We start from the raw sequence: 57671 nt of genomic DNA, 5'->3' as shown, positions 1-57671 counted from the left end.
CTCCATAGTCACGACACCTATGCTAATACTAATAGGTATATCCTCAGTAGAAAATCGGTTCAACTCCAACTTGAAATGCTTTCGTAGTCGATTAGCAAACGTCACCGCATCTTTCAAATTGATATTTGGCAAACCAATAACAAATTCATCACCGCCAAAGCGACACGCAATGTCAGTTTTTCTGAGTTCTGATCGACAAATATCACCTATCGTCCTGATAATTTCATCACCGGAGTAATGACCCAAGGTATCATTTATTTTTTTAAGGTTATCAAGGTCAAACATCAAAATAGACGCTGGGACAGCATACCGCTCGAACGCATCGTAATGAAGAGCTAGATCTCGCTCAAGTTTCCTTCGATTGAAAAGTCCTGTGAGCTGATCTGTATCACTAAGTGTTCTCAGCTTAATTTCCAGCTCGTGCCGCTCTGAAATGTTACTGGCGACCCACAATACGACAGCCTCGCCGTCAACCAAAAAATCGAGCCTCTGAATACGGCCTTCAAACCAAAGAGAATGCTTCGGTCCATCTATAGACTCTATATTAATATCTAGACTGTTCAGTTCATATTCTTTGATTAACAGCTGACCTGAGTCTAGTGCCAACTCAATTTGCTCAAGAAACCAATCAGCCTTCTCATTTTCAACAATATCGGTAATACGCAAACCAACAAGCCCATCACTGCTATGGTAATAACGAGCATCACGCCCACCAAACACGGCGATATATTTACCACTGCGCGACAGGATAAATGCAGGGTCTGGTAATGTATCTAATACAATAGCCATTTGTTCAATACTAATCATAAAAATACCCTGCGACATTGCTATGAAAAACTGAGATGAAGAAAGAATCCTTCATATCTTTCCCAGAAAAATCACTTCTACTATAGAATAATAACGGCTAAATCTTCCTTTTCTTCAGTAATTCACTCAAAAGAAAAGTCATCATAAGTCAGGGATGTGGAATCAAGGCTTAAATTCTCACCGTATTTTTTTACAGCAATGTTTCACAGTAACTTTTTACATTAGTAATTACCTATTCTTTGGCTGAACTATTTGATGCTTTGTCATACGACGATATATCGTGGGTCGTGACACACCCAATTGTTTGGCAACAGCGGATATATTCCAACGCTGCTGTCGTAATAAATTTAATAAAAATTGTTGCTCAGAATCGTCAGTAGAAGACTCCTGACAATTAACATAAGTAGTTGTAATTGGATGAAGCGGAATGAATGGTTCAACCAATCCATTTTGATGGATAAAAAACTCTTCGGGGAGGTGCTGTATAGAAATTTCATCAGTTTCACAGATGGCATCAGCAAAGGTTAATGTATTAACAAGTTGGCGGATATTACCTGGCCATTCATGGGCTAAAAGTGCGCTCATCGCGTCGGCTCTTAATCTCACTACTGGATTAATTTTCTTTAATAGCATTTGAATGAGATATGGTTTATCAGCACGTGCTTTAAGAGTGGGCAGATTTAATGTAGCGCCATTAAGTCGATAAAATAAATCTTCTCTGAAACGCCCCTCTTTAATGAGTTGAGCGAGATTGCAATGTGTGGCCGCTAACACACGAACATCCACATCAACCGCTTGGAGAGCGCCTAACGGCATAACTTGCCCTTCAGCCAATACGCGGAGTAAACGGGTTTGCAAATGTAGGGGCATATCCCCAATCTCATCGAGAAAAAGAGTGCCACCACTCGCCTGCTGAATTAATCCCTTTGCCCCTTTTGCACGCCCACCAGTAAAGGTTCCAGGCGCATAGCCAAAAAGCTCGCTTTCAATTAAAGATTCAGGAATCGCAGCACAATTAACAGCTATATAAGGTTTCTGTGCACGATGGCTTGAGTCATGAATCGCTTGTGCTAACACCTCTTTCCCAGTGCCTGTGTCACCTAAAATCAGTAGATTCATATCTCGATGACGTAGCCGTTTTGCCAGACTAATCGTTTTACGCATGGCTGGATCATCCGCACTCAATCCATCAAGTTGAAAAACAGACTCTTCTTGAGTAGCCAGTATTTGTGAAAGTTGAGGCTGATAAGGCACATTTGTGGCGGGCTCTATCAACATTCCAAACAAGGTTTGCTGTGTTCCCGATAAACGAAAAGCTCGGATACCATCTTTACTTTCGTAATTAATAGAGACAATATCCCGCCATTGGCATTCTAACAATGTAGGTAAGGATACCGTTGGCAGATCAATAATATGACATTGCGATAATAAACTACGGCCAGCGGTGTTTGCAGCCAATACCTCACCATCTTCATTTAATGCAAATAAACACTGCCCATTTACTTGAACCAATTCACGAGACTGATCGCACTTAAAAATCAAGCTGTGCCGATATCGCCTCAAAAAATACGCATCCTCTATTAATCGAGCGTAAAGCTGAGTTAAGTGCAAAGCAAAATTTTGACTATCCGGTGTTCGTGATGAATCAAGCGCGGAAATATCCAACACCGCCAATAACTGGCCAGATGGGTCTTTAATTGGTGCGGCTGTGCAGGTCAAACCAATATGGGAGCTATCAAAATGATCGACACGATGACAAGTTAAAGCCTGTTGCTCTTGAATACAAGTACCTACCGCACAAGTACCTGCATATTGCTCACTCCAGTCCGCGCCTAAATACAGACCCGCTCTATGCAAGCGTTCATCGTCATTTTTACTTCCTAAAAACTGAACTGTAATGCCTCGATAATCACTCAGTAATAAGACATAACCCAAGCCTGCTATTTGCGTATAAAGTTGCTCAACGCCAGCACGCGCAACATTCAAAAATTCATCCACCGAATCTTGATGCTCACGAAGAATCTGATGCGTCACAATGCGAGCTGGTCTTGGTTGACTGGGGTCTAAACCATATTCATTAAGGCATCGCTGCCAAGAACGCCCAATTAACTCATGGGGAGAATAATGCTTACCTAAGGCTTGACGGCCACTGTAGCTAAGTATTGCATCAATATGCCGACGTTGCTGACTTGTATTATTCATACAGACTCTTTGCTCCTGGCTATTATTTTTATTTTTAGATTACTAGCAGTCTACTCGTGAAGAATCAGGCTTTCTATACTTCTTTACCCAATTCTGATTCATCGCCCAGCTCAAGATCAACATCTCAAACTTCCCCGTCTCTACTTAGTTAAAAGGCGAACACTGGACGTTACACTTGTACAAAAAAGCATTACAGGTGTAACGAATACGAAATACATTATCATTTAATCAATCTTACTTTTAAAAAAATATACGATATAAATCAAAAAGTTATAACAAAAAAATATCCGTGGCGATCTGTTGGCACGCATACTGCTCCATCTTCAGTACCAATATAGTTCAAATGAAACCAAGCATATGAACTTGGTATTAGGGTAGTAATAAAAATAATAATCTACATTGGAGTTACTTATGACGGATCCTTCAAAAAAAACATCTTCACTAAATACAATGCATCAACCCAACATAGCCGTTATGGATTGGCTAGAAAAACTTTCGAACACGCTTAGCTCAAATACCCCAACTGATGCTGCGGTACTGTTTGAAGAAAATGGGTATTGGCGTGACTTAATATCCTTCACCTGGAACATTAAAACCCTTGAAGGTCGCACTGCCATTAGCGACATGATCGCTGACACCATAAAACGTGTTTGTCCGACTAACTGGCAATTAGAAGAAGATGCCACTGAAACAGACGGTGTGATTGACGCTTGGATTACCTTTGAAACTGCCGTTGCTAGAGGACGTGCATATTTACGATTGCGTAACGGTCTTGTTTGGACCTTCCTAACAACAATGACGGAGCTTAAAGACTACCCTGAAAAACGAAACAAACTTCGTCCAAAAGGCGCTGAACATGGAGCCAATAAAAACCGCCAAACGTGGCTTGAAAAACGCCAGCACGAAGAAGCCACCCTAGGTTATACAGAACAACCTTATTGCCTGATTATCGGCGGAGGACAAGGCGGCATAGGTCTCGCGGCTCGCCTGCGTCAACTGGATGTTCCCACTATAGTGATTGATGCCCTACCAAAACCGGGCGACACATGGCGCAATCGTTATAAATCACTCTCATTACACGATCCTATTTGGTATGACCACATGCCTTACCTTCCCTTCCCAGAAAACTGGCCAGTCTTCACTCCAAAAGACAAAGTTGGTGATTGGTTAGAGATGTACACTAAAGTCATGGAGATCAATTATTGGGGGTCTACACGCTGTACACATGCGGAATTTGACGAAGAGAAACAAGAATGGCGGGTAACTATTGATAAAAGTGGAGAGAAACTCACCCTTCGTCCTAAGCAACTCATACTAGCAACAGGCATGTCTGGCATACCTAACATGCCCAACATACCTGGAATGGATACTTTTGAAGGAGAGCAACACCACTCTAGCCAACATCCTGGCGGGGAAGCCTATAAAGGCAAAAAATGCATCGTCCTTGGTGGCAACAACTCAGCCCATGATATCTGCTGTGCCCTGTGGGAAAACGATGCTGATGTCACTATGATCCAGCGCTCATCCACTCATATCATCAAATCTGATTCATTGATGGAGCTCATCCTAGGCGGCTTATATTCAGAAGAAGCCGTCGAAAATGGCATGACCACCTATAAAGCGGATTTAACCTTCGCATCCATCCCTTTTCAGGTGATGCCACAATTCCATATTCCAGCTTACCAAGCAGTTGCTGAAAAAGATAAAGACTTCTACCAACGCTTAACCGATGCTGGATTTCTACTAGATTTTGGCGAAGATGGCTCTGGTCTATTTATGAAATACCTTCGCCGTGGCTCAGGCTATTACATTGATGTGGGTGCTTCAGAGCTTGTCGCCAATGGAGACATTAAGCTTAAATCCGGTGTTTCTATTAAGAGCATTAAACCAAAATCTGTGGTGCTTACGGATGGTACTGAACTAGAAGCGGATTTAATCGTATACGCCACAGGGTTCGGATCTATGAACGGCTGGGCGGCAAAAATTATCTCCCAAGACGTCGCTGACAAAGTGGGTAAATGCTGGGGCATGGGATCGAACACAGCAAAAGATCCTGGTCCATGGGAAGGAGAACTTCGCAACATGTGGAAACCAACTCATCAAGAAGCACTATGGTTCCATGGCGGCAATTTGCATCAATCAAGACACTACTCTCAGTATCTATCATTGCAAATAAAAGCACGCATGGAAGGAATAGATACATCGGTATATGGTATGGAGCCAGTCCATCACTTAAGCTAACGACAGACCTAATTGTTTCGTCCTGAAACACATCAACGGCTTCTACAACAGAAGCCGTTTTTTATATTATGATTATAACAAAGTTATACGATACCCTGCTCAATCATGGCCTCAGCAACACGCCTAAAACTAGCAATATTAGCACCTAAAACAAGATTACCAGGTTGACCAAACTCTGTAGCAGTATCATTAGCTGCATTGAAAATATTTTTCATAATCACTTTCAACTTTTCATCTACCTGCTCGAACGTCCAATTTTGCATACTTGCATTTTGCGCCATTTCTAACTGACTAGTCGCTACACCACCAGCATTCGCAGCTTTACCTGGGCCATAAGCAATTTTTGCATCAATAAAGGCATCAGCTGCCGCTTGAGTAGACGGCATATTCGCCCCCTCACTCACAACAACGCACCCATTGGACAATAATGCCTGAGCGTCTTCTAAAGTAAGTTCATTCTGTGTAGCACAAGGAAAAGCAGCATCCGCCTTAAAACGCCATACGGCATGACCATTCGCAGGATAATCAGACGCTGGAATATATTGAGCATCACTATGTTTTTGTAAATACTCTACCAAGCTTGCGCTACGTACTTCTTTCAATTCTTTTAATAAATCAAGATCGATACCTTTGTCATGATAAATAGTGCCACGTGAATCTGAACAACTAACAGGTATCGCACCAAGCTGATATAGCTTTTCAATCGTGTAAATAGCTACATTACCAGCACCTGAAATAAGGCATTTTTTACCTTTTAAAAGGTCTCCACGGGCCTCTAGCATGTACTGAGCAAAATACACTGCACCGTAGCCAGTTGCTTCCTTACGAACTAATGAGCCGCCCCAAAGCAAACTTTTCCCCGTCAGTACCCCTTCGTAGCGGCCAGTCAAACGTTTATATTGTCCAAACATATAACCAATTTCTCGCGCACCAACACCGATATCACCTGCAGGAACATCCGTTGTTGGGCCAATATGTCTATATAACTCGGTCATAAATGACTGGCAAAAACGCATAATTTCGCCATCAGAACGGCCTTTAGGATCAAAGTTAGCGCCACCTTTACCGCCGCCAATAGGCAACCCCGTTAGTGCATTTTTAAAAATTTGCTCAAAGCCTAAAAATTTAATGATGCTGGCATTTACACTAGGATGAAACCGTAAACCGCCTTTATAGGGTCCAAGTGCAGAGTTAAACTCAACACGATACCCTTTATTGACTTGAATGTTTCCCTTGTCATCTACCCAAGGAACACGAAACATAATTTGACGTTCAGGCTCAACAATACGCTGTATTATTGCTTGCTTTTGATAACGATCATTACCTTCCAATACGGGCTCAAGTGAATCCAGCACCTCTTCCACGGCTTGATAAAACTCAGATTGAGCAGGACTAGTACGCTTCAAATCAGAAATGGTTTGATGGACATAAGTCATAAAATTTCGGTTCCTGTTTAATAGTCAAAATATTACTTCCATTTTGTTAATCATCGAATAATAAAGGCATGGGTACTTTCTAAACGTTTCAATCACACTATTTCACTAAGTAATTTTGTGACGATACTTACCGTTGTATGAGAAGAAAGGCGGGTACAGCTCATGCTCTCGATGCTTAACTGAGCATATTCATCATCAATAGTTAACAAATTCAACAACCAAGACAAATAATCTATCGCTCTAAATTGGTGCCATAGATTATATGGAAAATACTTAAAATCGTAATATTGACCTGTTTATTTGTTTGAAAAACGGTCAATGCTACTAATTTTTTAAAGCGTTATACATGGAATAAACCAGAAAACTTGCAGAAAACAGAAGAATTATCTTGTCAAAGCAACAGATTTTTCATGCTTTATTATGGAACAATACAATTTTTCACTCTTGACTTTGCTAATTATAAGAGATGTAAATCAACCAATTAAATACTTATAAATCATGTATATAAATCAAAAAATCAAAGCGCACCATTTGTAAACAACATATCGCACCAAAAAAGAACTAGAGATATCACAACCCCTTTACCCATTTTAAACAGTAAACCCTCTGCTACAAAAAAACGGCTTCTGCAACAGAAGCCGTTTTTTTGTAAGCCAGCGCACGTTTTCTTAGCCTAATGAGATAGGATCAATGTTTTAAGATTTTTTCTCTAAATTTTACTCACCAGAAACGCTCACATACTTACGCCAATTATGTTGCTCTTTAAAACCCAGAACATCACGGATCTTACGGTTTGAGAACAAAGCCTCGTGCTCACCCATTTCTCGAGTAAATGGCACATCTGGAAAAAAGCGTTCTGCTAATTTTTTAGTCGGAATAATCGCGCCATTATCGTCGTTGCCAGCATTGAACACTTGGAAACCTAAGCCATCTTTTTGCAAACATAAATCAACAATTTGCCCAAGATCACGAGCATCGATATAGCAAAAAGCATTTCGGCGACGCACTTCAGGGTGTTTAAAATAATGTGGAAACAATTCAGCGTATTCATGAGGCTCAATCACATTACCAATGCGCAGCGCGTAAATATCAATTCCTGAACGACGCTGAAAACTACGTGCTGTTTTCTCGTTAACTACTTTAGACAAACCGTAGCTGTCCATAGGATCAACATCGTAATCTTCTTCTAATGGCAAAGAATGCGGATTGGTTTGCCCATCAGAAAAACAAATACCATAAGTGGTCTCTGACGACGCAATAATTACTTTCTTAATACCAAGCTTTACCGCAGCTTCAATAACGTTGTAAGTACCAATGGTATTCACTCGAAAGGTTTCATTATCTGGATTGATCAGGATTCTAGGCACCGCGGCGAAATGCACCACAGCGTCAAATGTTGGCACGCCTGTACCAGGCTCTAATTCATCAAAACCAGCATACGAGCTCATTGCATTGAACATCTGACCAGAATCGGTAATGTCCGCAATCAGGTTATCGACCTTAGGATGATCCAGTGGCGTCAAGTCTACATTAAGTACTCGATATCCCTGATCAATAAGATACGCAACGGCATGCTTGCCTGCTTTTCCCGATCCACCTGTAAATAATATTCGTTTTGCTGTCATAACCTAACCTCGATGAATTTTAATTATTATTAAAAGACTCTACTTCATTCTTAGATAAATAACGCCATTGTCCGACATCAAGATCAAGGCAAACCTCGCCTATTTTCTCTCGATGCAAACCAACCACTCTATTGCCAACGGCTGAAAACATGCGCTTAACCTGATGAAACTTGCCTTCGGTGATGGTTAAAAGTACTTCTTTTGGAGTAATAATGTCTAATTTGGCGGGACGAGTTAAACCTTGCTCACCTTGGAGTTGCAGCCCTTGTTTGAACTGAGTGACAAGGTCGCTACTCCGTTCTGCAGGAATGGCTTGAGACAACTGAACTCGATAGACTTTGCGGCAATCGTTCGTTGGCAGTGTGATATTAAAAGACCAACGCCCATCATCGGTAATTAGCACCAGACCAGTTGTATCCGCATCCAAACGCCCCGCAATATGTAGCTCAGAAGCTTTATCAACGTCTAAATAATTGAACACAGACGGATACACTTCATCGATATTCGAGCACACAGTACCAGCTGGCTTATTCATTAAAATATAGCGAAAATCGCGCGCTTTTAGCCTATCACCCTTCAAGAGTACCGTATTGTTTTCATGCACTTGAGTCGCTTCGCTTGTCACTACTTCACCATTGACGCAAACCTCACCCGAATGAATGTATTGAATCGCTTCCTTTCTGGTCAACTCAGTACTTTTACAAACAAACTTATCAAGACGCATAACAGGCAACATTATCAGGTGGAAGAACTAGACATTATGCTTTCTGACGAGCTTTTATCAACCACGCACTCATAAGGATACAAAGGACAGTAAAGATAAGTGTGGCTCTATACATTGAGCCACCCTAATAATTTAAAATATTTCTCGTATCCAACTCCTACCAACCCTATCTGAAATGTTCCTAACCACCTGACAATGGTCACTTCCCAAATTAATTCTGCACTTGCCTGCCTTTTTTAAGCCAACATAAGCTATTTAAAAAAGTGAAAAAAATATGAAAAAAATCAAAGAAAAGTGAAAACACATGAACTCTTAGTGCCAGCACAAATTATTACATTATCTTTACGTTACAATAAAAAAATAATGCTTTATCAAGTGGATGCAGTGAGTTTGCAACGAAGTTTTTACCTAATTACCTCTTCTACTACCGTCCCTTATTACTCTCATCAATACCTATTCAACATAAGTAAAGATGAGCAATATCAACGATCACTAATTAAATAGCTGGGCATATGGATATAAATCTAAGCGATAAATACTATCTCGCTGAAGGAAGCTGTCGTACGGTTTATCGACACCCTAATAATCAAGAGCTATGTATCAAGATAAATCACAACCCAGAGAAAGACAGAAATATTACTGAGGTCGTATTCTACAAAAAGCACTACAAACAAAGCTTAGACTTCATCACTAATTTTGCAGGAACTGTAGAAACTAATCTTGGCAAAGGCGTGGTCACAAAAATCGTTCTTGACCATGATGGAAGTGTTTCAAAAAGCCTTGAAGATTATATGGAAGAGCGAACTATTACGTTAAGACAAGCCCTTTCATATATAACGGATTTAAAAGATAAAGTGTTCAAATACGGTGTTCTACTACACGATGACGGAATACAAAATATCTTAATGCGTAAAAATGCAGATGGCACTTTAACGCCAGTGCTAGTTGATGGATTTGGCCCTAGAGATATGACAGTAAAAGCACTTATTTATATGGTTTTACGCCCTCTAGCCAAACATAAAAGCGCTAAAGTCCTTGATAACATGTCAAAAAGAGCTTCTTTGTTTAATGCTCGTTTATCGACACTTAACCCTCTATCATAAACGAATAAGAAAACTCACTTCTTTGTTCTTTCCTATAAGCATAAAGCCACTTATCTATCTCTAGAAAAGTGGCTTCGTTTTTCTATTCTTTGCTCTTACTGCATTGCTATTTTAGTGTTGCCAAATACATTCATCAGCCTTTTATATGAGTAATCTCTTACACACCTTTGATGCCCTATGGCTTGCAAATCCCCCAGCAACTTGTCTGACGTTGACGAATTTTGCTTTGATAATACTGGACAGCTAGGATGTCAGCCACAAAGTTACCTAAGTGTTTTGTTAGCCCTGTAGAGCTAATTACAACATTTGAGCAACGAACGGCCGCTTTTACGTTATACTGCATCATCTTTTTATTTCGACACACCTTACGACAATCTGTCAGAGCACCTTATGCCATTTGCAAAACTAGGATTATCCAGTCCTCTTGTTAAAGCTATTACCGAATTAGGTTACAAAACCCCTACGCCAGTCCAGAAACAAGCGATTCCCATCATCCTTTCGGGTAAAGACTTAATCGCCACTGCACAAACAGGAACAGGCAAAACTGCTGCTTTTGTTCTGCCCTTGCTAGAACGATTCACTAAAGCCGGAACATTACGCGGCAAACGCATTCGAGTGCTGATTCTCGTGCCGACTCGTGAGTTAGCCGTTCAGGTTGAAGCCAGTGTTGCTCAATACGCTAAACACACTAAGCTAACCTCTATGGCCGTGTATGGTGGTGTGGATACTGAAGCACAAAAAGAACGTTTAATAGAAGGCGTAGATATTCTGGTCGCCACTCCAGGCAGATTGCTCGATTTAGCTCATCAACGTGCGCTGCATTTTGATGAACTTAAAGTCATGGTATTGGACGAAGCAGACAGAATGGTAGATATGGGCTTTGTTGGCGATATCAACAAAATCATGGAACGCCTACCTGAAAATCGTCAAAACCTTTTATTTTCGGCAACCATGACCGACGATGTTCGCGCTCTAGCGTTTGATTTTTCAGACAGCAAGATGACCGATCTAGCGGCTGAAATATCTATTTCACCTAATGTCCGCGCGGCCGCAAGTATCAAACAATGGTTAATTACCGTTGATAAAGACACTAAATCTGCCTTATTGAGCCATTTGATTAACGAGCAAAAGTGGGATCAAGCACTTATATTTATCGAGAAAAAACACGGTGCAGCTAAGCTTGTCGATCAGCTAGCCAAACGAGGAATAGTCGCCGATTGTATTCATGGTGATAGAAGCCAAGCCATGCGCGAAAAGATTTTGGCTCAATTCAAATCTGGTGAGCTAAAATATTTAGTTGCAACGGGCGTTGCTGCACGTGGTTTGGATATCGGTTCATTAAGTCGCGTGGTCAATTATGACTTGCCGTTCAAACCAGAAGAATACATTCACCGCATTGGCAGAACAGGTCGTGCTGGTGCTTCTGGTGAAGCTATATCCTTTGTTGCCATGGGTGACTTTAAAAACCTTTGCGCTATTGAAAGCCGACTAAAGCACATTATCGACCGCAAAGAGATTGCAGGCTTTCCTGTAAGAAAAGTCGTACCCGTTTCAATCTTAAATTACGTTCGCAAAGCAAACCGTTAAAATACGATTTGCCCTAGGTTGAAAAACCTTCTACCTAGGGCAAAGCCTCAAGGCCTAAAATAATAGCCGTTACGGGGCATTCTTTTCTATAAAGTGACAGCCATAAATCTAATCTTCAAAAGTTCATCTATTTGGCCAAATCAGCATTATTTGAGTATAAAAAGGCCACTTTGATATACAAAAGTTTACAAATATGGATACTATGCTGTATATCTAAGCATTGAATTATGATGTCGGTAAAAAAGTAAAACAATGAAAGACAATATAACAGTATCCATTTCTTCAGTTGATGGAACAAAGCATTTTAGTTTCGGCAAAAGAACACGTCATACATTCAAATTTATTAGCTACATTATTTTTCTTGCGATCCTACTTACCGCAGGAATCATTTACTACTTAATTAGCGATGCCGAATATTCAAAGCTAAAATTGCTCGAACTAGAAAATAAGTCCTCTTCTTTAACCAAAGAAATCACCTCGCTTACAGCACTAAAACTAAGCTTGGAACAGGATTTATCTGAACGAGAAGAACGAATGCAAGTGGTCTCTGATCGACTAAATGATTTAGAAAAAGTTCTAGGCATGGATAATCAAGATAATGTCGAGCTTGAATCACGTTTAGACACGGCGGCGATGAACTCGTCATTGCGAATTGCGATGCTGACTCAGATCCCAAGTGGGCCACCAGTAAAAGATGCAAGAACCTCTTCTGGCTATGGAGAGCGACAACATCCTGTTATTGGCATAATGAAATTTCATCGAGGCCAAGACTTTGCGGTAAATACAGGAACGCCAATTTATGCGCCAGCAGATGGAACAGTCGAAGTAACCAGACCCAGTAATGAAGGGTCAGGCAATTTCTTGCGCTTATTACATGGATATGGATTTTCTAGCTCTTACTCTCATATGAGTAAGTTTGCGGTTAACAAAGGCGATTTCATTAAAAAAGGCGATTTAATCGGTTATTCAGGTAACAGCGGATTAACCTCAGGACCTCACCTACATTATGAAATACGGTTCATTGGACGAGCACTAGATCCCAAGCCCTTCATAGTTTGGGATGTAGATAATTTTGATACAATTTTTGAAAGTGTAAGAGGTATACGATGGGAATCTTTGGTGGGCAAAATAGAATTAAGAGTCAGTCAGCAACTACAACTCTCATCGCAGAAGGCTGCACAATTAACGGGCACATAAAAGTCGCTAACCAACTACAAGTAGATGGTAATGTCGAAGGCCAGATTGAAGCAAAAAATCAAATTAAAATTAGCACATCAGGCAATGTTCAAGGCGAAATCACCACGGAACGCTTGATCATTAACGGCAATTTTGAAGGTATCTGCCACGCAAATTATATTGAAATTTTAAGTTGCGGCCGCGTTAGTGGCACCGTTTACAGTGACAATTTAAGTATTGAGCCTGGCGGCAAGTTTATGGGCATCACCAACCCATCAGATAACACTATAGAAAAACAAGAACATCATGAAGGGCTTAGTAGTCTTGACAAGCTAGATGAACTAGATCTTCAAGAAGACAATGTGGTTTTGATTAGTAATGATAAAAACGCCTAGTCTAAAGCAATTTTTTAGCGAATAGTTAACTAAGGGAAAAAACCTTAAGCTGCTCGATATTGGTTGGGTATTTCTAATAATACTCAACCATTGAACAAATTAGTCACCTGATGATTTAATTAACGACAACCCTATTACGGCCACTTTCTTTCGCTTCATAAAGTGCATTGTCGGCTCTTTTAACCACGGCCTCTATCGTATCGCCTGCCTTGAAGGCGGTTAATCCAAAACTAGCAGTTTTGTGTTCTATACCCTCAAAATCATATTGTGCAATTTTAAGCCTAACTCCTTCTATTATTAACTTAACATCTTCAATACTTGATTCAGGAAAAATAATAATAAACTCTTCCCCACCGTAACGTCCTACGTAGTCTGTTATTCTTAAACTGTCTTTCAAAACACTTGCTATTTCAACAAGGACACTGTCCCCTCGCTGATGACCATACTTGTCGTTAACTTCTTTAAAGTGATCGATATCAAGTATAGAAAGACAAAAGCTATTATCAACATGGTAACCTTTATCAATCTCAGCTTGTATAAGCTCTTCCAGCTTTCTTCTGTTAAATAATGTTGTTAGGTTATCCGTAAGAGCCAATCTGTTTAACTCTTTATTTTTTTCTTCGATATCTTTTTGAGCTTGCTTTAACAATGTATTTGCTTTGGTTATTTTTCTATTCCAATAGATCATAAGGGCAAGAAAAATCACAATAGCCAATACAATTTGCCATACTATTTTATAATTTACGTCTTGTTCGTATTTTATAGGAATCCATTTTGTAAATATCTTTCTATGGCGCTCATTTGTAATATTATTAACAACTTTTTGTAAAATCCCTAACAGAGTAACATCATCTTTTCTGACAGCGATAGAAAGCCTTAAATTTTCAGATATTTTTCCGGCTATTTTTAATTCACCAAAATATTTGCTTTGAAACTCATACCCAATACTGGCTAAAGTATCAATATAAGCGAAGAGTTGGCCATTCTTGACCTGATCTAAGCCATCATAAATATCATCAACTTCGACTATTTTTAATGACGGATATTTCCCACGCAGTATTTTTACAAAAGCATCACCTTTTATTATTCCAATTTTTTCGCCTTCTAAGTCCAGTATCTGATTAATGAATGGAACATCAACTCTCGTGGCGACAACTAATGGAACATCTAAATAATGACTAGTGAAGTTTAAGTATTTTTTCCTCTCTGGCGTTTCCATTCCTAAGGCAAGCATATCGCATTTTTTTTGCTGTATAAATTCTACAGATTGATTCCAATTTTTTGTTTTAACCAATTCAAATTTTGCTGAAAGCATTTGTTCAAAAAGACGATAATAATCCGAACTCATTCCAACATGTTCACCGTCTTCATTCAAACCTTCAAAGGGCAAACCACTTGGGTTTATACAATACTGGATAGTATGGGTATTAATGTAAGCTTTTTCAGCATCATTGAGATCAATATGCCCACCTGGGTACTCTTTAATAGAGCCAATCCATTTATCACTCAATTCCTCAATTTCTCTTTTTGATATAGAGGTAAGAGACTTCTGTAAAATAGAACTTAAAAGACTTTTTTCGGGCTGTATTCCAAACCTTAAGTCCTCTCTATTTGTATTTGGTAAAACAAGCTCACTTGCCAACTTTATATTATTGTATAGATTCTTTTTTATCAGATGATTTATATTGGGTAGGTTTTGCATTAAAGCATCAATTTTACCGAACACTAAATCTTTTGTTAACTCATCATAGCTATCATAAAAAATGAGATTCATTGAGCCTAAATCTTCAAGTTCCTTAATATAAAAAACGTCCTTCAACACACCAACTTTTTTTCCTGTTAGACTTTTTAACCCATTGTATTCACCAAAATTATCTTTAACAAAGATCATAATAGGTATGTTGTAATATGGACTGGTAAATATAGTAAAGGGCTCTCTGTATTTTTTATAAGAAATACTACTTATCATATCGATTTCTTTGTTTTTAAACGAATTATAAATAGTTGTCCATTTATCAATGTGCTTTTCGAATTTCAGACCAGTTTTCTGTGATATCAAATTCAACAAATCGTGCTCAAACCCGACAGGCTCACCTTCAATATAATATGAGAAAGGAGTAAAATCGGGCATCATGCCGATGCTCACGACTGGATTATCTTTAATAAACCCCTTTTCCTCTTTCGTTAAATCCAAAGGTTTCGCTATAGATCCAACTGAATATAGAAATAGAAAAAGCAATGTTATCAAGATTTTTTTCATTTCTATCTCAGTAAAAATTTCAAGTGTAATTTAGGACTAATCAAAAACTGCTCTAGAAAAAAGGCTCTTCAGGTACTTATTATAAAAATGAAGACCTTTTAAAACCTATTAGTTAGGTCGGCGAAAAAGCCTTCAATAGCTCAGCATTGGTCGGAAATTCTTCTAATAATTCAACTAACTTCTGAGCACCATCTACCGGCTTAAGATTTGTAAGTGAACGTCGCAAAGCACGCACTTTCTCAAGATCTTTTCCATCAATAAGCAATTCTTCTCGACGAGTACTACTTTTCGCAATGTCGATAGCAGGAAAAATTCGATGACTCGCCGCTTCTCGTGACAAAACAATTTCCATATTGCCCGTACCTTTGAACTCTTCAAAAATCACCTGATCCATCTTGCTGCCAGTATCCACCAAAATAGTCGCGAGAATTGTCAATGATCCTCCGTTCTCTATCTTTCTCGCTGCACCAAATAGCTTACGAGGGATTTCCAACGCTCTTGTATCAAGTCCGCCAGACATGGTTCGACCACTACTACGCTGTTCGGCATTATGCACTCGTGAAAGCCGTGTCAGTGAATCAATCACAATCATAACGTCTTGACCTTCACCGGCTTGCTTACGCGCTGTTGCTAGCAGCGCATCGGCTACACGAACATGTTGTGTATAGCTTTCATCAGAAGACGACGCATGCACTTCTGCCGATACGCTGCGCTTGAAATCCGTTACTTCTTCAGGGCGTTCATCGATAAGCAAGGCATATAGCTTTATTTCAGGATAAGCTTCTGCCACAGCCTGACAAATGTGTTTTAACATGGTTGTTTTGCCAGATCCTGGTGGCGCAACAATCAGGCCACGCTGCCCCATACCAATTGGCGTGATCAAATCCATTGCACGAACCGTTCTCTGTGAAGAACCAGATGCCAGATGAATACAAGGGGAAGGATGAATGGCCACGCCGTTTAGAAAACGTTTTTCAGGATCATTCGGATACAAATCCTCGGCCACCTCATCGACAGGGTTCACGTCTGAAGATCGTTTACCTTTCAAACTTAATATTTTTCTCGTCATATTGTGGTCTTATAGTCTTGGATAATTTAAAAATCGATATCTTAATTTACGAACGTCTCAGTTATTGCTCAATATCTTTTCTTTTTAAGGCTCGGCCTCTCGGCTCATCACCTTCATAAAGCACTATATCAGAATGCAAGAATTCGGCCGCCTCAGCGGAGCCTTCTACTTTAACTGCACTGCGTTCTAACATTTCAGCTTCAAACTCGGTTAGTACACTTGATCGAATTCCGGCTTCTCGCCACTGAGATTTTGACCAGCAGCCTTTGGATATTTCCCGAGCTAATGCCAACGCATCCAACAAAGCCTGATTCGCACCCTGCCCTTTAAATGGGCTCATTGGGTGAGCTGCATCGCCAATCAGCGTGACTTTATCGCCTTTCTCTAGTAGTTCTGCAGTAAGTAATTCTCGGTCGTAAACCGGATAACCTGACACTTGTGCCGTTTGAGTAGCCGATAGAATCTGAGGAATAGGATCATGCCACTGAGTTCTGCGACAGGCTTCGTCTTTTAAAGCCTGAACACCTTGAGCGCTCAAGGCTTTCGCATCGTCTTCTGCCATGGGGAAACTCAGCTGCCACATTACAGAATCAGCGTCATAGGGCATAATATAAATACGTTCATTACCATTAGCTGTTTGAAATACCGTCGCCGAATCCAGCAGTTCGCTTTCTACACCATTGAGGTCTGACAAAGGACAAATCCCCAAAATAACAATACAACCAAGATAGCGTAACGGCGTCGTTTCCTCGCCAATAAGTAAACGGCGCACCGCACTGCGAATACCATCAGCACCTACAACAAGATCCGCCTTGACGTGTTTTAACTCACCATCAACCAAAAAGCTAAGATCAACATCATCACCCTCTTTTAAATCGACTAACCGATATCCCCATTGTACAGCATCGCGTCCACCTAACTGTTCAAGCAAAGCTGAGCGTAAAGACTGGCGAGCAATATGAATATTGGTGCGCTTAGGCGACATCTTTGCGTCAGACTGCATCCACTTTCTCATGCCCCATTGACCGACAACTTTGCCTTCCGTCGTATGAACCACGTGTCGTGTTGAAACCACACCTTTTTCTAACGAGAAAATACCAAAGCCTTCAATCGCTTTACTCGCTTGCTGCAAAGTCAAACCATAACCTTGCGAGCGAGCATCAAAACCGTGATCTCGTTCATACAGCGTAAAAGGAATGCCGCGATGCAGACAAGCAACGGCCAAAGCCACACCGCCTATACCGCCACCAATAATAGCAACATGAGGATATTTTTCAGTATCTGGTTCAGGGTAACTAACAGAGGCAACCAAGCCTGAGCCAGCACAATTTGAACAGGATTCAAGATGTCCTTTAGGCCGAACTGGAGCTGGCCCTTCGCCTTTCAATCTTTCAAACTCGTTCAACTCTTTTAGATACAGCAAACGCACTTTCTTGCGCAACCTACGGCTTCTTTTACCGCGCCCCTGACATTCTGGACAAGCAGTCCAACTACCCGCTTCACTTACCACTTGATTAATTTTCCACTTGATGTGCTTTAAAAAAAGCTAATGATGTCGTCTTTCTATAAAAGAAATAGTAACCGATACAGTGGATAGGAGCCTAAAAGAAAAACCAGAATAAGGACTTAATTACTATGATAGTTATTATAGTTCTGAAAAATTGACTATATTAAAGTTCTATTTAAATAATGGCAGGCTCATAACTAAGCGCTTTTGTCTAGAATCAAAACGACACGTTTACATTCACTTTTAATTTTATCTTCCACAACTTCCGATGCTTTATTAACCGACTGAACACAAGTATGAGAGTAGAAGCGTATTGATGATGCCAGCACAAGAGCCAACGCTATAGAACCGATTGTTAGTAGCACCCTAAAGCCAATTATAGGAGTAAACAGCACCTCAGGTTTAAGAACATGTACGATGGCCGCATCCACCTTACTCACCAGATAACCTGAAACAAAGAGACCTAGGCCTGCAGCATATTTTGAAAATTGAGTTTCTTGTCCTTCATAGGGCGTGACTAATATCCCAGCTAGCCAACCTACACAAGTTCCGACTAACATTAAAGCGAGGTTAATCGGCAAATCATGTGACTTCTCTTGAAAACGAAAAGCCAACCACAATGCACCAACATACAAAACAATCACAGCGCTCGACGCAATAATCAAGTTAGGTTCAAAATTTGACATGGCATCACCTTCCAACACGGCCTAATTAACATTAACCAATCGCCAACACTATGAAGGGTATTCATGGCAATCAGTTAAATCATAGCATTTCTCATAAATTTCACCGGAAGCGGAGCAGCAATGAAGGGTTGCTTTAACAGGAACAAGTGCCATATTCACGATATCTAATTCCAAAGCCCCAATATTTTTATCTGAAGTTAAAAAATGAGGTCTTTTACCATTCGGCATTAGATATTTTGTGTCATCATGGTAAAAATGCTTCGCCATAGCAGAAGCCAAAGACAAGCCGACATTACCACCAACAGGTGAATTACAGGCAGCACTACTACAAAACTGCCAAAATGTTACGCCTTGAGCTGCTAAATGCTGCCTGCGCAGAAAACCGTAGTGCACATCGCCACTAAAAATAATGATATGTTTTATGTCAGGCGTTCTCAACAAAGCATTCTGTAAATTCTTAAGCGCTTTCTCGCTCGCAATCCACGGTTCTCTATCAGAAAAAGCCTTAAACTTTGTTAATAGCGGACTAAGTTGAGCAGCTTCAATGGCATTAAAGCCATACATTGGTGTAGGAGAAACCAGTATTAACACGGAAGTTTTTGGTAAAAGAGCAAGTTTTTCGCCCATAGCATCAAGCTGTTGCTCAGACATCAGCTCAAGGTTATCACCGTCATATACTCGCTGGGTCCGAGTATCCAATACAAGTGTTGGTGGTGTTTGCTCTAATAAATATCCCCAATACTTACTAAATAAAACTTCTAAGGGTTTATGATTTTCCTGAGTAGGATTCTTTGCTAAAGCCGCGATATTTTGCTGTATTGTTGGACTAAAAGCGTCAGGCTGATTCCCCCAATGCTGGCAAACAGCATAGGCAGACAAAGCATTTACATAAACCTGTTTACCCAGCCAACTACTAGAAAGATTATGCTTATTTTCCTCTGTTAAATTCCAATCATCCGTCACGTCATGATCATCAAACATCATATACACACTAATATTAGCCAATGCTTTACGAACTTGACTCGTTGCCGTTTGCGCGAATCGTTCCAGAACCACTTTTTCATTCTCGTATTGCATAGAACTATAATGATATTCCCTATCATCTTTACGTCGCAGCGATGTCAGTCTTGGCTGAAGCGCTTTATATTTGGCAAATCTTTGCTGGGGTAAACTGGCACCAAAACTGAATAAATACATGCAAAAGTATTCAGAAAAGCTAAAAAGATGGGACCTTTTCTCTCCAGAGGTAAAGCCTAACTTTCGTTTAGCCTTACGCCACCGACCATCTAAATGCATTTTATCTGGATTAAAAAAGTCATTTTTGTCGGTATACATCATTTCATGGGGCAGACCTAAAGCCTCTCGAACATCTTGAAAGGATTGCAGCAATATCGGTGACACATCATCCGCATAAATTTGATCGCCAGTAAGATACAGCTGACTAGGTCTTGTGTCCTTCCCTAAGGCTTCCTCAATTAAATTAGCCATTTCAGCTAAATGATCAACACCTTGTTTATCATGGGGTTTACGACAAGATGCCTGATATAGATAACGATGTTCTTTCGGTATCATCACACTTGGTAGCTTTTCTCCCTGTAAACAAACCAGTTCATTAAGCCCTGTTTCTACCAAGCCTTCGCCATCCACAATGACATCATAATAAATAATCTCGTTGGAATCAGACGGTGCTATGGTGGCAGATAACATTACAGCAAAACAGGACGAGCCAAGTTGCACAATACTACTTGAGACCTCTGAAGCAATATTACCCAAACTCTGTAATGATGGATAAACAGCGAGATTTATCTCATTAAACTCATGGTCTAAAACTTGCCATATATTAATTTTTTCACGAGTTGTATGCCTAACCATTGGCCCGCAGATAATTGCCATAATAAATCTCCCTATTTTTAGCCTGCTCAAATTAATTTACTAAAGAATATAGCCTCAACATAAGATTAGGACAAAGCTTTATATTAATAATTTAATAAACCTTCAGTCTACCCAGGGATATAATATATAACTTAGCACTACTTTTGTGAGCTTTATAAAGGCCATCTGATGTTGCTGTTGGTGCAAATCCCCTTGCCTACTTACTGCATTCAAGGCAATTGCATTCAAACATAATAATTCGACCTGATCTTGGTTAATTTTTCCACAGCTAGCGAATCCCCCTATTCCATCTAAAAAGAAATGATTCTCTTTTATAGATATCCGAGAACCGTTGCCAACGGCACTACAATTTTCATCGTATGCACGTTATAAATGCTCGTAAGAGGCTTGCAGGCTAGGATCACTACTGTTGTGATTTAATATTAGCATTCATAGATTGACAAGAGTCGTCATTAACCACTGAACTACCTGCCTGCTTCAGTTGCTTATTTCGAACCACTTGAATTGCTTCTTTATTTGTAGCAAGAGATTGTGGTGCATAGGGACGTCGCTCGACAACTACTCGCTTCTAAGAGGATTGCGATAAAATTGAATATTTTTACAAATATAAACATCTACTTTATTTTGGTCATACCCTACATGGGGTATATTCAGACTTGTATCCTCCCGCTTCTTAGGAACATCTCGATATGAAAGAAAACTCTATTTTAGATTTAGTCGATATGATCTATGAGCGTGGCTTTGAGCACAGAGACTGGGACAGTGTCTTAGAAAAACTCTGTGAAACAATTAAAGCCAAAAGCGCTGGACTGTTTTTTATTAAATTTAAGAAAAACGTTTATCGAGTCTTGGGAAGTTATGGTGTTCCGAGCGATTTTTCTCCTGAATATCAAGAGAAACTAGGTGTTTATGATGCTACAGGCACCATTATGAAAGCCTTACCTGAAGGAACCGTACTTGGAGCCATTGATCATAAAACATCAAAATTCGACCATCCTGACTTTTATCAAAACCTACTTTTACCTAATAATGTTGGCTACATAAGTGCTTTAAATATTTGTAATAATACTGAGTACTTCGTTGGCATTGGCATTCATCGTGGTATGGATCAGGAACAATTTAATGACAATGAGCTAAAAGTATTGTCACGACTTTACCCTCATTTTCGTAGAGTATTTGACTTCTCTGACATCCTTGAAAAACCATATGAAAAAGAAGAAGTCCTTAGCAGTGCATTAGCTAAGGTTCCGCTTGGCCTAATTGCAATCGATGCTGACCTAAAGGTTCATTTTATAAACGACTTAGCAACATCTTTAGCTAATAGCGTCTTTGGCCTTCACATAAAAGGTAAACAATTATTCACCGACAAGGTGTCATCCAAAAAAAATCTTAAATCAAAAATACAAAATGTACTAGACGGTCAGATTTTGGCTACTTCATTACAATTAGAAAATAACAATAATGTGACACCGCTATCTATAACGATCACAAACTCAAGAGTACACGATTTAGATATATTAAAAGATGAACACCAAATATCAAATTTTGCTCTGATGTATATTTCTCATCCTGACCTTTGCTCCCATATGTCATTGGAAGTGCTCAAGGAGGTATATAATCTTACAACTTCAGAAGCTCAATTAGCATTAGCCCTAACAAACGGTTTATCATTACAAAAATATGCAGATTCTAAAAGCGCCAGCATTCAAACAGTCAGAAGCCAACTAAAAAATGTATTTAATAAAGTACAGGTAAACTCTCAAACCGATCTAGTTCGCACTTTGATTATGAGTTCTTTCAACATTATATCTTGATGGATATTTTTAAATTAGCAAGAAATTCATCCTAACTTCAAGCTTTCAAATTCGCTCAGCTCTTTTAAATAGAGCAAACGTAATTTCTTACTTAGTCTAAAAATTCTTTTGCCTCACATCTGATATTCTGGACAAACCGCTCAACTCGACTTTCCATCTTCCAATTTATTTACTTCTTCTTTATATAACTTGATTGTGATTTTCTCTTTTAGAAGGAAATATAGTAACCAATCCAAGAAATACTGGGACGAATAGTACGATTGTAATGATAGTTTTTACTATTACCCTAATAATTAAATGCGAAAAAAGTAAGACTCTTTTCTATGAAATCCAACTCACATAGGGCTTTGCAGCGGTGAAGTCTAGAGTATCGGCGCCATGCGGTCGTCTAAGACAAAAAGTACTGCTACACTCTTAGTCAACATTAAACTTATCAAAACATCACACTTTAGAGGTTTTTTTCAAGATATCTGTCTAAAGATATCTGCCTAATAGACAAAGGGGAAAAAAATGAACAATAGTTTCGACACCCAACAACAGATCACTGTTAATGGCGAGCAATTTCATATTCACTCCTTAAAAGGGCTTGGCGATAAAGCCAAACGACTGCCGTTTTCTTTAAAAATATTACTCGAAAACCTACTTCGTAACGAAGATGGCGTTAATATTAAAGAGCAAGACATCCAAGCGTTATTAGATTGGGACCCTCAAGCTAAACCCTCCTCCGAAGTGGCTTTTACGCCTGCACGTGTTGTCATGCAAGACTTTACCGGCGTCCCTGCCATTGTGGATTTAGCCGCAATGCGTGATGCGATGGAAAAGCTAGGCGGCGATCCGGCGAAAATAAACCCACTATCTCCTGCCGAACTGGTTATTGACCACTCAGTACAAGTCGATGGTTATGGCAATGCAGCTGCATTTGATTTAAATACCAAACTTGAATACGAAAGAAATAAAGAGCGCTACGAATTTTTGCGCTGGGGACAAACCGCCTTTGATAATCTAAAAGTCGTGCCACCAGCGACAGGTATTGTGCACCAAGTAAACTTAGAATATTTAGCTCGCGTGGTATTTAACGAAGAACGCAATGGTAAAAAGTTTGCCTACCCAGACACGCTAGTGGGAACGGACTCACATACCACAATGATTAACGGCTTAGGCGTGCTTGGTTGGGGTGTCGGTGGCATTGAAGCCGAAGCCGCTATGCTTGGCCAACCTATTAGCCTACTTCTCCCTCAAGTTGTTGGTGTTAAATTAAGTGGCCGACTACCTGAAGGCACCACAGCGACAGATCTCGTTCTTACCGTCACTGAAATGCTGCGTAACTACGGCGTAGTCGGTAAATTTATCGAATTTTACGGAGATGGCCTTGCTGACTTACCCCTTGCCGACAGAGCAACTATTGCCAATATGGCACCCGAATACGGCGCAACATGCGGTATCTTCCCTATTGATGATGAAACCATTAATTATCTTCGTCTAACCAACCGAGATGAAACACAACTCAACCTGATTGAAGACTACGCAAAACACCAAGGTCTATGGCGCAATGATGGCGATGAAGCCAACTATACCGATAAACTTGAACTTAAATTGAATGATGTTGTACCCAGTCTTGCTGGTCCAAAGCGCCCACAAGACAGAATCGCCCTTGATAAAGCGGGTGACGTTATTCGTCTTCATTTAAAAGACTTTCAAGACGAACGCATGGCTCGTCACGATAAAAGTAGCGAAGGACAAGCACGAATAGACAATGAAGGCCCAATAACAAACCCAGACGAGTCCGTTGATGAAGCGCAAATTAAGGGCGCTGCCATCGTTAAATTTAAAGGCCAAGAATTTGAACTGAACGATGGCGCCTGTGTGATTGCCGCCATTACCAGCTGCACAAACACCTCCAACCCAAGTGTTATTTTAGCGGCAGGTTTGGTCGCTCAAAAAGCCAAACAACTGGGCATTAATGTAAAACCTTGGGTGAAAACCTCATTGGCGCCAGGCTCTAAAGTAGTAACAGACTACTTAGAAAAAGCCGGATTAATGGATGACCTAGAGAGCCTTGGCTTTAACCTCGTCGGCTATGGTTGCACCACCTGTATTGGTAACTCTGGCCCATTAGCCAGTGAAATATCCGACGCCATCCAAAAACACAAACTCATCGTTAGCTCTATATTATCTGGCAACCGAAACTTTGAAGGGCGTATTCACCAAGACGTAAAAATGAACTTTCTAGCCTCGCCTCCACTCGTTGTCGCCTACGCCATTGCAGGTCGTACTGATATAGATGTCTACAAAGAGCCTCTAGCACAAGACGCGAACGGCAAAGACATTTACCTTAAAGACATTTGGCCAAGTGTAAAAGAAGTAAGCGATCTGGTTAAAGAAACCGTTACCAAAGAAATGTTCGCTAAAAGCTACGCTAACGTATACAAAGGCGATAGCCACTGGCAGCAAATTCAAATACCGGATGGCAAACTTTACGACTGGAACGACGCGTCTACCTACATTAAAAAAGCCACCTTTTTTGATGATATGAGTATCGATCCTCCGGGTATTCCTACCATCAAAGGCGCGCGCTGTTTAGCCAAACTGGGAGACTCAGTCACCACTGACCACATTTCTCCAGCTGGTGCGATTAAGGCTGACTCTCCAGCCGGTTTATACCTACAAGAACATGGCGTAGAAAAAGCGCAATTTAATTCTTATGGCTCTCGCCGAGGTAATCACGAAGTGATGGTGCGCGGAACCTTTGCCAACGTAAGACTTAAAAACTTGCTTGCACCGGGTACCGAAGGCGGCGTCACTCGTACTCAACCTGACGATAACTTAGCCAGTATTTACGATGCTGCCGTGACCTATCATGAAAGCAATACGCCACTTATTATTTTAGCGGGTAAAGAATACGGTACAGGCTCATCTCGCGACTGGGCGGCTAAAGGCTCATTGCTACTCGGAGTAAAAGCGGTAATCGCAGAAAGCTATGAGCGAATTCACCGCTCTAATTTAATTGGTATGGGCGTCTTACCTCTGCAATTTAAAGACAGTGACAGTTATGAATCACTTGGTTTAACAGGGCAAGAGCAATTTGATATAAATGGCTTGTACGATAAAACTGATGAAGTAACCCTAATGGCGACGAATAGCGAAGGGCAAACAATAAGCTTTAGTGCTGACGTAAGAATTGATACTCCCAAAGAGTGGGACTACTACAAACATGGCGGTATTTTACAGTACGTATTGCGAGGTATGCTCGGCTAACCTTCCCTGCATTTAATAAAATAGCCTCGCTCAATAATTAGCGAGGCTATTTTATTATCATCCACAAGTTTGTCTCTGAAAATCAACCCTCAGTTTGGCCAATTTTCTTCACCATGTTCACGCTAACGGTTTCATAACCCATTTCAGCGTATAGGTTCTGTGCTGCGTCATTGTGAGAAAATACGTGCAAGCCAATATTGACGATGTTGTGCGTTGCCGCGAAGTCTTCGATTTCCTTTAGGGCAAGCTTCGCATAGCCCTTGCGGCGATGTTCTGCCTTGATTTCTAAATCGTAAATAAACACCGTACTCGTGGTGCTACTGTTCTCTAACGACAGCCATATCATACCGACTGTCTCGTTTACTTCTGGTACTTTCATTTCAAAAAAATGGTTGTTGTCCGTGTCGATTCCACGCGGTAACAGTCTTTCTATATCACGCCTAGATCGAGTTAATGATCCTGTTTTCTGCCAGCGGCCGGATTCCACATTTTCTCGTGCATACTGTACGATCAGCTCTTCAATATAAGAGGCAAAAAAGGGCTTTGACATTGATACCAAGAAAGACATAACGACTCCAATTCATATACGGCAGAGGAAATCCTGCTCTGATAGCTTAAGTATTCATCAAATTTTCAATAAAAAAAACTTTATTTGAGTCTTGAAGCACTCATTAAGAAGCAAGCTGTTATAAAATAGCGACAATCAACATCGAGCATGACGGGGTTGAAAAGCAGTTTACTGTTAATCCTTCAATGGACAAAACATTCATTAGCGTACCAAACGCTATGCTTTTCTACTCATTTATACCGCATATTAGAACCACCCAGTCATGTCTTCATTGTTCAAAGAAATCGACAACCAAGCCTCTCCTTTAGGTGAAATATCCCTTCGCAGACGACGTATTCCTACCTTCGGCGACAGAGACATCTATGAAGTAAAACTAGGCGAAGAATTTCTGATGTCGAGCATGTTTGTCGATGCAGAAGAAGCCTTGTCTACCCTTGGTTTAGCGCAAGTTCAAGGCGAAAATTTGAGTGTTGTTGTCGGTGGATTGGCCTTAGGTTATACCGCCGTAGCGGCACTTAAAGACGAACGAATTGCAGAACTGCTTGTTGTCGATGCGTTAGAAACCTTCATTAGCTGGCACCAGAAAGAACTCGTTCCGCTAGGTAAAATTCTCAACGCCGACAAACGTAACCGTTATGTGCTTGGTAGCTTTTTCGATCTCGCCACAGACCCAAGTACTGGATTTGACCCGAGCAGCGCTGGTAAAAAGTTCGATGCCATTTTGCTAGACATCGACCATTCCCCTGCAGAATTCCTCAACCCAAGCAACGCCGGCTTCTACACCACAGCAAACCTATCACACTAAAACCAAACGACGCATTCGCCATGTGGTCTCCCTGGCTTTTGCCCCGCCGTGTAACCTTGAAACTGCCAAGGTCGAAAACTCTCGGGCCAGTCATTTCGATAAGATCGAAATCGGAACCCTAGCTCTCTATTGATAATCTATATTGTGATGTTCGACTTTCCAAGGGTACGAACAGTTTTGATAAAGCAGATTGTGTACCAGTTATACAGAACACTTTATTTTAAAGGCTCTAGACATTTTTTTGACACCGCTCGTCACTAACAAACAACAAAAAATGGGCCCAAAAAGCCCATTTCATTATTAGCGCACTATTTTTATACAGTCAGGCCAACGCCGTATCTAACAGCATCATAAGTACAAAACCTAACATTAAGCCTTTTGTTGCCGCCAGCTCGTGACCTTGACGGTGAGATTCAGGAATCATTTCATGACTGATCACAAACAACATAGCACCAGCTGCTAAAGCCAACCCTAAAGGCAACAATAAGCTAGATTCCCCCAACACCACCGAACCAATAACGGCCATAACAGGTTCCGTCAAACCTGACAGCACCGCAATACTCACCGCCAATAAACGGCTGTAGCCCACGGCTAACAACGCCATGGCAACCACTAACCCTTCAGGAATATCCTGAATCGAGATACCTGTTGTCAACGCCGTAGCTGCCGACACATCACCACTGGCAAAAGACGCACCTATCGCCAAACCTTCCGGGATATTATGCAGAGCAATGGCAAAAACAAATAACCAGCTACGTCGCAAAGTCTGACCACGTAACCTGTCTTCATCTTTAATAAAATGTTGGTGTGGTACAAGCCGTTCCAACACCAACATAAATGCGCCACCAAGCAGAATTGCCACCCCCACAGAGCTGGAGCTGTACCATGGCGAAGCACCACTGCCTTCCAACAACGCCAAAGCAGGGATAATCAGAGAAAACATACAAGCCGCTAACATTACCCCAGCGCCAAACCCCAACATAACGTCATGCAACTTTTGCGATAAGCGATGCAGAAACAAAGCAGGCAATGCGCCCATCGCCGTCGCTGTTGCCACCACAACCCCCGCATAAAAAGCATAACGCACCTGAGAATGTTGTTGTAACAACACCACAAACTGATCGATGGCAGTGTAAGCACCTAATACTAAAATTATGCTTCCGATCCACTTTCGCGCGCGGATCTTAGGTAACGACAACAGAGTCAACTTCATGCTTACTCCTGAAACCACGCAGCGACTTGCGACCAGTTGATGACATTAAAAAATGCCGCAACGTAGTCAGGACGTTTATTTTGATACTGCAAATAATAAGCGTGTTCCCAAACATCCAAGCCTAAAATCGGTGTCAATCCATCCATAAATGGGCTGTCTTGATTAGCGCTGCTGGTCACCCGCAATTTACCTTGCTGATCTTTCACCAACCAAGCCCAACCACTGCCAAATCGGCTCAATGCCGCCTTAATAAACAGCTGTTTAAATTCTTCAAAACTACCAAAGCTTTGCTGAATCGCGTCTGCTAATGGTCCTTGTGGCTCCCCACCCCCTTCTGGTGACATCACCAACCAAAACAGACTATGATTCGCATGACCACCACCATGATTACGTACCGCACCCTGAACGTTTTCTGGCAATGAGGTAATCTCTCGCAACAGGCGCTCAAGAGACCAATCCGCATAAGCAGTTCCTTCTAGAGCAGCATTTAAGCCATTCACATAAGTCTGATGATGGCGACTGTGATGAATCTCCATCGTCAATGCATCAATGTGCGGCTCTAAAGCGGTATAAGCGTAAGGCAGTTCAGGCAAAGTAAAAGGCATCTTATTCTCCAAAATAGATAACGATAAGAAGAATCATTATTATTTCTATTAATAACAAATGCAAATCCTATTTTTCACGCTCGCGGTGAGGGCTAGACTCTTTACACACTGTTATGCCACCGCCTCAGAAATATAGGCAAAGGAAATTCAAGTCTAAACAGACCATGATTTATAGGGAAAAATAACGTCGAGGATACAAGGATCAGCGCTGAGCAACGCAGCACTTGAAGCAATCGGAGTTGAACGCAGATACAAAACTAGCGCTATGGCATTGTCGCTTGATCTATTCTCTTGACCATATTCACACTGACCGTTTCATAACCCATTTCAGCGTAAAGGTTCTGCGCGGCGTTATTGTGAGAAAAAACATGCAAGCCAATATTGACGATGTTGTGTGTTGCCGCGAAGTCTTCTATTTCCTTTAGAGCAAGCTTGGCATAGCCCTTTCGGCGATGTTCTGCCTTGATTTCTAAATCGTAAATAAACACCGTACTCGTGGTGCTACTGTTCTCTAACGAAAGCCATATCATACCGACTGTCTCGTTTACTTCAGGCACTTTCATTTCAAAAAAATGATTGTTATCCGTTTCTATACCACGAGGTAGCAGTCTTTCAGTTTCACGCCTAGCTCGAGTTAATGAGCCAGCTTTCTGCCAGCGGCCCGATGCCACATTCTCTCGCGCATACTGCACGATCAGCTCTTCAATATAAGAAGAAAAAAAGGGTTTTGACATAGACACCAAAAAAGACATAACGACTCCATTTTATGTAAGGCAGAGGAAATCCTGCTCTGATGGCTTTAGTATTCATCAAATTTTCAATAAAAAAAGCTTTTTTTGATTCTTGAAGCACTCATTAAGAAGCAAGCTGATATAAAATAGCGACAATCAACATCGAGCATGACGGGTTTGAAAAGCAGTTTTCAGTTAAGCCTTCAATGGACAAAACATTCATTAGCGTGCGAAACGCTATGCTTTTCTACTCATTTACACCGCATATTAGGACAACCCAATCATGTCTTCATTGTTCAAAGAAATCGACAGCCAAGCCTCTCCTTTAGGTGAAATATCCCTTCGCAGACGACGTATTCCCGCTTTTGGAGATCGAGACATCTACGAAGTAAAACTAGGCGAAGAATTTCTGATGTCGAGCATGTTTGTCGACGCAGAAGAAGCCTTGTCCACCCTTGGTTTAGCGCAAGTACAAGGCGAAAATTTGAGTGTTGTTGTCGGTGGATTGGGCTTAGGTTACACCGCCGTAGCGGCACTAAAAGACGAACGAATTACAGAATTACTTGTGGTTGATGCGTTAGAAACCGTCATCAGCTGGCACCAAAAAGAACTCGTGCCACTGGGTAAAATTCTCAACGCAGACCAACGCAACCGTTATGTACTTGGCAGTTTTTTCGACCTAGCCACAGACCCAAGTACAGGATTTGACCCAAGCCATGCCGGTAAAAAGTTCGATGCCATCTTGCTAGACATCGACCATTCACCAACCGAATTCCTCAACCCAAGTAACGCAGGATTCTACACCACAGACAACCTATCGCTTATGGCAGAACAACTGAAACCAAACGGCGTATTCGCTATGTGGTCGCAGAACCCACCGGAAGACAACTTTATCGAATTGCTTAAAACCGTATTCGCAAGCGTCGATTCCCACCTAGTGACTTTTGACAACCCGTTTCAAGGCGGCCAATCGACGAATTCGGTTTATGTTTGTGTGAAGGGGTAGTACCCAGCTCATTGCAGTTTTGAATTGGCACTAATTTAAGTGCTTTTTCAAAAACAATGACAAAACTAAAACGTCCAGTGTGATAGCTTGCTTATACGTACAAAATCACTATAAATTGAAAAAATTGATTAACTAATATATTCAAACCGTAGATTGCCATCATTCACTCCAACTTCCCTAAAACCATTAGAAATCAACACTTTTTTAGACGCTTCATTCTCTGGGGCAGTATGAGCAATGATGCTCTTTGTGGTTGAAAAAGAAGATGCATGAGAAATAAGCGCATTCACTATTTCTGTCGCGTAACCACGATGCTGCCACTCAGGAAGCACAGAATAACCAATCTCAACCATTCCATTTCTGTCAGGCGGCCCAAAATAACCACCTGAGCCCACTAGAGATCTTTCTCCTGATAAAGGATCGATATTTATTGCATACCAGCCATACCAACCTTGGGAGTCTTCTCCACCCATTTCATAACATGAGAGAAAAAACGTCATTGCATCTCGGTCATATTCACCAGAAGGCCAATCATTTGACACCCTCGCATTTAGTTTTTTCGCGAGTAACTGGGGCGTTTCAAGCTCTATACGAATATGAGCTGCTGAGGATGATATTAATTCTATGCGGTCTGATTTTATATTTTTTATAATTTTGATTTACTCCAAAGTTTGAGCGGAATACTTATAACAAAGCCATGAGTAGTTAAAATCGGCGACATAGCAGAGTTTTTTTGGTGATAAATATTACTACTTGAGACGTCTAATCCCACCAACATTTCATAGATCGCACGACCTAAATTTTTAAAGTCAGCTTAACCGAACAAGAATAATTGATGAAACTCTATAGAAAAATAAGATATAGGCAACAACTAAAACCAAACGGCGTATTCGGCATGTGTACCTTTGACAATCCGTTTCAAAGCGGACAATCGACTAACTCGGTTTATGTTTGTGTGAAGTAGTAAGGTATTTCTTACAAATAATATGGCCGCCAAAACCTGTCATCCATAACTTTAAACCTTCTCCATTTTCATCATTATTTATAAAATTTAAACCATCTTAAAAATACGCTGTTCTAATGAAGCATTACAGAAATCAAAAGCCCTATAAAACACTCTGCTTACTCTGCAATGCCTTCAAAAACTCTGGTGCTAAATCTGCGCAATTTGCGCCAAATAATGGTTTCTAGCTCTGGATCGACAGTGACGTTCTGGAATTCAGCTAAACCTTTAAGTGGTTCGAACATCGAGCCTTTGAGCTCATTGGTCAAATCCACTTCTCCGGAGGTTCCATCATCAAAAGCAATCCACAACTTATAGCCTGATAAATATTTCGCGGACTTAATATGCAACATCTTTAACTCCTATAAGCAATACCACCATCTTATTACACCTTTCCCGAACAGGCCAAAGCTATTGACCTAAAAGCCTTCACAAAAATGCTCCCAACAAATTCAATAACGCGCTCAGAAAATTTCGTAATTGAAGCAATCACCTAAACAAACAATGATTCGTAGGGATAAAAAATAACAATAGTCTGGAGTTCTAATATGAGCGATTTTTTCAAAACTGTGCCCGTTGTCAAATACGAAGGCGCGGATTCAAGCAACCCTTTTGCTTTCAAACATTACGATGCAAACAAGATGCTCATGGGCAAAACCATGGCAGAGCATTTACGCGTGGCGGTGTGTTATTGGCACACGTTCTGTTGGCAAGGTAGCGATGTCTTTGGCGCGAATACCTTTGATCGCCCTTGGTTTAAAGCCGCATCTGAGATGGAAGCGGCAAAGCTAAAAACCGACGCGGCGTTTGAGTTTTTCACTAAATTGGGTGTTCCCTATTACAGCTTTCATGATGTGGATGTCAGCCCAGAAGGCCGCTCAATCAAAGAGTACATTAATAACTTTGCGCAAATGGTCGACGTTCTACAAGCCAAGCAAGAAGCTACTGGCATAAAGCTGTTATGGGGAACGGCGAATGCCTTTTCAAACCCAAGATACATGTCTGGCGCAGCGTCCAACCCGAACCCTGAAATTTTTGCTTACGCGGCGACTCAGGTGTTTCATGCGATGAATGCGACCAAAGCACTTAAAGGCGAGAACTATGTTCTGTGGGGCGGCCGTGAAGGCTACGAAACCCTATTGAATACCGATCTAAAACGCGAACGCGCTCAGCTTGGTCGTTTCATGCAAATGGTGGTTGAGCACAAACACAAAATCGGTTTTGAAGGCACTTTGTTGATCGAGCCAAAACCAGCGGAACCGACCAAGCATCAGTACGATTACGATACTGCGACTGTGTATGGTTTCTTAAAAGAGTTTGGTCTTGAAAAAGAAATCAAGGTCAACATCGAAGCCAATCACGCGACTTTAGCTGGTCACAGCTTCCACCATGAAATCGCCACGGCTTGTTCCTTGGGCATTCTTGGTTCCGTTGACGCCAACCAAGGCGACGCACAACTCGGCTGGGATACAGACCAATTCCCAACTAGTGTAGAAGAATACACGCTTGTTACTTATGAGATTCTGAAGTCTGGCGGTTTCAAAACTGGCGGCTACATGTTCGACACTAAGCTACGTCGTCAGTCGATGGATCTGGAGGATTTATTCCACGGTCATATTGGCGCGATGGATACCTTAGCGTTGTCATTAGAACGCGCAGTTAAAATGATCGAAGATGAAAAATTGGCGAACATTGTTAATCAGCGTTATGCAAAATGGAACGACTCTTTAGGCGCAGACATTTTAGCTGGCAAGCATACTTTGCAAGACCTTGCGGCGTATGCTGAGAAAAATAACATCGATCCTAAACCGGTTTCTGGTCGCCAAGAGATGCTAGAAAACATGGTGAATGGCTACATCTTTAAATAAGCCGTTAGATAAAAGTTAAGCAGTTTAAAACAAAAAACACAGGCCACCGAAAGCTGACCTGTGTTTTTTTTAGTGTTGCATTCTACTAAGAGATATTAAGAAAAGATCACGCCTTTCTTCAATAAAAAGCAGCCGTAACCTCGGCCTTCCCCAGTCACAACAAAAGCGTAGGCTTGTTTAGCCGCTTCGTAAAAAGCAAAGCGTTCTAACGAGCCCATTTCAGCGTTGTCACTGTCGGCGGCTTTTAATACGGCCGCGAACTCTTGCTGAACTTCTGGCATCACAGATTCGTCTTCACCGACCACTTGCATACGAGTTACAGGTTGATCAACGAAGGTATCTAATGGCAATACCGATAGAATCGCCTTAGCCGCTTGAATAACATTCACACCATCTAAACGAATAACCGGTTTTCCAGCCGCCATAGAAGCCGCAGGAAAGTTACGATCAACCAAAACGATATCGTCGCCGTGGCCCATTGTGCGTAGCACGTTCAGTAATTCACCACTTAACAAAGGATCTATATTTTTTAGCATGTTTTTTCCCTAATCACGGATAGGCTGAAAGCAAATATTGATAATCTATTTTTGCTGCACGATGGCGGCTTTATGCTGCAAGCGACTTTGTTTTTGGTCGATGATGACAGCAAGAATAATCACCACACCTTTAATGACCATTTGCCAAAATTCACTCACGCCCATCATCACCAAACCATCGGCCAAAATACCAATAACGAAAGCACCTATCAGCGTGCCCATAATGGTGCCTCGACCACCAGCCAAAGAGGTTCCGCCTAATACCACGGCGGCAATAGCGTTCATCTCAAATGCAACGCCCGTTGCTGGATGACTTGCGACCAATTGCGAAGACACCACGATGCCAGCAATAGCAGCACAAAGACCTGAAATGGTGTAAACCCAAACTTTGACGCTACGCACTTTCACACCAGACAATTCGGCAGAATGTTCGTTGTCACCAATGGCAAATACATGACGACCAAATTGCGTTCTTTTGGCGATGTAGGCAATCACACCAGCAAGGATAAACATCATCCAAATCGCATAAGGCAGACCCAATAATTTCGCCGCCCCAATTAATTCAAAGCCCGTATTACCAAGCTGTTCATTACCTGCCAAACCGGTAAAGGTTTCACCGCCAGACAACAACATGGCCGCGCCACGAACGATATACATGGTGCCCAAGGTACAAATGAAAGGTGCAACATTATAACGCGTTATCAAGATGCCATTTATCGCACCGATCAAACCACCGATAACCAAGACGATAGGTACAACCAGCCAAACGCTTGGAAAAATAGCGATGCCAAACATAGGTAACACGATCCCTTTGGTAATCAACCAGCCAGCAACCATGCCACAGAAGCCAAGAATCGCACCGATTGAAAGGTCGATACCTGCGGTGATGATGACGAAGGTAATGCCAAGTGCTAAAAAGGCGTTGATGGCAATGTGCTTAACCATAATGACAACACTACTGGCCGCCAAAAAGCCCGGTACCATGAAGGTAAAAAATGCCAGAATCAAAAACAACGCGATGAATGTGCGCATTTTTAACGCCAGTAACAACAAGCTTTCGCCGGAAAAAACAGACGAGTGTTGAGATGCAGTATTTTGAGAAGTTTTCATATTAAAGTCCTTGCGCGCTTGCTGACACAAGTGCAGATTCTGTTGCTTCAGAGCGAGCGATATTGGCGGTTAATTTGCCTCCGGACATCACCAGAATGCGATCAGAAACAGCCATGATTTCTTTGAGATCGGAAGTCGAAAACAACACACCAATCCCCTGCTCAGAAAGCTTCACCATCATTTTAAATACGTCGCCTTTGGCACCAATATCAATGCCACGAGTCGGCTCATCCAATAACAAAACTTTCGGACTGGTTAACAAGGTTCGACCAATCACCACTTTTTGTTGGTTACCACCGCTTAATGCACGTATTTCAATATCAGGAGAAGATACCTTGATAGACAAATCACCAATGGCGGACGTTACCGCTTCGGCTTCGGCTTTTTCATCAATCGAAAAACGATGCTTGAGTCGACGCCATAAGCTAGAAATCGTCATGTTATTGCTGACTGACGAAATGGGGAAAATGCCGTTCTTTTTACGATCTTCAGGAACAAGACAAATCCCATAACGAATGCGATCGCTGGTGTCCATTTTGGCAGGCACTTTATGCCCCGCAATCTCTACTTCGCCTGAGTATTCCTGCAAGCCAAGTAGACATTCCATTAGTTCAGTTCGGCCTGCGCCCATGAGTCCGTAAACGCCAACAATCTCGCCGGATTTCACATCCATCGATACGTTATCAACCAAGGTGTGACCCATTTCGTTGATCAGTTTGATGTTTTTAACATCCAACACTGGCTTGCCAAATTCACGACCTGGTTTCAAGAAATTAGAAACAGGATCGCTACCTAGCATTTCTCTGACAATCCAAGGCACATCGATGTCTTTTACTTCCGCTTCAGACTGGAAATGCCCATCACGTAAAATCGTAATGTGATCGCCAATCGCCATCAGTTCTTCTAATCGATGAGAGATATAAATAATGGAAACGCCCTGAGCGGTTAAGTCTCGAATCACTTTAAACAGCAACTCGACCTCAGTTTTACTCAGCGCAGACGTCGGCTCATCCAAAATCAGCACATCTGCTTCATCAGCCAAGGCTTTGGCGATTTCAATTAACTGCTGCTGGCCAACTTTCAAGTTAGACAGCAATTCAGATGGCGCGATGTCTTGATCAAGACGTGCCATTAGTTCGGCCGTGACTCGATGCTGTTCCGCGGTATCAAGCGGCATCAGACCATGCTGTTTTTCTCGTCCCAAGAAGATATTTTCAGCGACGGTTAAGTTGCCAAACAGATTCAGCTCTTGGTGAACCATGCCAATACCTTTGGCGGCGGCATCACGAGTATGCTGAAAAGACACGGCTTCATCGTTTAGATAAATAGTGCCCTTGCTTGGCTGCTGAACACCCGCCAGAATTTTCATCAAAGTGGATTTACCCGCGCCATTTTCGCCTATGATGACGTTCACTTTGCCGCGATAAACTCGGTAATCAACTTCGTTTAACGCGATAGTGCCGGGGTAAATCATGGAGATTTTTTCGGCGCGAATGACGATGTCTGCGTTAGCTTGGCTCATCATTTGCCTCCACGAATAATCTGCATTGGCACAGCATCACTGATGGTATTTTGATCTATGGTAATCGCAGCAATGACAGTCGCTTTTTCGCCTACCCAACTAGAGTCTGGCTCGCCAACCGATGCCATGGCACGATTATTAAACTCTCGTGAAATTTGGGCGAAACGAATCTGGTTTTTAAAATCATCAAACAAAACGTATTTAGACGCGTCACGAATCGCATTGCCTTTGATTATGCGACCAACTTGCAGATCGATATTGGTATCGCCCACTTTAATCGTTATCGCACCTCTCATTTTGCCTAAATCAACACTTTCGATAGTGCCATCTAAACGGACAAAAAAGCTTTGCTTGGTGTCAATTTGCTGCGCATCCAACTGGGATTTAATACTTTCCCAAGGGGTGAATTCTTGTGTTGCTTCTGGGAAGACTTTTGGTTCCCAAAGCTGATCGGCCACTTCAGACAAGGTGAAGTCTGCAAAGCTAACCGCGGCATTAGGATCTTTAGGAATAATAGGATTGCCGTCAGCGTCTAAGTCCGTAACGGTACAGGCTGTCAGCAAGTTAAGGCACGCAATGAGCCCGATAAATTGAAAGATTTTTTTATAAGACATAATGATACCCAAGGAGCCGAAGCTCTCAAAAATGAGAGCTTCGAGTCAGGTTGTTATTTTTTTAGCGCGAAGTTACTTAGATTTTTCGCGTTAGAACTATCAATCAATACACAATCCATTAGTTGTTTTTCTGGCAATCCTGTTGAGCCGGTACGAATGTATAGATCTGCTTGTTCAGCAACACGTTGTGCTTGAGCGTATGCTGGCTGCATGATGGTTGCTTTGATATTAGAACCTTTAATGATGGAATCTCTTACGTAATCTAGACCATCAAAACCCACGATGAAGACGTCTTTACGACCCGCAGCCTGCAATGCAGCTTCTGCACCCAACGCCATAGAATCGTTACCCGTGATCACGCCTTTGATGTTTGGATTCGCTTGTAAGATCGATTCCATACGGCTGAACGCTTCGGTTTGGCTCCAGTTGGCAGACTGACGAGCAACCATTTTGAATTCTGGGAAGTTATCAAGAATGTCGTGGAAACCTTCACTACGCACTTGCGCATTGGTGTCTGATTCAGGTCCTAATAGCTCAACGTATTCACCACCTTCACCCATCAACTCGGCGAATTTTTCACCTGCTAGCTGTGCGCCTTGGAAGTTATTCGATACGATTTGAGTCACGGCGATACCGGTTTTATTGATTTCACGGTCGTATAGGAAAGCTGGGATACCGGCTTTTTTCAAACGCTCTAGTGAACCAATACTTGCGTCTGCATCAGCATTATCCAAAATCACCGCTTTGGCTTTACGAGCAATCGCTGTTTCAATCAATTGGTTTTGTTTGTTTACATCACCGTCATGAGAAGCAACCAAGGTGTCATAACCCAATTCTTTTGCTTTCGCATCCGCGCCTTCGGCACCAGCTTTAAAAAATGGATTGTCATGAGATGGAGTAATGATGGCGATCAAACCATTGCTAGCTAAAACGCTGGTGCTAGCCAAGGTCAGTAATGTTGCAGCAAGGCAAGATTTCAAGAAGGTTTTCTTTTTCATTGTATGTCTCCGGTATGCTTATTTTTATTAAAATATTCGAATAGCAAACGATTGCGTAATCGTTTGCTATTTTTATATTAAGCACATGGAGCTTGTCAATAAATTCTTGACCGATAAGAAAAAAACCCTATTTATCAAACAGTTAAGACGATAAAAGCACGAAATTCTGGTGTAATTTAACTACAAACAATCAAGCAACTGAATTATAAGGACTTTTCTATATAAAAAGACTTCATACAAGCTCTATTCTCAACCTTAAAACGAGTTTTTCGTCTAAAATCGAGCAGAGAGTTCAAAAAGCTGAAAGTAAAATACACAGAAAATAACAAGAAATCGGCGCTATTCTTTAGAAACAGCAGCAACCGACGAACGAACCACCAAGTTTGGCTCTAACATGATCATTTTGCCTTCTTGACGAGGATTCTCAATCCGCTCAATCATGGTGCTGATCGCTAATTCGGCTAATCGCTCTTTGGGCTGATTGATGGTGGTTAATGGCGGGCTAAAATAAGCAGAGTACATACAATTATCGTAACCAATAATAGACAATTGTTGTGGAATTTTAACGCCTGACAATTGTGCTTCACTCATGGCACCCATCGCCATAGCATCGTTGGCAACAAACACAGCACTAGGCAAATTATGGCAGGATAATAATTGGCGCATTCCCAATTTCCCACCTTCAAATTCGAAGTCGGATTCAATCACCCAATCGTCTTGGATGGCTAAATCGGCTTGCTCCATCGCTTCCATAAAGCCGTCTAAACGCTGCTTCGCCGGTAACTTTTCTAATGGGCCACCAATGTAAGCAATTTGCTTATGACCTTGTTCAATTAGATGCTGAATCGCCAAATGCGCGCCTTTTACCGAGTTGTCTTGAATGCGATCGACATAATCATCAGATGGCCCCCAATCCATGACGACCATGGGCAAATTACGCTGACCGATCAAAGAGCTAAACAGCGAGTCATCATAGGCGGAACACATGACCAAGATGCCATCGACACGTTTTTGCGTCAGCATTCGCAGATAGGAATTGGTTTTTTCGAGCTCGCCATCGGTATTACAAAGCACAAGATTGTAACCCTCTCGGTAACAGCACTTCTCTACTTCGTTGACCAATTCAGCGAAAAAGGGATTCAAGGTGGTGGTGACTAACATGCCAAGGCTTTTGGTATTTTTTACCTTTAAGCTTCGCGCTACTGCACTGGGAGCATAATTAAGCTCTTCGGCGGCTTGGAAAACACGTTCTTGTGTCGTTTTGGCTACAAAACGCGTTTTATTCAAAACATGAGATACGGTGGTTGTCGATACACCAGCCCGTAACGCAACGTCTTTGATTGTCGCAGACAAACTTACACTCCCATTTTATGAATTGTGTTAACTGAATTTCTTAACCGTCACTTTTTTGCGAACAAAGACAAATAGATCAAGCGCTTACGACTTGTCTTTGTTTACAAAATAGCGGTTTAAAATCCAATACCATTTCAGGAAGTATACTTAACGACATTGTTAAAATGCATCAAGAGTTTTTTCTAATGTTTAATTTTCTCATTCTTTTGGGTATTTTTTTTGGAAAACACTTCTTATGTGTCTTTACCAAGCCGCGATGACACTCGATATTCACCAGGCGTCATACCCAAGTTTTTGCGTGACACTGTGTACATATATTGCACCGATGGATAACCACAGGTTCGGGCAATTTCATCAAACGGCAAATTGGTCGAAGTGATCAATTCACAAGCTCGGTAAAACTTGGTCATGTGCAGTTGTTCGTGCATTGAGCAGCCAATTTCGTCGATAAAGCGGGTTTCTAGGTTGGTTCTTGATATGCCAATGTAATCCACTACTTGCGCTACTTTCACCCCTCGGCAGGCATTGTGACGAATAAAATGCATGGCTTGAATGACATAAGGATCATGCAAAGCACGATAATCAGACGATTGTCTTTCGGCAATGCCAGTTGGATCGACCACCACCAGCGAGTCTTCCACGGAATAACCTAACAACATACGATGCAGCATTTTCGCGGCTTCATAACCCATTTGCTTACTGCCCTGTTCAACAGAAGACAAAGCGGTTCGGTTTAAGTACCTCGCCATGCTCTCGTTATCGATCCCAACAATGGCAACTTGCTCCGGCACCAAAATATTCAAATGATCGCAGACTTGTAATAAATGACGTGCACGGGAATCAGTGACGGCAATAATGCCAATGGGTTTAGGCAGATTCGTTAACCAAGTTTCTAGCTCGTGTTGAGCGGTTTCCCAGATTTCAGCCGACGTGCAGAAACCTTGATGTACATGAGATTCAAATCCGTCAGAACGAACTTGTTCGACAAACGCATGCTCTCGCTCACTTGCCCAACGACTATAAACCGTACTTGGTAAGCTGTAAAAAGCAAATTGAGGTAAACCTTTGCGTTTCAAATGCTGATATGCACAACGCACTAATGCCGCGTTGTCCGTCGCCACATAAGGCAAACGAGGATAATCTTTTTTATGATGATAAGAACCACCAACTGCCACGGTAGGAATATTGGTATTTTTTAAGATTTCTTCGACTTCAGGGTTATCAAAATCGGCAATAATGCCGTCCCCCTTCCAATGCTTTAGCGCATCAAGACGAGAACGAAAATCATCTTCAAAGTATACATCCCAGTCACATTGCGCGGCTTGTAAATATTCGCCAATACCTTCAATGACTTGTCGGTCGTAAACCTTATTAGCATTGAACACTAGGTTAAGTCGGTAGCGTTTTTCAAACATACAAAAGCGTCTCTAATTTTTATTTTTGCTGACTCGATAATACCCCTTGAGAGCCCATTAGTTCTAGAGAATGATAAAAATCAGAAAGGGAATAACAGAAATCGTAATGAAAGAAAGTTTGTAATAAAAGAGCGGTGTAATAAGACACCGCTCTTACTCATTAAAGTCCTTTTAATCTCTGATATAGCTCCTGAAAACGCTCGCGTTTTTCGGCATATCGAGAGGTATCAGTCTGGTTCGGCAGATAACGCTTAATTAACGCCGGTTTCGTACAAACTTCGCTTAGTGCCTCTTGACCTTGATAACCTATCGCCGCCAGTCGGGCAGCGCCTAATGCGGGGCCGACTTCGCCACCTTCGCGATAATCCATTGGCACATTAAACACATCAGCCAACATCTGTAACCAATAAGCACTTTTCGCACCACCACCGATTACATCAATACTTTCACTGATATTTTGCGCGGAACGTACTGCGTCTAAGCCATTCAGCAAAGCAAAGGTCACACCTTCAAGTACCGCATGAACAAGATCCGCTGCGGTGGTTTCATGGGTCATTCCCCAAAAGACGCCCTTCGCATTCGGATCATTATGTGGCGTTCTTTCTCCACTTAAATACGGCAGAAAAGTTAGGTTATTGTCGTGATCTATTCGATTTTCAGCCGCTAATAAAGCGGCTTCTACACTGCTAAACTGAGCTAATTTCGTCACCCAATTAATACAGCTCGCGGCGCTCAACATCACCGACATCGTGTGCCAAGTATTAGGAATCGCATGACCAAAACTGTGCAAAGCTGCGGCTGGATTGGCCGTAAAACCATCACTTACCGCAAAAATAACTCCTGACGTACCAAGCGACAACATGGTTTGCTCAGGCGATATAATACCCATACCCACAGCACCAGCGGCGTTATCGCCACCACCCGCCACAACAGGAACAATCGGCATAGACCAGCGTTTTGCTAAATCGTCATAAATCACACCGGTGATTTGGGTTCCCTCAAATACACTAGGCATTTGCTCTGCCGTTAATCCTGTGGCGCTCAACATGGTGTCACTCCAAGAGCGTTGCTCCATGTTTAGCCACAGCGTGCCAGAGGCGTCAGAAACGTCGGTCGCAAACTCACCTGCCATACGAAAGCGCAAGTAATCTTTTGGCAATAGCACTTTTGCAATTTGCCCAAAAATCTCTGGCTCATGCTGTTTCACCCAAAGCAGCTTAGGCGCAGTAAAACCTGGCATAATCAAATTACCGGTAATCGCCTGCACTTCTGGGCAGCGCCTTTGCAATAACAAACATTCTTCATGGGAACGACCATCATTCCATAAGATAGCAGGTCTTAATACATCGCCTTTTTTATCTAATAATGTAGCGCCGTGCATTTGGCCCGATAAGCCAATGGCTTTAACGTCCTGCAAATTGTTTTCTGCTGCTAGCTGCAACATGGCCAAATCTGTAGCTTGCCACCAGTCTTCTGGGCTTTGTTCTGACCAAAGATCAAATGGTCTAGATACTGACAAAGGAGATGAGCAGCTGGCTGTTACCTGACCATCTTCAGCCATTAAAATCACTTTGACACCTGAGGTGCCGAGGTCGATACCTATATACATTAAAAAATATCCTTCATCTTGTTAATCGTCATAATTATTGCTAAACGACTTCTGTGGATCTTGTAGGTCAGATGAGCCGAGGAACGAAGGCGTGATCTGACGGTTAACGGTATACGTAACGTCTCACGCCTGATCACGGTCGTACCTCCCTCATCAGGCCTACGAAACCTATCCAACCTTCGCGCACGAAGTTTTACTGGGCTTTCTTGGTTTTCACATCCAGCCAAACAGCGAGTAATAAAATCATGCCTTTGACGATTAATTGCCAAAAAGTCGGTACATCGAGCATGCTCATGCCGTTATCTAAACTCGCCATAATAAGCGCGCCCATGATGGCTCCAAACACTGCACCAACACCACCTGCCAAACTGGTTCCGCCAATCACACAGGCGGCAATGGCATCCAGCTCCGCCATATTTCCGGCTGCTGGAGAACCCGCACCAAGCCGAGAAGTCAGTATCAAAGCCGCTACAGCGACCATCATGCCGTTAAAACCAAACACCAACATTTTGGTTCGTTCGACGTTCACACCAGACATGCGAGTCGCTTCGATATTGCCGCCAATGGCATACACACGACGACCAAACGCAGTTCGCTTGGCAACATAAGTGGCAATAAGAATTAATCCACCCATGATCAAAATAGGCGTTGGAATGCCTCGATAACTTTCTAAGGCATAGAGCAAAACGAGCAAGACAGCGACCGCCACGAAAGCTTTTGCGTATTCAAACTTTGCCGCTTTGTTTTCAACACCGTGTTGTTTTCTTGCCTTACGTCGAGCATAAACTTTTGCCACCAAACCTAGGCACAACAAACCCACAACACTAATGCCCCAACCTGACGGAATATAGCTTTGACCAATGATCGCCAGTGAACTAGACGTTGGTGCAACCGTGGCACCATCAGTCAAACCCACCAAAATACCGCGAAACGCCAGCATCCCTGCCAAGGTGACAATGAAAGAAGGCACGCGTTGATACGCCACCCACCAGCCATTAAACAAGCCTAAGACTAAACCCGCGACGACGGTTACTAACACGGTAAGTAAAATCGGAAAGTTAAACCAAACATCCAAAATCGCTGCAATCCCACCCAATAAGCCCATCATAGAACCAACCGATAAATCGATTTCGGCACTGATGATGACAAACACCATGCCAATAGCGAGCACGCCCACAATGGCCGTTTGACGAATCAAGTTCGAAATATTCCGTGGCGAAATAAACGCGCCATCGGTCGCAATAGAAAAGAAGACGACAATCAGCAGCATCGCCGCTAACATCGCAAACAATTGTAATTGACTGGTTTTTATTGTTTTAAACATTTGCTACACCTTCTTTGATCGCGCAATTCATAATCATTTCTTGGGTCAAACCTTGATGGTCAAATTGTCCTTTTAAGCGCCCTTCATGCATCACCAAGACTCGGTCACTGATACCAATCACTTCGGACAATTCAGACGACACCATGATGATCGACATACCTTGTTTAACGAGGGCAAACATCAGCTTATAAATCTCATATTTCGCGCCCACGTCGATGCCGCGAGTTGGCTCATCGAGAATCAGAATTTTGGGATGGGTTAATAGACATTTGGCGATAATGGCTTTTTGTTGGTTGCCGCCGCTGAGGTTTTTAATCGACAAATCAGCGGACGCCGTTTTGACTTTTAGCTGCGCAATATAGTCGTCGATGTCATTACTTTCTTTGTCTTCATTCACAGCACCAAACCAAGAAGAGTATTTCCCCAACACGGATAAAGTAATATTGCGACCGACGCTCATAATGGGCACGATACCGTGACGTTTTCTGTCCTCTGGCACCATGGCAATGCCCGCTTCTAACGCCACACGCTGGGAACGAATGTTGACGGTCTGCCCTTCTAGCTCGATCTCTGCTTCATAGTCGCCATCGTAAGAACCATAAAGACACTGCATCAGCTCGGTACGGCCAGAACCAATTAAGCCCGCGATGCCAAGAATTTCCCCATGACGTAATTCAAAGCTGACATCTTCAACTTGTGCTCGGGTCGCGCCAGCTTGTTTGGCGGTGGCGTGTTTGACGCGTAAAACTACCTCGCCAATATTGTGTTCTTCTCGCGGAAACAGCTCGTCTAGCTCACGCCCGACCATCATGCTAATGATGTCATTTTGCGTCAGCTGAGCCGCCGCTTTGGTATCAATATGATCGCCATCACGAATCACAGTGACCCAATCAGACAAGGTCAACACTTCATCCAATTTATGAGAAATATAAATGCACGCGATGCCTTGCTGTTTCAGTTCACTGACAATATTCAACAGAATGTCGATTTCCGTTGTCGTCAAAGACGAAGTTGGCTCATCCAGAATTAACAGTTTGACGTTTTTATTCAGCGCCTTGGCAATCTCGACCAATTGCTGCTGACCAACGCCAAGGTCTCGTATTGCCGTATCAGGCAACACATCAAGCTTCACACGAGCTAATAAGTCCAAGGTCCGACGATGCATTTCTTCGTCATTGAGTCTCGCAAAAGAACCAAGCTCATTACCCAGGAAGATATTTTCCATTACCGACAATTCTTTAACTAGCGCCAATTCCTGATGAATAATGACAATGCCAAGCGCTTCGGTATCTCGAATCGTCAATGCCTTAACTAGATTACCTTCGAAGAAGATTTCTCCTTCATAAGAGCCAAACGGCCAAACGCCACTTAACACTTTCATCAAGGTCGATTTACCCGAACCATTCTCACCGCATATAGACAAGACTTCTCCGCGATCAAGCTGAATGCTGACGCCATTCAAGGCACGAACACCCGAAAAGCTTTTTACAATGGAACGCATGTCTAATAATGTTTGCTTCATATTTACACCCTTATGAAAAGCAAATGGCGCTCGATTGAGCGCCATACATTAGGAAAACTAAGGATTGTAAACATCGTTACGAGAATGGAAGCCGTCAGCAATAACGGTTGAATCTAGGTTGTCTTTGGTAACGGAAATTGGCGTTAGCAGCACAGCATCAACGTCTTTTTTGCCGTTATTAACCTGGCCATTAACCTTGATTTTTTCTCCACGAGCCAGCTTAACGGCCATTTCAGCACTGGTTTTTGCCAGTTTCGAAATCGGTTTGTATACCGTCATGGTTTGTGTGCCAGCAACAATACGACGCATAGCCGCTAAGTCTGCGTCTTGGCCTGAGATCACAACTTTGCCACTCAAACCTTGTGCCGCTAGCGCTTGGATCGCACCACCAGCGGTTGAATCATTAGACGCGACCACTGCGTCGATCTTATTGGCATTGGCAGTCAAACCGTTTTCCATAATATTCAATGCTGCTTCTGCCGACCAACCCATTGCCCACTGGTCACCGACTATATTGATCTTCTTCGAATCAATCGCAGGTTGCAGTACGTTCATTTGACCTTGGCGGAACATCTTCGCGTTGTTATCGGTTGGCGAACCGCCCATCAAAAAATAATTACCTTTTGGTTTACGCTTCAGTAAAGCTTCGGCCTGCATTTCACCCACACGGATGTTGTCGAAAGACACATACAAATCAATGTCGGCGAATTTAATCAATCGGTCATAGGCCAGCACTTTAATGCCTTCGGCTTTAGCTTCAGCTAAAACGTTGCCTAGCACTTCACCGTTTTCCGGCACAATAACCAGCACATCGACACCACGGGAAATCATGTTTTCAATTTGAGAAATTTGTGTGTTCGCATCGCCATTGGCTGATTGAGTGTAAACCTTAGCGCCCATAGATTCAGCCGCTTCCGTAAACAAATCTCGGTCTTTCTGCCAGCGCTCTAAGCGTAAGTCAGACATCAACAAACCGATTTTCTCACCTGCCGCCAATGCAGGAAGAGACGTTGCTGCACAGAGAGTTGCCAGCAAACTCATGGAAAGGATTTTTTTCATCTTTTCATTCCTTGTTATTTTTATTAAAAGTGAACGATCTCCTGATGGAGTGAGACGAATGTAAATCGGCGCTTTAATAAGCGGTATTATCTTTTTTTGTTTCGGTTTAGCGTTTTTACAAAAAAGCCCTTTGGACATAAATCCAAAGGGCTTTAATACAATATAAGAGCGGTTTATTTATGAACGAAGCGCAGACTAAGACTCTTCTTCGACTTGGTTAATAAAGATAAGCACTAAAAACAACACGACAATAAAACGAAACGCAGAAGCTTGCCCGTTCCAAATCAGTGACTGCCACATTAAGAACCATTCAGCGCCAATCGTCATAAATCCGGTAAACCAAAGCAACACACCAAGAGCTAAACCAAAATTTGCCAGTGTTTTTGCCGCGTTAAATTGCTTTTTATCTAGCTTTCTTTTTTGCCACATATTCCATGCGCCCAAAGCACACAAAATACCGACTAAAGCTTCAGTCAAGATAATCAACCAATAAAATCCGTGATGCAAAACAGGTTCATCGACAGCACGATATTTTAACTCATTCCATTCAAACGTCGTGTCCATGGTTAATACATGCTGCACAAACGCAAAGTTAGACCCATAATCCACAACGTTATTAAAAGCCACCAACCCTGCGAACAGAGCAACACAGCCAACTAACACGATTTTGATTGTTCTTAAATGACTCATCTATACAGATCCCTTTGAGATGATTGATATTTTGGGTATTAAAACACCTATTCAATAGAAGAATCTATCTCAAAGCTCAGGTGTATAAGCAAAAACCGTATTTCGTCCTGCCAGTTTTGCTCGATATAAACTGATATCAGAAAATTTAATGGTTTCATTAAAATCGACATCTGGTGATGTTTCACATAGTCCGACACTCAAGGTAATAAAAATACTAATATTGCCATGCTCAAAAGGTGTTTTTTCTACGCACTCACGAACCGATTCCAACAGTATGAGAGCTTCTTGTTCTGCGGTTTCAGGAAGTAATAGTAAAAACTCTTCGCCCCCCCAACGTGCTAATGAGTCTTGCGAACGAATACAATCACTCAGTACTCTACTTGTATGTTTAAGCACCATATCACCAACTTCATGACCAAACTCATCATTGATGACTTTAAATTTATCAATGTCCAAAGTGGCGATAGTTGAAACATTATTAGTAAGTTTTCTTTGCTGATGCTCTTTATTAAGTATTTTTTGGATTCCTCGACGATTTAGTAAGAGTGTCAAATAATCAAACTGAGCTTGATGCTCATACTTCTCCTTCATGGACTTTAGTCGCATAAACGAGTAATGCCGGGCCGCTTCATAAACTCCAGATAAGGCCACTATGGTTAAAAACACATATATCAAACGTGTTTTAAACTCATAAGAATATGTTGTAGCTAAAAGTGCATCACTCGGAAAAAACAACATAGTAGATGAAATAACAAAAAAGACTCCATTAGCAATAAGCCCTAGCTTTAAACCTAAGAAAGCAAATGTCACCGAAGGGATGATACAGATCCATAGCGGACCACTATTATTGATACCACCAGAATTTATCAAATAAATACCTAAAGAAAATAAACCTAAAAGAGCTATATAGCGCGAAAGATTATGAAACCGCTTATAAGTAGAAGATTTGAGTATAAAAAAGGATAACAACAATAAAGCGCTTACTAAAAATAAACAGATAGCTAAGCTATAAAGCTGAATGGAGAGGCTATTTAAAGCTGTAAAAAAAGAAATGATGGAGCCCATCAGTCCAAAAAAACCGGCTAAAAAACTTTGTTGATAGCCTTCTTCTCTATTCAGATTTTCGTCGACGTTATGTCTATAATAACGAATCAATTTCCTTAAAAAAAACTGCATGCCTTAGCCTTTTCCTTGCTTGATGGTAGTAACACAGAAAACACACCATGAACCAACAACACGACATTTTATAGATTATGGAAGGTCATCCATACAAAATTACAACTCGAACAAGTCCGATTAATATATGTGCAATATTGATACTCTCAATACATTGAAGAATCAAACATTTAGTATAAAAAACAACCAGCACATACTAAAAATCAAAAAAACATACATGTTTATAAAAACAACTTCCTTCGACAAGAAATAAATAGCGCGCATAGCCTATTGCCGATCACCTATAGATGCATCACTATTTAAAGCTTATCTTAATGTTACTTAGATCACTCTTGTTAAGAAAAAAACTTCAACAACGCAAGGACAATTCGCTCGTAATGAATCTACTCAAAAAATGCACAGGTTGGTTTGTACTCGGCACATTGGTTTTTTATCTATTGTCAGTTGCTCATTTGACCCCTGTGTTATTGCCTACCCTACTGGCGTGGGGAGCCAATATCGCCATGTGGCATACCTTAGCACCAAGCGCAAAGCGACAAGTAACTTGGCTGATGATGATTGGAATAGCAACCTTACTCTTTGCAGGGTCAAAAGGCACCTGGATGACGTGGCAGCAGGTTTTTGCGGTTAATTTGCCAATGCTGGCGATGTTTGTTGCTGTCTCTTTTTTAGATCTAACCAGCTCAACAGATGAAAAGCGCCCTTTACCAAAGGGCCTCAGCGCTATATTTAACACGGCGCTTGGCGTGCAAGTATTAGGCGCAGTGATTAATCTATCAGTAATTCTAGTCTTCGCAGACCGTATAAAAGGCGCGATAAAATTAACTCCTGAACAGCAGTTTATATTGACTCGTAACTTTTCCGCGGCGGCTTGGTGGTCACCTTTCTTCGTGGCAACCGGCGTTGCAATAATTTATGCACCAGGAATGCAATGGCAAAAAACACTTATCCCAGGTCTTGCTATGGGGCTAGTCGCCATCATTTTTTCCACTGCAGAAGCCTTTCGACGCACTAAAGGTGATTTTAATGGCTACCCCATTCGTAAAGAAAGCCTCTTCATTCCTATGATTCTGGCTTCTAGTGTTATATTTTTTCATTTCATTTGGCCTGATATCAGCATATTGGTGCTGATCTGTCTGTTAGCACCAAGCGCAACTATACTGCTGATGCGCACGCCATCAAGAAGGAAAAGCTTGTCGCATTTTGTGAACCACAAACTGGCTCAAATCGGCAGTCAGTTTGCATTATTTCTCGCTGCCGGCATCTTTTCTAATGGCATTAGTGCGATTATTCTTAGCTATCCGCAATTCTTTAATTTGGACAGTTTCACGTTTAGTCCGATGCTATTTTCATTCACTCTCGCTATCATGATTATCGCTGGCGTCATCGGAATACATCCTGTTGTGAGCATCGCCATAGCGAGTCCAATGCTGTTGCCATTACACCCAGATCCAACTCAATTAGGCTTTTTGTTTCTAAGCGCTTGGGCTATTTCCGCAGGCAGTAGCGGATTAACAGGGCTGGGATTATTAATGACAAGCCGCTACCAAATTCCCACCAAAACCATTGTCACTAATAGCGTTCACTACGCTGTTTTCATGTGGCTGCTTTGCTCGCTGGTAAATAGTTTTTTCTTATAAAAAGCTCTCATATGGTAAGCACAAAACCACTGTTTTTTTGTAATGCATTTCATTCCATTAACACTCAATAAACATAAAATCGCACTAATTGATCGCTAAAATCCATTTACTTAGCCATTAAAATCACTATACTCAAGCCAAATAATTCAGAAAGACTTTACAAAATACATTGAAAAGTCTTTTTTTATGAACTTAAATGTAATCGATTACAAACATAAAACACCACTCAAATAAAAATAAATATGGGGGTTATTATTATGCAAGCCTTACAAGGTCCAGCTCTTTTTCTCGCTCAATTTGCAGGCGATGAAGCACCATTCAATACGTTTGAAAACATCGTAGAATGGGCAGGAAACCTCGGGTTCAAGGGGGTACAAATACCCACTTGGGATCGAAGACTGTTTGATTTAGATAAAGCTGCAAGCGATCTTAAGTACTGCAAATATATTAAGGACACTCTCGCCAAACACGGTATGGTTGTAACCGAGCTGTCTACACACTTACAAGGACAATTAGTCGCTGTTCATCCTGCCTACGATGATATGTTCGATGGCTTTGCGCCAGACCATGTCAAAGGTAACCCTGAAGCTCGCCAACAATGGGCGGTTGATCAACTATTAAAATCAGCACAAGCTTCTAAAAATCTAGGATTAACAAATCACGCCACTTTTTCTGGCGCCCTACTCTGGCCTTATCTTTACCCTTGGCCACAAAGGCCTGCTGGTTTGGTCGAAGCTGGCTTTGAAGAATTAGCCAATCGTTGGATTCCAATACTTGATGAATTTGACCGCTGCGGCGTCAATGTTTGTTATGAGATTCATCCGGGGGAAGATCTACATGACGGCGTTACATTCGACTTATTCTTAGCGGCAACCAATCATCACCCGCGGGCTAATATTCTATTTGATCCCTCTCATTTCGTTTTACAACAACTCGACTATTTGCAGTTCATCGACATTTACCATGAACGAATCAAGATGTTCCATGTAAAAGACGCTGAATTTAATGCCACTGGCAGACAAGGCGTGTATGGCGGTTACCAAAGCTGGATAGACCGTGCTGGACGCTTTCGCTCTTTAGGTGATGGGCAAGTCGACTTCAAGGGTATTTTTTCGAAACTCACTCAATATGATTTTGGCGGTTGGGCTGTAATCGAATGGGAATGCTGTATGAAACACCCAGAAGCCGGAGCAGAAGAAGGTGTCAAGTTTGTCAACGATCATTTAATTCGCGTCACTGAGCACGCCTTTGATGACTTCGCCAGCAGTGGCATTGATAACGAAACTAATCGACGCATTCTTGGTTTGAAATAGAGGGACAACAACATGGCTCACAAACGTATCCGCATTGGTATGGTAGGCGGCGGTGATGGTGCTTTTATTGGCGCGGTACATCGTATTGCAACTCGTATTGACGATGGCTTTGAATTGGTTGCTGGCGCTTTATCTTCTGACTCTGATAGAGCTCTCGCTTCGGCACTTCGGCTTGGTATTGATCAAGAACGCTCCTACTCATCATTCTCTGTTATGGCAGAAAAAGAGAAACAGCGCAAAGATGGTATTCAGGCGGTGATTATCGTCACACCAAATCACATGCACTACCCTGTCGCAAAAGCATTTTTAGAGCAAGGTATTCACGTCATTTGTGATAAGCCCGTAACGAAAGATCTAAACGAGGCCTTAGAATTAAAAGCCCTAGTGGAAAAATCTGGCGCATTTTTTGCCCTTACTCACAACTACACTGGCTACCCTCTCGTTAGGCACGCCAAACATTTGGTTGATACTGGCGTACTAGGAAAATTGCGCGTAATCCAAGTGGAATACGCCCAAGATTGGCTAACAGATCAAGCTGAAAACACAGATAACAAACAGGCAAAATGGCGCACAGATCCAGAAAAATCTGGTCTGGCTGGTTGTTTAGGAGACATTGGAACCCACGCTTTCAATCTAGCTTGTTTTATTTCTGGGCAAAAAGTTCAACAGGTATCTGCAGATTTAACGGCTTTTGTTAATGGCCGCCGTGTGGATGACAACGTTCATACCATGCTGCGCTTTGATGGTGGAGCAAAAGGCATGTTGTGGTCTAGCCAAGTTGCTCCTGGTAATGAAAATGGTTTGAAAATTCGCCTGTATGGAGAAAAAGCAGGCATCGAATGGGCTCAAGAATCCCCTAACGAATTATGGCTTTCACTATTTGGTGAGCCTACTCAGAAAATCACCCGAGCCGGACACGGCGCTGGCGAAGAAGCCAACCGCCTTTCCCGAATTCCAGCAGGTCACCCTGAAGGTTACTTAGAAGGTTTTGCCAATCTATACGTCGACATTGCTGCTGCAATTCATTCCATTGAAGCGGGTGCTGATGTGAGCTCAGTTCAGGGCTTTATTCCTAGTATTGATGATGGTGTTGACGGAATGAAATTCATAACTGCTGTGTTGGCATCATCTGCTAATAACAGTACATGGCATTCTCTAGAAGACAGCACGCTATTGAAACCAATGACCAGTAACTAGGAGTCAAAGCAAATGAATGACCCCATTATGCAAATTCGCGGCATTGTTAAGGAATTCTCTGGTGTGCGTGTTTTACACAAAATCACGCTGGATATTTTTGCTGGTGAAGTGCTCGGTGTGCTGGGAGAAAATGGCGCTGGGAAATCGACCCTTCTCAAAATTATTAGCGGCATTTATACCAAAACATCGGGCAGTATTAAGATCGATGGTTCCGAGGTATCAATCCAGTCTACCGCGGATGCAAAACGTCTAGGCATTGCCATGATACCGCAAGAATTTAACCTAATTAGTAGCCTAAATGTGTTTGAAAACATCTTTCTTGGCAACGAAATTAAAAAAGGCTTTTTGCTCAACAAATCGGTAATGCGTGACAGGGCCAATGAACTTCTCAAAGAGTTAGAAACCGACTTGAGCCCAGATGCATTAATAGAACATCTTAGTGTGGCACAAAAGCAAATGGTAGAAATTGCCAAGGCGCTCGTTAATGAATCACGTATCCTAATTATGGATGAGCCCACGACAGTGTTAACTGATCACGAAGTGGATATCTTTTTCAGCTTGGTGGAAAAACTAAAACAACGTGGTGTCACTATTATATTCATCTCACACAAACTAAAAGAAGTGAAGCTACTTTGTGATCGTTTAGCCATTTTACGAGACGGCCACCTCGTTAGTGTGGATGACGTTGCAGAAATAGATGAAGAAGACATGGCTCGTAAAATGGTGGGCCGTGAATTAAACCAAATCTATCCTCAGCGTACAGAACATACTGATGAAGTCGTACTTAAAGTAAGTAACCTATCAATCAAAGGGGTGTTACAAGACATCAATTTTGACCTAAAAAAAGGAGAGGTACTTGGCTTTGCTGGCCTAATCGGCGCGGGTCGAACAGAGACTGCCGAAGCGGTAATGGGACTGCGTAAAAAAGACAGCGGTGAAATTGAAATAAATGGCAAAAAGGCAGTAATCAATTCAATCGCAGATGCGGTGTCTTACAACCTAGCCTACCTATCAGAAGATCGCCAAGGTAAAGGCTTGATCATGAATTTTGATATACCAAAGAACATCACCCTCATTTCGCTTTCCTCTTATGTGAGAGGGCTTATTCAACACAAGAAAGAGAATCAAGTTGCGAGAGAATACGTTAAACGCTTCGACATAAAGGCAGCGTCTTTGCATTCAAACTTGGCTAACTTAAGTGGTGGAAACCAGCAAAAAGTATACTTATCAAAATGGATGGACACCCACCCGAACATCCTCATTTTGGATGAACCAACTCGCGGCATCGACGTGAATACCAAAAAAGAGATCTACCACTTTATACGCTCACTGACCGAACAAGGTGTGTCCATCATTGTGATCTCGTCAGAACTGGAAGAAGTCATGGGCTTATCACATCGCGTCATGGTAATGAGATCCGGTCAGATCATGGGAGAGCTCACCGGAGATGCCATCAATGAAAAAGAGATCATGTATTACGCGGCAGGTTTAAAAACCATGGCTCAAGCCTAATTTGAAAAGCTGTTAATGACTAAACGTAAATTAAAAACGACGCCGTGCTTTTTCATAAGCTCAGGTGCAAAAAACAATAAGAATACACGAGGATTCACTATGGCCATGTTCGAATTATCGCCCATGATCACGCGCCTAAAACGACTAGATATAGCAACTTACGCGCCCTTTATCGCATTGCTTTTATTAGTTCTGTTTTCGTCCATTGCCAGCGAGCATTTTTTAATGCCGCGCAATATTACCAACGTATTGAGACAGGTTTCCTATACCGGCATTATTGCCTTGGGTATGACATTCGTCATCATCGCCGGCGGAATCGATTTATCCGTTGGCTCAATGGTGGCTTTGGTTGGCGTACTGTCCATCATGATCATTAATGGTGCTGGCGATGGTTGGTGGGCAGTTGCAATGGCAGTTTCTTCAGCCATCGCTCTAGGAGGTGTATTTGGTGCGATAAATGGGCTAGTCATTACACGTGGTAAAGTAGCTTCGTTTATTGCCACTCTCGCCACCATGTCCATTTTTCGCTCTATGACACTATATATCAGTGATGCGGGGGAAATGGTCTCTCAAAATCAACATTTCGCGGATATTGGTGGCGGTTACTTATGGGCCATTCCCTACCCTGTTTGGGTCTTTCTACTGTTGGCTGTTGCCTATCATATCTTATTAAAACACAGCGCATTTGGACGCCATGTCTGCGCTGTAGGCTCAAACGCAAAAGTAGCCTCTTATTCTGCTATTAAAGTGCGCTGGGTATATTTTCTAACTTTTTTAATTGCCGGGGTATCAGTTGGTATATCTGCTGTTTTATTAGCATCGCGCTTAAATTCCGTCAGCCCGGGCGATGCAGGGTTGTTTTATGAGCTAGACGCGATTGCAGCGGTTGTTATTGGCGGCACGGCTCTATCTGGCGGTAAAGGCACCATTTGGGGCACCGTCATCGGTGCGATCATTTTAGGTATTATCAATAACATGCTGAATTTAATGGGCATCTCGCCTTATCTACAAGGCATGGTTAAAGGTCTCGTTATTTTGACTGCGGTTTTAGTGCAATTTAAGGGCGACCGTTAAAGGCTTGGTTTTTCTTACTATGCAAACCATAAGAAGAAAAACAAGAATCCGAGCAAAACAGGCGTTTTGTTCACTATTAAATCAATGTAAAACGGAGAGTATCCATGAAGTATAAAAATAAAATCATGAGACTAATCGCAGTGTTTACTATGCTGTTTGCCTTTGTTGGCACAAGCTACGCTGCAAAATACAAAATTGGTATAAGTGTGCCATCTGCAGACCACGGTTGGACTGCAGGGCTACTTTGGTGGGCAAATAAAGCAGCGGCAGATTTAAAAGCAAAAGAAAAAGACATCGAATTTTTCGTCGTTGCGTCAAGCTCGGGTTCAAAACAAGTGGGCGATGTAGAAGATTTAATGATCAAGGGCATTGATGCTTTGGTTATCCTTCCTCATAACCCAGCCACCTTACAAAAGGTCATTGAAGAAGCCTACGACGAAGGTATTTATACCGTTGTAGTGGACCGTGAACTCGCCCACCCTGCTCAAAATGTCTTCATTGCTGGAGATAACGCCGGTCTAGGTCGTGTAGGTGCACAATGGCTAGCTAAAGAAATGTCTGGCAAGGGCAATGTTGTAGTGATTGAAGGGCTACAAATTCCTATCAACAAGCAACGTGTTGATGCTTTTAACGACGTTATTGCTGGATACCCAAATATCAAGATCCTTGATTCTCAACCAGGTGATTGGTCTACACAAAAAGCGCTATCAGTGATGGAAAACTTCTTGCAGAAGCATCCTAAAATTGACGCTGTATGGTGCCAAGATGACGACATGCTGAAAGGTGTTTTAAAAGCCATTGAAGAATCAGGCCGCACAGACATCAAAACTGTATTGGGTGGCGCTGGCTCTAAAGACATCATCGAGATGATTCAATCAGGAAATAAAATGGTACGTGCAACAGTCACTTATAGCCCATCTATGATTGCGTCCGGCATTGCTCTTGCTGTTCATGGCGTCAAACACGAAAAACTTGGTTATTTATACCACGAACCATCTCGCGTCATTTTAGGCGCAGACTTGGTGACGAAAGAAAACGCTGCGGATTATTACTTTAAAGACGCCGCTTACTAAGCAGTATTATTAACACTAAGTCATTAGAGCTTTTGCTCTAATGACTTAGTCCTTACAACACTATTTTCCTGAGGAATAGCCGCTGCGCATAGGCAGAGAGTTTGGTAAGATGTGCAATCATAAAAACTCACCGTTAAAAGGCTATGCATTTGCGCGCTACTATTCTTTATTTCTTCTTGCTTTTGGACTTTTATGGCCACAGTTAAAGATGTAGCAAAGCTAGCAGGCGTATCAACTGCAACGGTATCTAGAGCATTAGCCAACCCAGAAATGGTATCTCCTACCACTCGCCAAAAAGTAGAAAAAGCCGCCTCAGAAGTAGGCTATTCTCCAAACGGACTTGCCCGAAGCTTACGTAAAAGTGAGTCAAAAACCATTGTTGTTGTTCTTCCTAACATAGACAGCACCTTCTTTTCAGACGTTGTTCATGGCATAGAAGCACTCGCTCATAAGCATGGTTACAAACTATTAATTGGTGATGCAGGTAATGAGTCTTCACGATTACGTAGTTATTTTGAGCTATTCGAGAGTAAGCAGGTAGATGGCGTATTATCTCTTTCTTCTGATGTACCTGAATCCATGATTATTAACAGTGCTGGCGAAATAAAACTTCCCATTGTTATCGCTGGTGAATACTTTTCTGACATTCCTGTACCAACAGTTCACATCGACAATCACTACAGCGCCAAAAAAGGCGTTGAATATTTAATTATGATGGGGCACTACAAAATAGCCTGCATTACAGGAAAAAGAAGTACCCCTGTCTACAATGCCCGTGTAAATGGTCACACAGAAACCATGAAAAAGTGGAAAATCCCTGTGACGGATGAATACATAATGGAAGGCGATCTTTCATTTATCGCCGGTTATAACCTTGGCAAACAACTCTTATCGCTACCCAACAAACCATCAGCTATTGTTTGCCACAGTGACGAAGCAGCAATTGGCGTGCTCAAAATAGCCAGAGAAATGAACATTCCAGTACCCAGCGAACTATCTGTTATTGGCTTTGATAACTTAGCAATGAGCGAGTATTGCGTGCCTGAATTAACGACGATTCATCAGCCACGACAATTGATCGGTGAAACTTCGATGAAGTTATTACTCGACATATTATCAGGCAAAAAACCAAACCCAGAAATGACCTTACCCACACAGCTCATCGTCCGCGAAAGCTCATGCCCACCGCCAATAGATCAACGACTACAAATAGATTTATAAATAAATGAATACATATACATTAACGAGAAAAGGGATAGCACAATTTTTTAAAATGGTTGCGGGAGCACTTGTTTGAACTTAACAGTGAACCTACGAATTTTGAAATGGTTGCGGGAGCACTTGTTTGAACTTAA

The 57671-nt window shown here is 41.9% G+C and carries 46 protein-coding genes and 1 riboswitch (1 of these 47 running past the window's edge); of the genes, 17 read left to right on the top strand and 29 right to left on the bottom strand.

Going from position 1 to position 57671, the window contains the following annotated elements; translation table 11 throughout:
* Both BUA59_RS17055 and BUA59_RS17050 read right to left on the bottom strand, forming a co-directional pair.
* On the bottom strand, positions 1–807 hold the 5' portion of the coding sequence (locus tag BUA59_RS17055) for a GGDEF domain-containing protein (RefSeq protein ID WP_072840932.1). Its footprint begins 96 nt before the window's first position; the window shows 807 of its 903 coding nt (coding positions 1–807); the start codon lies at positions 805–807; its stop codon lies beyond the left edge, outside the window.
* 228 nt (positions 808–1035) lie between these two features.
* Positions 1036–3009, bottom strand: coding sequence for a sigma-54-dependent Fis family transcriptional regulator (locus BUA59_RS17050; RefSeq protein ID WP_072840887.1), 1974 nt, complete (start codon positions 3007–3009; stop codon positions 1036–1038).
* A gap of 411 nt (positions 3010–3420) precedes the next feature.
* On the opposite strand from BUA59_RS17050, the gene BUA59_RS17045 reads away from it, so the two are divergent.
* Positions 3421–5250: a flavin-containing monooxygenase gene (locus BUA59_RS17045; protein WP_072840886.1), complete on the top strand. Its 1830-nt coding sequence runs from the start codon at positions 3421–3423 to the stop codon at positions 5248–5250.
* Between the two features lie 83 nt (positions 5251–5333).
* Here the strand turns inward: BUA59_RS17045 and gdhA are convergent, their stop codons facing one another.
* From gdhA to BUA59_RS17030, 3 genes are all read right to left on the bottom strand, one after another.
* Entirely contained in the window at positions 5334–6686 is a 1353-nt protein-coding gene (gene gdhA, locus BUA59_RS17040; RefSeq protein WP_072840885.1) for an NADP-specific glutamate dehydrogenase, read from the bottom strand.
* A 716-nt stretch (positions 6687–7402) separates the two neighbouring features.
* On the bottom strand, positions 7403–8311 hold the full coding sequence (locus BUA59_RS17035; protein WP_072840884.1) for an NAD-dependent epimerase/dehydratase family protein: 909 nt from the start codon (positions 8309–8311) through the stop codon (positions 7403–7405).
* A 19-nt stretch (positions 8312–8330) separates the two neighbouring features.
* Positions 8331–9035, bottom strand: a complete 705-nt coding sequence (locus BUA59_RS17030) for a pseudouridine synthase (protein WP_072840931.1) — start codon at positions 9033–9035, stop codon at positions 8331–8333.
* A gap of 512 nt (positions 9036–9547) precedes the next feature.
* Here BUA59_RS17030 and BUA59_RS17025 point away from each other — a divergent pair.
* The 4 genes from BUA59_RS17025 (at position 9548) to BUA59_RS17010 (ending at position 13296) form a co-directional block, all read left to right on the top strand.
* Positions 9548–10138, top strand: coding sequence for a YrbL family protein (locus tag BUA59_RS17025; protein ID WP_072840883.1), 591 nt, complete (start codon positions 9548–9550; stop codon positions 10136–10138).
* Positions 10139–10528: 390 nt separating this feature from the next.
* Entirely contained in the window at positions 10529–11725 is a 1197-nt protein-coding gene (locus tag BUA59_RS17020; protein WP_072840882.1) for a DEAD/DEAH box helicase, read from the top strand.
* Positions 11726–11977: 252 nt separating this feature from the next.
* On the top strand, positions 11978–12922 hold the full coding sequence (locus BUA59_RS17015; RefSeq protein ID WP_072840881.1) for a M23 family metallopeptidase: 945 nt from the start codon (positions 11978–11980) through the stop codon (positions 12920–12922).
* Positions 12832–13296, top strand: a complete 465-nt coding sequence (locus BUA59_RS17010) for a bactofilin family protein (RefSeq protein ID WP_072840880.1) — start codon at positions 12832–12834, stop codon at positions 13294–13296. Before BUA59_RS17015 ends, BUA59_RS17010 begins: the two co-directional genes overlap by 91 nt.
* A 115-nt stretch (positions 13297–13411) precedes the next feature.
* Here BUA59_RS17010 and BUA59_RS17005 read toward each other — a convergent pair whose 3' ends face one another.
* The 5 genes from BUA59_RS17005 to BUA59_RS16985 all read right to left on the bottom strand — a co-directional run bounded on the left by BUA59_RS17005 (position 13412) and on the right by BUA59_RS16985 (position 20711).
* Positions 13412–15556: a transporter substrate-binding domain-containing diguanylate cyclase gene (locus BUA59_RS17005; RefSeq protein WP_072840879.1), complete on the bottom strand. Its 2145-nt coding sequence runs from the start codon at positions 15554–15556 to the stop codon at positions 13412–13414.
* A gap of 112 nt (positions 15557–15668) precedes the next feature.
* Positions 15669–16625, bottom strand: a complete 957-nt coding sequence (rho, locus tag BUA59_RS17000) for a transcription termination factor Rho (protein WP_072840878.1) — start codon at positions 16623–16625, stop codon at positions 15669–15671.
* Positions 16626–16686: 61 nt separating this feature from the next.
* Positions 16687–18135, bottom strand: a complete 1449-nt coding sequence (locus tag BUA59_RS16995) for an FAD-dependent oxidoreductase (RefSeq protein ID WP_084122505.1) — start codon at positions 18133–18135, stop codon at positions 16687–16689.
* A gap of 194 nt (positions 18136–18329) precedes the next feature.
* Positions 18330–18818, bottom strand: a complete 489-nt coding sequence (locus BUA59_RS16990) for a hypothetical protein (protein WP_072840876.1) — start codon at positions 18816–18818, stop codon at positions 18330–18332.
* Positions 18819–18866: 48 nt separating this feature from the next.
* The gene (locus tag BUA59_RS16985) at positions 18867–20711 is read right to left on the bottom strand and encodes an alkaline phosphatase D family protein (RefSeq protein ID WP_072840875.1); all 1845 of its coding nucleotides are present in this window, start codon (positions 20709–20711) and stop codon (positions 18867–18869) included.
* A gap of 689 nt (positions 20712–21400) precedes the next feature.
* On the opposite strand from BUA59_RS16985, the gene BUA59_RS16980 reads away from it, so the two are divergent.
* Positions 21401–22525: a helix-turn-helix transcriptional regulator gene (locus BUA59_RS16980; RefSeq protein WP_072840874.1), complete on the top strand. Its 1125-nt coding sequence runs from the start codon at positions 21401–21403 to the stop codon at positions 22523–22525.
* A gap of 510 nt (positions 22526–23035) precedes the next feature.
* On the top strand, positions 23036–25780 hold the full coding sequence (gene acnA / locus BUA59_RS16975; protein ID WP_072840873.1) for an aconitate hydratase AcnA: 2745 nt from the start codon (positions 23036–23038) through the stop codon (positions 25778–25780).
* An 82-nt stretch (positions 25781–25862) separates the two neighbouring features.
* On the opposite strand, the gene BUA59_RS16970 is transcribed toward acnA, so the two are convergent.
* Positions 25863–26348 carry a GNAT family N-acetyltransferase gene (locus BUA59_RS16970; RefSeq protein WP_072840872.1) on the bottom strand — a complete coding sequence of 162 codons (486 nt, stop codon included), beginning with the start codon at positions 26346–26348 and terminating at the stop codon, positions 25863–25865.
* Between the two features lie 262 nt (positions 26349–26610).
* Here BUA59_RS16970 and BUA59_RS16965 point away from each other — a divergent pair, with 262 nt between their 5' ends.
* Positions 26611–27153: a spermidine synthase gene (locus BUA59_RS16965; protein ID WP_245813173.1), complete on the top strand. Its 543-nt coding sequence runs from the start codon at positions 26611–26613 to the stop codon at positions 27151–27153.
* Between the two features lie 25 nt (positions 27154–27178).
* Positions 27179–27286: riboswitch (guanidine-I (ykkC/yxkD leader) on the bottom strand.
* 189 nt (positions 27287–27475) lie between these two features.
* Here BUA59_RS16965 and BUA59_RS16960 read toward each other — a convergent pair.
* The 3 genes from BUA59_RS16960 to BUA59_RS16950 all read right to left on the bottom strand — a co-directional run bounded on the left by BUA59_RS16960 (position 27476) and on the right by BUA59_RS16950 (position 29723).
* A complete protein-coding gene (locus BUA59_RS16960; RefSeq protein WP_072840871.1) occupies positions 27476–28366 on the bottom strand; it encodes a ZIP family metal transporter in 891 nt (296 codons plus the stop codon).
* Positions 28367–28368: 2 nt separating this feature from the next.
* Complete coding sequence (locus BUA59_RS16955; protein ID WP_072840870.1) at positions 28369–28971, bottom strand: superoxide dismutase; 603 nt, start codon at positions 28969–28971, stop codon at positions 28369–28371.
* A gap of 263 nt (positions 28972–29234) precedes the next feature.
* Positions 29235–29723 carry a GNAT family N-acetyltransferase gene (locus tag BUA59_RS16950; protein WP_072840869.1) on the bottom strand — a complete coding sequence of 163 codons (489 nt, stop codon included), beginning with the start codon at positions 29721–29723 and terminating at the stop codon, positions 29235–29237.
* 262 nt (positions 29724–29985) lie between these two features.
* Here BUA59_RS16950 and BUA59_RS16945 point away from each other — a divergent pair, with 262 nt between their 5' ends.
* Positions 29986–30708, top strand: a complete 723-nt coding sequence (locus tag BUA59_RS16945) for a polyamine aminopropyltransferase (protein ID WP_072840868.1) — start codon at positions 29986–29988, stop codon at positions 30706–30708.
* Positions 30709–30836: 128 nt separating this feature from the next.
* Here BUA59_RS16945 and BUA59_RS16940 read toward each other — a convergent pair whose 3' ends face one another.
* Both BUA59_RS16940 and BUA59_RS16935 read right to left on the bottom strand, forming a co-directional pair.
* Complete coding sequence (locus BUA59_RS16940) at positions 30837–31250, bottom strand: GNAT family N-acetyltransferase (protein WP_269777527.1); 414 nt, start codon at positions 31248–31250, stop codon at positions 30837–30839.
* Between the two features lie 580 nt (positions 31251–31830).
* Positions 31831–32064, bottom strand: coding sequence for a DUF2442 domain-containing protein (locus tag BUA59_RS16935; protein ID WP_217653748.1), 234 nt, complete (start codon positions 32062–32064; stop codon positions 31831–31833).
* Positions 32065–32259: 195 nt separating this feature from the next.
* Here BUA59_RS16935 and xylA point away from each other — a divergent pair, with 195 nt between their 5' ends.
* Entirely contained in the window at positions 32260–33579 is a 1320-nt protein-coding gene (gene xylA / locus BUA59_RS16930) for a xylose isomerase (protein WP_072840866.1), read from the top strand.
* A gap of 95 nt (positions 33580–33674) precedes the next feature.
* Here the strand turns inward: xylA and BUA59_RS16925 are convergent, their stop codons facing one another.
* From BUA59_RS16925 to BUA59_RS16865, 13 genes are all read right to left on the bottom strand, one after another.
* The gene (locus BUA59_RS16925) at positions 33675–34115 is read right to left on the bottom strand and encodes an RbsD/FucU family protein (protein ID WP_072840865.1); all 441 of its coding nucleotides are present in this window, start codon (positions 34113–34115) and stop codon (positions 33675–33677) included.
* A gap of 45 nt (positions 34116–34160) precedes the next feature.
* Complete coding sequence (locus tag BUA59_RS16920) at positions 34161–35225, bottom strand: ABC transporter permease (RefSeq protein WP_072840864.1); 1065 nt, start codon at positions 35223–35225, stop codon at positions 34161–34163.
* Between the two features lies 1 nt (position 35226).
* Positions 35227–36747, bottom strand: a complete 1521-nt coding sequence (locus BUA59_RS16915) for a sugar ABC transporter ATP-binding protein (RefSeq protein WP_084122501.1) — start codon at positions 36745–36747, stop codon at positions 35227–35229.
* Positions 36747–37361 (bottom strand): DUF2291 family protein, encoded by a 615-nt coding sequence (locus tag BUA59_RS16910; RefSeq protein ID WP_072840862.1) that lies wholly within the window; start codon positions 37359–37361, stop codon positions 36747–36749. Before BUA59_RS16910 ends, BUA59_RS16915 begins: the two co-directional genes overlap by 1 nt.
* Before the next feature lie 53 nt (positions 37362–37414).
* Positions 37415–38359, bottom strand: a complete 945-nt coding sequence (locus BUA59_RS16905) for a D-ribose ABC transporter substrate-binding protein (RefSeq protein WP_072840861.1) — start codon at positions 38357–38359, stop codon at positions 37415–37417.
* 339 nt (positions 38360–38698) lie between these two features.
* Entirely contained in the window at positions 38699–39712 is a 1014-nt protein-coding gene (locus tag BUA59_RS16900) for a substrate-binding domain-containing protein (RefSeq protein WP_072840860.1), read from the bottom strand.
* A 233-nt stretch (positions 39713–39945) separates the two neighbouring features.
* Entirely contained in the window at positions 39946–41127 is a 1182-nt protein-coding gene (locus tag BUA59_RS16895) for a XylR family transcriptional regulator (protein WP_072840859.1), read from the bottom strand.
* A 160-nt stretch (positions 41128–41287) separates the two neighbouring features.
* Positions 41288–42736, bottom strand: a complete 1449-nt coding sequence (gene xylB, locus BUA59_RS16890; protein WP_072840858.1) for a xylulokinase — start codon at positions 42734–42736, stop codon at positions 41288–41290.
* Between the two features lie 193 nt (positions 42737–42929).
* Positions 42930–44060 carry a sugar ABC transporter permease gene (locus BUA59_RS16885; protein ID WP_072840857.1) on the bottom strand — a complete coding sequence of 377 codons (1131 nt, stop codon included), beginning with the start codon at positions 44058–44060 and terminating at the stop codon, positions 42930–42932.
* Positions 44053–45582, bottom strand: coding sequence for a xylose ABC transporter ATP-binding protein (locus BUA59_RS16880; RefSeq protein WP_072840856.1), 1530 nt, complete (start codon positions 45580–45582; stop codon positions 44053–44055). The genes BUA59_RS16885 and BUA59_RS16880 overlap by 8 nt, the downstream gene beginning before the upstream one ends.
* 57 nt (positions 45583–45639) lie before the next feature.
* The gene (gene xylF, locus BUA59_RS16875; RefSeq protein ID WP_072840855.1) at positions 45640–46641 is read right to left on the bottom strand and encodes a D-xylose ABC transporter substrate-binding protein; all 1002 of its coding nucleotides are present in this window, start codon (positions 46639–46641) and stop codon (positions 45640–45642) included.
* A gap of 195 nt (positions 46642–46836) precedes the next feature.
* Positions 46837–47331 carry a DUF2165 family protein gene (locus BUA59_RS16870; protein WP_072840854.1) on the bottom strand — a complete coding sequence of 165 codons (495 nt, stop codon included), beginning with the start codon at positions 47329–47331 and terminating at the stop codon, positions 46837–46839.
* A gap of 69 nt (positions 47332–47400) precedes the next feature.
* Positions 47401–48507, bottom strand: coding sequence for a GGDEF domain-containing protein (locus tag BUA59_RS16865; protein ID WP_072840853.1), 1107 nt, complete (start codon positions 48505–48507; stop codon positions 47401–47403).
* Positions 48508–48884: 377 nt separating this feature from the next.
* On the opposite strand from BUA59_RS16865, the gene BUA59_RS16860 reads away from it, so the two are divergent.
* From BUA59_RS16860 to BUA59_RS16830, 7 genes are all read left to right on the top strand, one after another.
* Positions 48885–50147 carry a hypothetical protein gene (locus BUA59_RS16860; protein WP_072840852.1) on the top strand — a complete coding sequence of 421 codons (1263 nt, stop codon included), beginning with the start codon at positions 48885–48887 and terminating at the stop codon, positions 50145–50147.
* 257 nt (positions 50148–50404) lie between these two features.
* A complete protein-coding gene (locus BUA59_RS16855) occupies positions 50405–51460 on the top strand; it encodes a sugar phosphate isomerase/epimerase family protein (RefSeq protein WP_072840851.1) in 1056 nt (351 codons plus the stop codon).
* A gap of 12 nt (positions 51461–51472) precedes the next feature.
* Positions 51473–52657 (top strand): Gfo/Idh/MocA family protein, encoded by a 1185-nt coding sequence (locus tag BUA59_RS16850; RefSeq protein WP_072840850.1) that lies wholly within the window; start codon positions 51473–51475, stop codon positions 52655–52657.
* Positions 52658–52669: 12 nt separating this feature from the next.
* Positions 52670–54169, top strand: a complete 1500-nt coding sequence (locus BUA59_RS16845) for a sugar ABC transporter ATP-binding protein (RefSeq protein ID WP_072840849.1) — start codon at positions 52670–52672, stop codon at positions 54167–54169.
* 99 nt (positions 54170–54268) lie between these two features.
* Positions 54269–55243 carry an ABC transporter permease gene (locus tag BUA59_RS16840; RefSeq protein ID WP_012069561.1) on the top strand — a complete coding sequence of 325 codons (975 nt, stop codon included), beginning with the start codon at positions 54269–54271 and terminating at the stop codon, positions 55241–55243.
* A 104-nt stretch (positions 55244–55347) separates the two neighbouring features.
* Complete coding sequence (locus BUA59_RS16835; protein WP_012069560.1) at positions 55348–56316, top strand: substrate-binding domain-containing protein; 969 nt, start codon at positions 55348–55350, stop codon at positions 56314–56316.
* A 192-nt stretch (positions 56317–56508) separates the two neighbouring features.
* Positions 56509–57537 carry a LacI family DNA-binding transcriptional regulator gene (locus BUA59_RS16830; RefSeq protein WP_072840848.1) on the top strand — a complete coding sequence of 343 codons (1029 nt, stop codon included), beginning with the start codon at positions 56509–56511 and terminating at the stop codon, positions 57535–57537.
* Positions 57538–57671 lie beyond the last annotated feature (134 nt).

This window comes from Marinomonas polaris DSM 16579, assembly GCF_900129155.1.
In the GTDB taxonomy this organism is placed as follows: domain Bacteria; phylum Pseudomonadota; class Gammaproteobacteria; order Pseudomonadales; family Marinomonadaceae; genus Marinomonas; species Marinomonas polaris.
This window is presented reverse-complemented; position numbering and strand designations above follow the sequence as displayed.

Coding starts and splice junctions, on each gene's coding strand:
- xylA (WP_072840866.1), top strand. CDS start 32,260: ATGAGCGATTTTTTCAAAACTGTGCCCGTTGTCAAATACGAAGGCGCG.
- BUA59_RS16840 (WP_012069561.1), top strand. CDS start 54,269: ATGGCCATGTTCGAATTATCGCCCATGATCACGCGCCTAAAACGACTA.
- BUA59_RS16950 (WP_072840869.1), bottom strand. CDS start 29,723: ATGTCTTTTTTGGTGTCTATGTCAAAACCCTTTTTTTCTTCTTATATT.
- BUA59_RS16925 (WP_072840865.1), bottom strand. CDS start 34,115: ATGCTAAAAAATATAGATCCTTTGTTAAGTGGTGAATTACTGAACGTG.
- BUA59_RS17050 (WP_072840887.1), bottom strand. CDS start 3,009: ATGAATAATACAAGTCAGCAACGTCGGCATATTGATGCAATACTTAGC.
- BUA59_RS17030 (WP_072840931.1), bottom strand. CDS start 9,035: ATGCGTCTTGATAAGTTTGTTTGTAAAAGTACTGAGTTGACCAGAAAG.
- BUA59_RS16885 (WP_072840857.1), bottom strand. CDS start 44,060: ATGTTTAAAACAATAAAAACCAGTCAATTACAATTGTTTGCGATGTTA.
- BUA59_RS17015 (WP_072840881.1), top strand. CDS start 11,978: ATGAAAGACAATATAACAGTATCCATTTCTTCAGTTGATGGAACAAAG.
- BUA59_RS16965 (WP_245813173.1), top strand. CDS start 26,611: ATGTCTTCATTGTTCAAAGAAATCGACAACCAAGCCTCTCCTTTAGGT.
- BUA59_RS16830 (WP_072840848.1), top strand. CDS start 56,509: ATGGCCACAGTTAAAGATGTAGCAAAGCTAGCAGGCGTATCAACTGCA.
- BUA59_RS16860 (WP_072840852.1), top strand. CDS start 48,885: ATGAATCTACTCAAAAAATGCACAGGTTGGTTTGTACTCGGCACATTG.
- BUA59_RS16960 (WP_072840871.1), bottom strand. CDS start 28,366: ATGAAGTTGACTCTGTTGTCGTTACCTAAGATCCGCGCGCGAAAGTGG.
- BUA59_RS16955 (WP_072840870.1), bottom strand. CDS start 28,971: ATGCCTTTTACTTTGCCTGAACTGCCTTACGCTTATACCGCTTTAGAG.
- BUA59_RS16910 (WP_072840862.1), bottom strand. CDS start 37,361: ATGTCTTATAAAAAAATCTTTCAATTTATCGGGCTCATTGCGTGCCTT.
- BUA59_RS17045 (WP_072840886.1), top strand. CDS start 3,421: ATGACGGATCCTTCAAAAAAAACATCTTCACTAAATACAATGCATCAA.
- BUA59_RS16870 (WP_072840854.1), bottom strand. CDS start 47,331: ATGAGTCATTTAAGAACAATCAAAATCGTGTTAGTTGGCTGTGTTGCT.
- xylB (WP_072840858.1), bottom strand. CDS start 42,736: ATGTATATAGGTATCGACCTCGGCACCTCAGGTGTCAAAGTGATTTTA.
- acnA (WP_072840873.1), top strand. CDS start 23,036: ATGAACAATAGTTTCGACACCCAACAACAGATCACTGTTAATGGCGAG.
- BUA59_RS17005 (WP_072840879.1), bottom strand. CDS start 15,556: ATGAAAAAAATCTTGATAACATTGCTTTTTCTATTTCTATATTCAGTT.
- BUA59_RS16935 (WP_217653748.1), bottom strand. CDS start 32,064: ATGTTGCATATTAAGTCCGCGAAATATTTATCAGGCTATAAGTTGTGG.
- BUA59_RS16985 (WP_072840875.1), bottom strand. CDS start 20,711: ATGGCAATTATCTGCGGGCCAATGGTTAGGCATACAACTCGTGAAAAA.
- BUA59_RS16850 (WP_072840850.1), top strand. CDS start 51,473: ATGGCTCACAAACGTATCCGCATTGGTATGGTAGGCGGCGGTGATGGT.
- BUA59_RS16920 (WP_072840864.1), bottom strand. CDS start 35,225: ATGAAAACTTCTCAAAATACTGCATCTCAACACTCGTCTGTTTTTTCC.
- BUA59_RS17025 (WP_072840883.1), top strand. CDS start 9,548: ATGGATATAAATCTAAGCGATAAATACTATCTCGCTGAAGGAAGCTGT.
- BUA59_RS17020 (WP_072840882.1), top strand. CDS start 10,529: ATGCCATTTGCAAAACTAGGATTATCCAGTCCTCTTGTTAAAGCTATT.
- BUA59_RS16980 (WP_072840874.1), top strand. CDS start 21,401: ATGAAAGAAAACTCTATTTTAGATTTAGTCGATATGATCTATGAGCGT.
- gdhA (WP_072840885.1), bottom strand. CDS start 6,686: ATGACTTATGTCCATCAAACCATTTCTGATTTGAAGCGTACTAGTCCT.
- BUA59_RS16880 (WP_072840856.1), bottom strand. CDS start 45,582: ATGAAGCAAACATTATTAGACATGCGTTCCATTGTAAAAAGCTTTTCG.
- BUA59_RS16895 (WP_072840859.1), bottom strand. CDS start 41,127: ATGTTTGAAAAACGCTACCGACTTAACCTAGTGTTCAATGCTAATAAG.
- BUA59_RS16855 (WP_072840851.1), top strand. CDS start 50,405: ATGCAAGCCTTACAAGGTCCAGCTCTTTTTCTCGCTCAATTTGCAGGC.
- BUA59_RS16945 (WP_072840868.1), top strand. CDS start 29,986: ATGTCTTCATTGTTCAAAGAAATCGACAGCCAAGCCTCTCCTTTAGGT.
- rho (WP_072840878.1), bottom strand. CDS start 16,625: ATGACGAGAAAAATATTAAGTTTGAAAGGTAAACGATCTTCAGACGTG.
- BUA59_RS16990 (WP_072840876.1), bottom strand. CDS start 18,818: ATGTCAAATTTTGAACCTAACTTGATTATTGCGTCGAGCGCTGTGATT.
- BUA59_RS16970 (WP_072840872.1), bottom strand. CDS start 26,348: ATGTCTTTCTTGGTATCAATGTCAAAGCCCTTTTTTGCCTCTTATATT.
- BUA59_RS17035 (WP_072840884.1), bottom strand. CDS start 8,311: ATGACAGCAAAACGAATATTATTTACAGGTGGATCGGGAAAAGCAGGC.
- BUA59_RS16915 (WP_084122501.1), bottom strand. CDS start 36,747: ATGAGCCAAGCTAACGCAGACATCGTCATTCGCGCCGAAAAAATCTCC.
- BUA59_RS16865 (WP_072840853.1), bottom strand. CDS start 48,507: ATGCAGTTTTTTTTAAGGAAATTGATTCGTTATTATAGACATAACGTC.
- BUA59_RS16905 (WP_072840861.1), bottom strand. CDS start 38,359: ATGAAAAAGAAAACCTTCTTGAAATCTTGCCTTGCTGCAACATTACTG.
- BUA59_RS16835 (WP_012069560.1), top strand. CDS start 55,348: ATGAAGTATAAAAATAAAATCATGAGACTAATCGCAGTGTTTACTATG.
- BUA59_RS16845 (WP_072840849.1), top strand. CDS start 52,670: ATGAATGACCCCATTATGCAAATTCGCGGCATTGTTAAGGAATTCTCT.
- BUA59_RS17010 (WP_072840880.1), top strand. CDS start 12,832: ATGGGAATCTTTGGTGGGCAAAATAGAATTAAGAGTCAGTCAGCAACT.
- xylF (WP_072840855.1), bottom strand. CDS start 46,641: ATGAAAAAAATCCTTTCCATGAGTTTGCTGGCAACTCTCTGTGCAGCA.